General features: G+C 68.4%; 54 protein-coding genes and 2 tRNA genes (1 of these 56 running past the window's edge). 29 read left to right on the top strand and 27 right to left on the bottom strand.

Annotated elements, in window-relative coordinates; all coding sequences use genetic code 11:
• Positions 1-694, bottom strand: the 5' portion of a protein-coding gene (gene cofG / locus B378_RS0114480; RefSeq protein ID WP_017344483.1) for a 7,8-didemethyl-8-hydroxy-5-deazariboflavin synthase subunit CofG. It extends 470 nt beyond the left edge of the window; the window shows 694 of its 1,164 coding nt (coding positions 1-694); it begins with the start codon at positions 692-694; its stop codon lies off the left edge, out of view.
• Between the two features lie 291 nt (positions 695-985).
• On the opposite strand from cofG, the gene B378_RS0114475 reads away from it, so the two are divergent.
• On the top strand, positions 986-1,282 hold the full coding sequence (locus B378_RS0114475; RefSeq protein ID WP_237738340.1) for a hypothetical protein: 297 nt from the start codon (positions 986-988) through the stop codon (positions 1,280-1,282).
• A 64-nt stretch (positions 1,283-1,346) separates the two neighbouring features.
• Here B378_RS0114475 and cofC read toward each other — a convergent pair whose 3' ends face one another.
• The 5 genes from cofC to B378_RS0114450 all read right to left on the bottom strand — a co-directional run bounded on the left by cofC (position 1,347) and on the right by B378_RS0114450 (position 6,613).
• Positions 1,347-1,991 (bottom strand): 2-phospho-L-lactate guanylyltransferase, encoded by a 645-nt coding sequence (gene cofC, locus B378_RS0114470; RefSeq protein WP_017344481.1) that lies wholly within the window; start codon positions 1,989-1,991, stop codon positions 1,347-1,349.
• Between the two features lie 18 nt (positions 1,992-2,009).
• Positions 2,010-3,188: a tubulin/FtsZ family protein gene (locus tag B378_RS0114465; RefSeq protein WP_026046309.1), complete on the bottom strand. Its 1,179-nt coding sequence runs from the start codon at positions 3,186-3,188 to the stop codon at positions 2,010-2,012.
• Between the two features lie 124 nt (positions 3,189-3,312).
• Entirely contained in the window at positions 3,313-4,209 is an 897-nt protein-coding gene (locus B378_RS0114460; protein ID WP_017344479.1) for a complex I NDUFA9 subunit family protein, read from the bottom strand.
• A 98-nt stretch (positions 4,210-4,307) separates the two neighbouring features.
• The gene (locus tag B378_RS0114455) at positions 4,308-5,177 is read right to left on the bottom strand and encodes a universal stress protein (protein ID WP_017344478.1); all 870 of its coding nucleotides are present in this window, start codon (positions 5,175-5,177) and stop codon (positions 4,308-4,310) included.
• A gap of 47 nt (positions 5,178-5,224) precedes the next feature.
• Positions 5,225-6,613, bottom strand: coding sequence for a hemolysin family protein (locus B378_RS0114450; RefSeq protein WP_017344477.1), 1,389 nt, complete (start codon positions 6,611-6,613; stop codon positions 5,225-5,227).
• Between the two features lie 168 nt (positions 6,614-6,781).
• Between B378_RS0114450 and tmk the strand changes: the two genes are divergently transcribed.
• Positions 6,782-7,375: a dTMP kinase gene (gene tmk, locus B378_RS0114445; protein ID WP_017344476.1), complete on the top strand. Its 594-nt coding sequence runs from the start codon at positions 6,782-6,784 to the stop codon at positions 7,373-7,375.
• A 63-nt stretch (positions 7,376-7,438) separates the two neighbouring features.
• On the opposite strand, the gene B378_RS0114440 is transcribed toward tmk, so the two are convergent.
• Both B378_RS0114440 and B378_RS0114435 read right to left on the bottom strand, forming a co-directional pair.
• Positions 7,439-7,762, bottom strand: coding sequence for a hypothetical protein (locus tag B378_RS0114440; RefSeq protein ID WP_017344475.1), 324 nt, complete (start codon positions 7,760-7,762; stop codon positions 7,439-7,441).
• Positions 7,763-7,862: 100 nt separating this feature from the next.
• The gene (locus tag B378_RS0114435) at positions 7,863-8,384 is read right to left on the bottom strand and encodes a DUF5813 family protein (RefSeq protein WP_017344474.1); all 522 of its coding nucleotides are present in this window, start codon (positions 8,382-8,384) and stop codon (positions 7,863-7,865) included.
• 156 nt (positions 8,385-8,540) lie between these two features.
• Here B378_RS0114435 and B378_RS0114430 point away from each other — a divergent pair, with 156 nt between their 5' ends.
• Entirely contained in the window at positions 8,541-9,863 is a 1,323-nt protein-coding gene (locus tag B378_RS0114430) for a carboxylate--amine ligase (RefSeq protein WP_017344473.1), read from the top strand.
• 27 nt (positions 9,864-9,890) lie between these two features.
• Here the strand turns inward: B378_RS0114430 and B378_RS0114425 are convergent, their stop codons facing one another.
• A complete protein-coding gene (locus B378_RS0114425; protein ID WP_017344472.1) occupies positions 9,891-11,153 on the bottom strand; it encodes an MFS transporter in 1,263 nt (420 codons plus the stop codon).
• 179 nt (positions 11,154-11,332) lie between these two features.
• Between B378_RS0114425 and pyrF the strand changes: the two genes are divergently transcribed.
• The gene (gene pyrF, locus B378_RS0114420) at positions 11,333-12,163 is read left to right on the top strand and encodes an orotidine-5'-phosphate decarboxylase (RefSeq protein WP_017344471.1); all 831 of its coding nucleotides are present in this window, start codon (positions 11,333-11,335) and stop codon (positions 12,161-12,163) included.
• A gap of 53 nt (positions 12,164-12,216) precedes the next feature.
• On the opposite strand, the gene B378_RS17155 is transcribed toward pyrF, so the two are convergent.
• Positions 12,217-12,357, bottom strand: coding sequence for a hypothetical protein (locus B378_RS17155; RefSeq protein ID WP_192812444.1), 141 nt, complete (start codon positions 12,355-12,357; stop codon positions 12,217-12,219).
• Between the two features lie 50 nt (positions 12,358-12,407).
• Between B378_RS17155 and trmY the strand changes: the two genes are divergently transcribed.
• The 5 genes from trmY to B378_RS0114395 all read left to right on the top strand — a co-directional run bounded on the left by trmY (position 12,408) and on the right by B378_RS0114395 (position 15,756).
• Positions 12,408-13,022: a tRNA (pseudouridine(54)-N(1))-methyltransferase TrmY gene (gene trmY, locus B378_RS0114415; RefSeq protein WP_017344470.1), complete on the top strand. Its 615-nt coding sequence runs from the start codon at positions 12,408-12,410 to the stop codon at positions 13,020-13,022.
• 11 nt (positions 13,023-13,033) lie between these two features.
• A complete protein-coding gene (locus B378_RS0114410) occupies positions 13,034-13,438 on the top strand; it encodes a CHY zinc finger protein (RefSeq protein WP_017344469.1) in 405 nt (134 codons plus the stop codon).
• 591 nt (positions 13,439-14,029) lie between these two features.
• Positions 14,030-14,102, top strand: a tRNA-Pro gene (locus B378_RS0114405).
• Between the two features lie 92 nt (positions 14,103-14,194).
• Entirely contained in the window at positions 14,195-14,971 is a 777-nt protein-coding gene (locus tag B378_RS0114400) for a DUF429 domain-containing protein (RefSeq protein WP_017344468.1), read from the top strand.
• Positions 14,972-15,054: 83 nt separating this feature from the next.
• Complete coding sequence (locus B378_RS0114395) at positions 15,055-15,756, top strand: TVP38/TMEM64 family protein (RefSeq protein ID WP_017344467.1); 702 nt, start codon at positions 15,055-15,057, stop codon at positions 15,754-15,756.
• A gap of 25 nt (positions 15,757-15,781) precedes the next feature.
• On the opposite strand, the gene B378_RS0114390 is transcribed toward B378_RS0114395, so the two are convergent.
• Together B378_RS0114390 and B378_RS0114385 are read right to left on the bottom strand one after the other, a co-directional pair.
• Positions 15,782-16,204, bottom strand: coding sequence for a GtrA family protein (locus B378_RS0114390; protein ID WP_017344466.1), 423 nt, complete (start codon positions 16,202-16,204; stop codon positions 15,782-15,784).
• Positions 16,204-17,739 carry a sulfatase-like hydrolase/transferase gene (locus B378_RS0114385; RefSeq protein ID WP_017344465.1) on the bottom strand — a complete coding sequence of 512 codons (1,536 nt, stop codon included), beginning with the start codon at positions 17,737-17,739 and terminating at the stop codon, positions 16,204-16,206. The genes B378_RS0114390 and B378_RS0114385 overlap by 1 nt, the downstream gene beginning before the upstream one ends.
• Before the next feature lie 158 nt (positions 17,740-17,897).
• Here B378_RS0114385 and B378_RS0114380 point away from each other — a divergent pair, with 158 nt between their 5' ends.
• Positions 17,898-18,854: an alpha/beta fold hydrolase gene (locus B378_RS0114380; RefSeq protein ID WP_017344464.1), complete on the top strand. Its 957-nt coding sequence runs from the start codon at positions 17,898-17,900 to the stop codon at positions 18,852-18,854.
• 100 nt (positions 18,855-18,954) lie between these two features.
• Positions 18,955-19,233, top strand: a complete 279-nt coding sequence (locus B378_RS0114375; RefSeq protein WP_017344463.1) for a hypothetical protein — start codon at positions 18,955-18,957, stop codon at positions 19,231-19,233.
• A gap of 16 nt (positions 19,234-19,249) precedes the next feature.
• Here B378_RS0114375 and B378_RS0114370 read toward each other — a convergent pair whose 3' ends face one another.
• A complete protein-coding gene (locus B378_RS0114370) occupies positions 19,250-19,777 on the bottom strand; it encodes a hypothetical protein (RefSeq protein ID WP_017344462.1) in 528 nt (175 codons plus the stop codon).
• An 83-nt stretch (positions 19,778-19,860) separates the two neighbouring features.
• Between B378_RS0114370 and B378_RS0114365 the strand changes: the two genes are divergently transcribed.
• A tRNA-Val gene (locus B378_RS0114365) sits at positions 19,861-19,935 on the top strand.
• Between the two features lie 213 nt (positions 19,936-20,148).
• Here the strand turns inward: B378_RS0114365 and B378_RS16530 are convergent.
• The 3 genes from B378_RS16530 to B378_RS0114350 form a co-directional block, all read right to left on the bottom strand.
• Positions 20,149-21,942, bottom strand: coding sequence for a pentapeptide repeat-containing protein (locus B378_RS16530; protein ID WP_082224277.1), 1,794 nt, complete (start codon positions 21,940-21,942; stop codon positions 20,149-20,151).
• Positions 21,943-22,586: 644 nt separating this feature from the next.
• On the bottom strand, positions 22,587-23,951 hold the full coding sequence (locus B378_RS0114355; protein ID WP_017344460.1) for a restriction endonuclease: 1,365 nt from the start codon (positions 23,949-23,951) through the stop codon (positions 22,587-22,589).
• Positions 23,952-24,148: 197 nt separating this feature from the next.
• On the bottom strand, positions 24,149-25,531 hold the full coding sequence (locus B378_RS0114350) for an ATP-binding protein (protein WP_017344459.1): 1,383 nt from the start codon (positions 25,529-25,531) through the stop codon (positions 24,149-24,151).
• A gap of 490 nt (positions 25,532-26,021) precedes the next feature.
• Here B378_RS0114350 and B378_RS0114345 point away from each other — a divergent pair, with 490 nt between their 5' ends.
• From B378_RS0114345 to B378_RS0114335, 3 genes are all read left to right on the top strand, one after another.
• Positions 26,022-28,727, top strand: a complete 2,706-nt coding sequence (locus B378_RS0114345) for a hypothetical protein (RefSeq protein ID WP_026046308.1) — start codon at positions 26,022-26,024, stop codon at positions 28,725-28,727.
• A 90-nt stretch (positions 28,728-28,817) separates the two neighbouring features.
• Positions 28,818-29,657, top strand: a complete 840-nt coding sequence (locus B378_RS0114340) for an SDR family NAD(P)-dependent oxidoreductase (protein ID WP_017344457.1) — start codon at positions 28,818-28,820, stop codon at positions 29,655-29,657.
• A 104-nt stretch (positions 29,658-29,761) separates the two neighbouring features.
• A complete protein-coding gene (locus B378_RS0114335) occupies positions 29,762-30,481 on the top strand; it encodes an SDR family NAD(P)-dependent oxidoreductase (protein ID WP_017344456.1) in 720 nt (239 codons plus the stop codon).
• A gap of 39 nt (positions 30,482-30,520) precedes the next feature.
• On the opposite strand, the gene B378_RS0114330 is transcribed toward B378_RS0114335, so the two are convergent.
• Together B378_RS0114330 and B378_RS0114325 are read right to left on the bottom strand one after the other, a co-directional pair.
• Positions 30,521-30,877, bottom strand: a complete 357-nt coding sequence (locus B378_RS0114330; RefSeq protein ID WP_017344455.1) for a DsrE family protein — start codon at positions 30,875-30,877, stop codon at positions 30,521-30,523.
• Positions 30,878-30,993: 116 nt separating this feature from the next.
• On the bottom strand, positions 30,994-31,734 hold the full coding sequence (locus B378_RS0114325; RefSeq protein ID WP_017344454.1) for a molybdopterin-binding protein: 741 nt from the start codon (positions 31,732-31,734) through the stop codon (positions 30,994-30,996).
• A gap of 88 nt (positions 31,735-31,822) precedes the next feature.
• Between B378_RS0114325 and B378_RS0114320 the strand changes: the two genes are divergently transcribed.
• Together B378_RS0114320 and B378_RS0114315 are read left to right on the top strand one after the other, a co-directional pair.
• On the top strand, positions 31,823-34,243 hold the full coding sequence (locus B378_RS0114320) for a penicillin acylase family protein (RefSeq protein ID WP_026046307.1): 2,421 nt from the start codon (positions 31,823-31,825) through the stop codon (positions 34,241-34,243).
• A complete protein-coding gene (locus B378_RS0114315) occupies positions 34,240-34,578 on the top strand; it encodes a hypothetical protein (RefSeq protein ID WP_017344452.1) in 339 nt (112 codons plus the stop codon). The genes B378_RS0114320 and B378_RS0114315 overlap by 4 nt, the downstream gene beginning before the upstream one ends.
• Before the next feature lie 3 nt (positions 34,579-34,581).
• Here B378_RS0114315 and B378_RS0114310 read toward each other — a convergent pair whose 3' ends face one another.
• A complete protein-coding gene (locus B378_RS0114310) occupies positions 34,582-34,947 on the bottom strand; it encodes a cupin domain-containing protein (protein WP_017344451.1) in 366 nt (121 codons plus the stop codon).
• A gap of 182 nt (positions 34,948-35,129) precedes the next feature.
• Between B378_RS0114310 and B378_RS0114305 the strand changes: the two genes are divergently transcribed.
• The 5 genes from B378_RS0114305 (at position 35,130) to B378_RS0114285 (ending at position 39,749) form a co-directional block, all read left to right on the top strand.
• Positions 35,130-35,975: a hypothetical protein gene (locus tag B378_RS0114305; protein WP_017344450.1), complete on the top strand. Its 846-nt coding sequence runs from the start codon at positions 35,130-35,132 to the stop codon at positions 35,973-35,975.
• Between the two features lie 604 nt (positions 35,976-36,579).
• Entirely contained in the window at positions 36,580-37,596 is a 1,017-nt protein-coding gene (locus B378_RS0114300; RefSeq protein WP_017344449.1) for a ring-cleaving dioxygenase, read from the top strand.
• Positions 37,597-37,668: 72 nt separating this feature from the next.
• Positions 37,669-38,526, top strand: a complete 858-nt coding sequence (locus tag B378_RS0114295) for a TatD family hydrolase (protein ID WP_017344448.1) — start codon at positions 37,669-37,671, stop codon at positions 38,524-38,526.
• Positions 38,527-38,610: 84 nt separating this feature from the next.
• Positions 38,611-39,192, top strand: a complete 582-nt coding sequence (locus tag B378_RS0114290; protein ID WP_017344447.1) for a DUF2150 family protein — start codon at positions 38,611-38,613, stop codon at positions 39,190-39,192.
• 74 nt (positions 39,193-39,266) lie between these two features.
• Positions 39,267-39,749, top strand: a complete 483-nt coding sequence (locus B378_RS0114285) for a DUF456 domain-containing protein (RefSeq protein WP_017344446.1) — start codon at positions 39,267-39,269, stop codon at positions 39,747-39,749.
• A 32-nt stretch (positions 39,750-39,781) separates the two neighbouring features.
• Here B378_RS0114285 and B378_RS0114280 read toward each other — a convergent pair whose 3' ends face one another.
• From B378_RS0114280 to B378_RS0114265, 4 genes are all read right to left on the bottom strand, one after another.
• Positions 39,782-40,609, bottom strand: coding sequence for a DUF63 family protein (locus B378_RS0114280; protein ID WP_017344445.1), 828 nt, complete (start codon positions 40,607-40,609; stop codon positions 39,782-39,784).
• Positions 40,609-41,058, bottom strand: a complete 450-nt coding sequence (locus B378_RS0114275; protein ID WP_017344444.1) for a universal stress protein — start codon at positions 41,056-41,058, stop codon at positions 40,609-40,611. Before B378_RS0114275 ends, B378_RS0114280 begins: the two co-directional genes overlap by 1 nt.
• 770 nt (positions 41,059-41,828) lie before the next feature.
• Entirely contained in the window at positions 41,829-42,749 is a 921-nt protein-coding gene (locus tag B378_RS0114270) for a DNA adenine methylase (protein WP_017344443.1), read from the bottom strand.
• Between the two features lie 153 nt (positions 42,750-42,902).
• Entirely contained in the window at positions 42,903-43,202 is a 300-nt protein-coding gene (locus B378_RS0114265) for a hypothetical protein (protein WP_017344442.1), read from the bottom strand.
• 339 nt (positions 43,203-43,541) lie between these two features.
• On the opposite strand from B378_RS0114265, the gene B378_RS0114260 reads away from it, so the two are divergent.
• The gene (locus B378_RS0114260) at positions 43,542-43,829 is read left to right on the top strand and encodes a hypothetical protein (RefSeq protein WP_017344441.1); all 288 of its coding nucleotides are present in this window, start codon (positions 43,542-43,544) and stop codon (positions 43,827-43,829) included.
• 129 nt (positions 43,830-43,958) lie between these two features.
• Here the strand turns inward: B378_RS0114260 and B378_RS0114255 are convergent, their stop codons facing one another.
• Positions 43,959-45,020 carry an NAD(P)/FAD-dependent oxidoreductase gene (locus tag B378_RS0114255; protein ID WP_017344440.1) on the bottom strand — a complete coding sequence of 354 codons (1,062 nt, stop codon included), beginning with the start codon at positions 45,018-45,020 and terminating at the stop codon, positions 43,959-43,961.
• Positions 45,021-45,099: 79 nt separating this feature from the next.
• Positions 45,100-45,660, bottom strand: coding sequence for a universal stress protein (locus B378_RS0114250; protein WP_017344439.1), 561 nt, complete (start codon positions 45,658-45,660; stop codon positions 45,100-45,102).
• Between the two features lie 385 nt (positions 45,661-46,045).
• On the opposite strand from B378_RS0114250, the gene B378_RS0114245 reads away from it, so the two are divergent.
• The 3 genes from B378_RS0114245 (at position 46,046) to B378_RS0114230 (ending at position 50,202) form a co-directional block, all read left to right on the top strand.
• Positions 46,046-46,342, top strand: coding sequence for a hypothetical protein (locus B378_RS0114245; RefSeq protein WP_017344438.1), 297 nt, complete (start codon positions 46,046-46,048; stop codon positions 46,340-46,342).
• Between the two features lie 174 nt (positions 46,343-46,516).
• The gene (gene sufB / locus B378_RS0114240; protein ID WP_017344437.1) at positions 46,517-47,947 is read left to right on the top strand and encodes a Fe-S cluster assembly protein SufB; all 1,431 of its coding nucleotides are present in this window, start codon (positions 46,517-46,519) and stop codon (positions 47,945-47,947) included.
• A gap of 836 nt (positions 47,948-48,783) precedes the next feature.
• Complete coding sequence (locus B378_RS0114230; protein WP_017344435.1) at positions 48,784-50,202, top strand: OFA family MFS transporter; 1,419 nt, start codon at positions 48,784-48,786, stop codon at positions 50,200-50,202.
• Positions 50,203-50,301: 99 nt separating this feature from the next.
• Here the strand turns inward: B378_RS0114230 and B378_RS0114225 are convergent, their stop codons facing one another.
• Positions 50,302-50,910 (bottom strand): class I SAM-dependent methyltransferase, encoded by a 609-nt coding sequence (locus tag B378_RS0114225; RefSeq protein WP_017344434.1) that lies wholly within the window; start codon positions 50,908-50,910, stop codon positions 50,302-50,304.
• 84 nt (positions 50,911-50,994) lie between these two features.
• On the opposite strand from B378_RS0114225, the gene B378_RS0114220 reads away from it, so the two are divergent.
• Together B378_RS0114220 and B378_RS0114215 are read left to right on the top strand one after the other, a co-directional pair.
• Positions 50,995-51,759, top strand: coding sequence for a pirin family protein (locus B378_RS0114220; RefSeq protein ID WP_017344433.1), 765 nt, complete (start codon positions 50,995-50,997; stop codon positions 51,757-51,759).
• Between the two features lie 502 nt (positions 51,760-52,261).
• Positions 52,262-52,804 (top strand): hypothetical protein, encoded by a 543-nt coding sequence (locus tag B378_RS0114215; protein ID WP_017344432.1) that lies wholly within the window; start codon positions 52,262-52,264, stop codon positions 52,802-52,804.
• A 57-nt stretch (positions 52,805-52,861) separates the two neighbouring features.
• Here the strand turns inward: B378_RS0114215 and B378_RS0114210 are convergent, their stop codons facing one another.
• Positions 52,862-53,905 carry a succinylglutamate desuccinylase/aspartoacylase family protein gene (locus B378_RS0114210; protein ID WP_017344431.1) on the bottom strand — a complete coding sequence of 348 codons (1,044 nt, stop codon included), beginning with the start codon at positions 53,903-53,905 and terminating at the stop codon, positions 52,862-52,864.
• Between the two features lie 110 nt (positions 53,906-54,015).
• Here B378_RS0114210 and B378_RS0114205 point away from each other — a divergent pair, with 110 nt between their 5' ends.
• The gene (locus tag B378_RS0114205; RefSeq protein WP_017344430.1) at positions 54,016-55,371 is read left to right on the top strand and encodes a RimK/LysX family protein; all 1,356 of its coding nucleotides are present in this window, start codon (positions 54,016-54,018) and stop codon (positions 55,369-55,371) included.
• Positions 55,372-55,923: the final 552 nt, after the last annotated feature.

The following is a 55,923-nucleotide window of genomic DNA, read 5'->3' as shown; positions in this document are numbered from 1 at the left end:
GGACGATCACCTCCTGAACGTGGCCGTGGCGCTCGTGGAGCGCCCGGATCGCGAGCAGGCTCTCGGCCCGGTCCCGCCAGTCCTCGCCGATCCCGACCAGAATTCCGGTCGTGAACGGGACGCCCTGTCGACCCGCAGCGCGGATCGTGTTGAGCCGCTGGCCGGGCGTCTTCCGCCGCCCGCCGGAGTGCGCGTCGACGTCGGCGGTCGTCTCCAGCATGACGCCCATCGACGCGTTCACCTCGCGGAGGTCGGCGAACTGCGCCTCGGTCAGGTCACCGGGATTCGAGTGCGGGAGTAACCCCTCCTCTAAGGCGATCTCGCAGGCCCGGTAGAGGTACTCGTGGATCGAGTCGAACCCCCACTCGGCGAGCGTCTCGTGGACCTCGGTGTACCGGTCGTCGGGCTCGTCGCCGAAGGTGAACAGCGCCTCCGTACAGCCCGCGTCGGCGCCGACGCGGCACTGCTCGCGCACCTCCTCGGGCGAGAGCAGCGACGCCTCGCCGGGGACGTCGTAGTAGGTGCAGTACGTACAGGTGTACCGGCACGCGGTCGTCAGCGGGATGAAGACGTTGCGCGCGAAGGTGAGCCGGTCGGCGGCGTCGACGTCGGCCGGGCGGACCGAGAGCAGTCGCTCGACCGCCCGCTCGTCGACCGCGACGTCGATATCGTACTCGTCGGCCCCGGCGAACACGGCCGTCACTCGCGGTCGGCGTTTAAAAAGAATCGCGGTTGCGGATCCCTCGTCGACACCGGATCCGGTTACGTCGCGGCCGGCCGGCACGGTCGGGCGGCCGGGCCGGACGCCGCGCGAGACGGGACGCGTGCGGTTCGGTTCGGAAGCGAGCCGAAAAGCCGATGCCCCGCGCGTCTCGACGATGAAGCCATGCCCTCCCGACGATCCGCGCTCCGGGCGGCCAGTGTCGCCGCGGCCGGCGCCCTCGCCGGCTGTTCGCGGCTCCGATCCCGCGGCGCTCGAGTCGACGTGACCCTGTTTAACCAGACGGACGCTCCCTACACCGTCGAGGTGGAGTTCTATCGCGACGACGGCGCGACGGAGGCGGCGGCGAGAGCGTTCAGTTCGTCGTTCGACGTCGAACCCGACGGGGAGGCGACGGCCGAGGGAGTCGTCGACGCGGGACGGTATCTTGTCCGCTATTACGCGTACGAGGGGAACTCGAAACTGACCGACGAGGACCACGTTCACTTCATCCCGTCGGGGGACGAGACGGAGAACCTCGCCTTCGACATCCAAGAAACGGGCGAGCTAACTCAGCGGTGACCTCACTGTCGCGTCACTGACCGCGGACGGGACGGACGCGTTCCCGGCACGGTTCGACGGCGGCTCAGTCTCGAACCGCCGCCACGCGACCCCCGGACGCGTCGAGCGCGAAGCCGGCCTCGCGGAGCCACGTCCCCGCCCTCCCTTCGCCGTGGATCAGCACCTCCGCGAGATCCGCCGGCTCGTCGACGTCGGTGCCGAGTCGGTGGGAGTCGACCGCGACGAAGTCCGCGCCGACCTCGGCCGCGATCCCGCGGTGATCGAGGTACGACGCGCCGTGGTAGTCCACCCGGAACTCGGGGTGCGAGGCGACGAACGCGTTCGTGCCGCCGCCGCGCCCGGGGGCCATCGCGACGTCAGCGTCGTGTCCGGCCGCGAAGAGTCGGTCGAGCGCGGCCGGGGTCGCGAGCGCGAGGTCCGCCATCACGACGGCGACCGACTCGGGCGATCTATCGCGTTCTTCCGTTCCCAGCCGCGCGTCCAGCGCCGCGTTCACCGCGTCCGTCAGCGGCCGGTCGTCGACGGTGACGGGCGCGTCGACGTCGACCGTGTCGGTGGCGAGGACGCGCGGCTCGCCGCCGGCCCCCTTGACCGCGTCGAGTACGTCGTCGAGCATCGCCCGCGCGAACGCCGCCCGCTCGTCTGGCGAGAGGACGTCCGAGAGTCGAGACTTCGGGCGGTCGGTCGAAAAGGGGACGATGACCTCCATCGCGGCAGACGGCGGGCCCTAGAACAGGGATTCCAGCTCGTCGCTGTCGTCGCTGACGAGCTCGTCTAAGTTCTCATCGCTCTCCTCGCGGATCTCGTCGAGGTTGTCCTGCGCCTCGATGGCGACCTGCTGGAGCTCCTTGATCCGCGGGACGTTCGTGACGCCCGCGAGCAGGATGACGGTCGCGACGAAGCCGGCGCCGCGGTACGGGTAGTCCCCGCCGCGGACCTCCATCGAGCCGGTCTGCTCTTCGAGCCACTTCCGCCCGCGCTCGATACCTTTCCGGTTGAGGTACTCCGGCGGGCCGGCGAGCACGAGGAGGGCGCGCTCCGCGCCCTCGATCTCGCAGGGGAGCGTGAGGCGGCCGAGCGCCGCCTTGCGCACGAGGCTGGTGATCCGGTTCGTCGTGTGGGCGCTGTCGAGCTCCTCGTCGTCGCCGTCGTCGCGCAGCCGCGAGAGCAGGCCGCCCGAGGAGCGCTCCTCGACCTCCTCCTCCGCGTAGCCGACCGTGGAGACGCCGCCGCCGGAGAGCGTGTTGATGATCTCCGAGGAGTCGACGACGCTCTCGGCGACCTCCTGGCCCTGCTGGATCTCGCCGGCGCCGAAGAGGATGCCGAACCGCCGGACGATCTCCTCGTTGATCTCCTCGTAGCCGCCCTGAACGGACTCGCCCGTCTTCCGCCAGGCGTCGTTGTCGAACACCATCAGGTTGTCCACCTCGCGGACGAACGTCTGGAACGAGCGGGCCGCGTTGAGGGTGTAGATACCCCCCTCGTCGCTGCCCGGCAGGATCCCGAGCCCGTAGACGGGCTCGGTGTAGATCCGCTTGAGGTGTTTCGCGAGCACCGGCGCGCCGCCGGAGCCCGTCCCGCCGCCGAGCCCGGCGACGACGAGGAAGGCGTCGACCTCGTGGACCGGGATCGAGTCGATCGCCCCCTGAACCTCGTCGATGTCCTCCTCGGCGATCTCCGCGCCCAGCTCGTTGTCCGCGCCGACGCCGTGGCCCTTCACGCGCGACTGGCCGATGAGGACGCGCTGGTCCTCGGAGATGTGTTCGAGCCCCATCAGGTCCGCCTTCGCCGTGTTGACGGCCGCTGCGGCCCGAACGATCTCGGAGCCCGTCCGCTTATCGTACTCCAAGAACTTGTCGACGACTTTACCCCCCGCCTGTCCGAATCCGATCATTGCGAGTTTCATCGTGTGCTCCCTCCGCGTTTGAACTGAACAGAACGTGATCTCGTATATAAGCCTTCGGTTGCGGTTACCAGCGTTGAGATTAGGACAGCTGACACGTTCGAGTCGCCGGTGATCGGTGTCTCAGTCATCGGATCCCGAGGTGCTCGCCGAGCGTCGTCAGTTCGGCCGGGTCGACGCCAAACGCGCCGACGTCGTTGTCGGCGGTCGTGTTGTCGAACTTCAGCGAGCGGTACTGGTCCGCGCCCATCGGGAACCCGGGCACCGCGCCGAGGACCGAGAGGCCGATCTTCGCGAGCGGCATCGGCAGCGGGACGATGGTGACGCCCTTCTTTTCCGCCTCGTAGACGAGGTCCGTTACCTGCCGGAGCGTGAGCACCTCCGGGCCGCCGACCTCGTAGGTCTCGCCGACGTGCTCGTCGTCGGTCACCGCGGCGGCGATCATCGGCACGAGGTCCTCGACGTGGATCGGTTGGAACCGCGTCTTCCCGCCGCCGGGAAGCGGGTACAGCGGCACGCCCGGCGCGAACATCCCCTTCAGCCGCTTGGTGAACGAGACGAACTCGCCGCCCTCGCCGAAGACGACCGACGGGCGGAAGATCGTCCAGTCGAGGCCGCTCTCGCGGACGATCTCCTCGGCCTCGCCCTTCGCGCGGATGTAGGCGGTGTCGCCCTTCGGGTCCGCGCCGAGCGCGCTCAGCTGGACGAAGCCGTCGACCCCGCCGTCCTCTGCCGCGCGGACGAGGTTCTCGGTCCCGCCGCGGTGGATCCGGTCGTGCATCCGGTTACCGCCGTCCGGTTCGAACAGCGGCGAGAGCGCGACCAGATTCACGACCGCGTCGTGGCCGTCGACGGCCGACGCGATGGAGTCGTAGTCGGTCACGTCGCCGGTGACGCCCGTCACGCCGTCCGGCGTCTCCTCGGGCGAGCGGGAGAGCGCGGTCACCGCGTGCCCATCGTCGGCGAGCGCGCGACAGAGGTACGACCCGATGAACCCGGTCCCCCCGGCTACCAACACTTTCATGCGAGTCATATCGCGTGGAAGCCCCGTAAACCTACCGCGGCGTCAGACGCTCTGGAAATTCGACGTATCGGCGGCCGGCGTTGACGGGAACGGCCGGACTACTCCTCCTGCTCCTCGGGAACCGGGACCGTCAGCACCGGCACGGGCGCGCTCCGCAGGGTTCGCTCGGCGACGCTCCCCAGCAGGTACCGCCCCACGCCGGTCCGGCCGTGGGTCCCCATCGCGACGAGGTCGACGCCGGGGTCGTCGACGTACGCTCGGATCCCGCGCGCGGCCGAGGAGGCGACCTCGACGGCGCCGACCGCCTCTAACCCGGCGGCCTCGACGCGCTCGACGCCCTCGGCGACCGCGTCGTCGGCGTACTCGGAGAGGGCGTCCACCTCGACGTGATCGGCGATACCGATCCCGCCGGTGTCGACGACCGAGAGGACGTGGACCGTCGCGCCCGCCCGCTCCGCGATCGGGATCGCGCGGTCGAGCGCGGCGGTCGCGGCCGGGCTCCCGTCGGTCGGCACCAGGACGTCCTCGTACGGGTACGGGACGGCCTCGTCGCCCGGACGGAGCGCCAGCACCGGCACCGGCGACTGCCGGACGACGCGCTCGGTCGTGCTGCCGACGAGGTGTTCGACCCCCTGCCGCCCGCGCGTCGACATCGCGACGAGGTCGGCGTCGACCTCCTCGGCGTACGCGGCGACCGTCTCGGGGACGCCGCCCTGTCGGACTGCCGTCTCCGCGTCGACGCCGCGGTCGACGGCGCGGGCCGCCGCCTCCTCGACGATCGACTCGCCCTCCTGTTCCAGCACGTCGACCACGTCGCCGCCGATCCGGGTCACGCTGTCGCGGGTCGTGTCCGCGACGTGGAGGAGGTGGACCGTCGCGCCGTGGTCGGCGGCGATCGCTAAGGTGTGCTCGAAGGCCGCCGCGGCCGCGTCGCTGCCGTCGGTGGGAACGCAGATCCGGTCGAACATACGCGACTGGTCTCGCGCAGGGGTGAAAAACGCTCGTGTGGTGGCCGTCACGCAGCGTCGCCGGCTGACGACCCATCGCCGCCGCCGGCGTCGCCCGACTCGTCCGGGCCGTCGCGCCGCGTGACGCGCACCGTCGAGATGCGCGCGCCGTCGACCGCGGTGACCTCGAAGGCGTACGCCTCGGTCTCCGCGACGTCGCCGACCTCGGGCGAGCGCCCGATGCGGTCGAGGACGAACCCGCCGAGCGTCTCGTAGCCGTCGCCGCTGAGGTCGGTGCCGAGCGCGTCGTTGACGTCGACGAGCGCGACCGAGCCGTCGGCCTCGTGCGTCCGGTCGCCGGTCCGCCGGATCGTGTGCCGGCCGTCGGCCACGTCGAACTCGTCGCGGAGGTCGCCGACGAGCGCCTCCGCGACGTCCTCGACCGTGGCGATCCCCTCGAAGGCGCCCCACTCGTCGATCACCGCCGCCATCTGCCGGCGCTCGTCGCGGAACTGGACGAGGAGGTCGCTCGCGCTCGTCGTCTCCGGGACAACGAGGATCTCCCGGGAGAGGTCCGCCGCGGTCGGGCCGTCTGCGTCGCCGGCGTCGCCGTCGGCCGCCTCGGTCGCGCGCAGCACGTCCTTCACGTCGACGAAGCCGACGACGCGGTCGGCGTCGTCGCTCTCGACGACCGGGTACCGGGTGTGGCCCGCGTCGAGGACCGTCTCGCGGATCGCCGAGAGCGACGCGTCCGCGGGCAGCGAGACGACGTCCGGGCGGGGGACCATCAGCTCGCGGGCCGCAGTGTCGTCGAGCTCGAAGACGCCCTCGATCATCGCGACCTCGGACTCGTCGACGTGGCCGGCCTCGCCCGCGCGGGCCAGCACGCGACGGATCTCCCGCTCTTCGAGCGTCTCGTCGCTCTCCGAGGCGGGCGGCACGCCGATCAGGCTCGTGAACGCGTTCGCGGTGCCGTTGAACACCGCGATGCCGGGCGAGAAGATCAGGTACGAGAGCTTCATCGGCGGCGCGAGCAAAAGCGAGATCCGCTCGGCCTGCGCGATGGCGATGGTCTTCGGCGCGAGCTCGCCGAAGACGACGTGGAGGAAGGTGATGAAGGAGAACCCGATCGCGAACGCGACGAGGTGGACCAGCCCGTCCGGCAGGAGCGGGCCGAGGACGGGCTCGATGAGCGCCGCGACGGCGGGCTCGCCGATCCACCCCAGTCCGAGCGACGCGAGCGTGATCCCGAGCTGCGTCGCCGCGAGGTAGTCATCGAGGTTGGTCATCACCTCTTGGAGCGTCTCCGCGCCCGCCTTCCCCTCCTCGACCAGCTGATCGACCGAGGTGGCTCGGATCCTGACGAACGCGAACTCCGAGGCGACGAAGAAGCCGTTCAGGGCGACCAACACCAGGGCGGCCGCCACCCGCGAGAGCGAGACGGCGACCGCTACCATCCGTTCCCTCCGGGCCCGCGAGCGGCTGGCGGATTATCGGCCATGACCCCCGTTCGGGGAGGGGTTACTAAAAAGGGCCGTCGGGCGGGCCCGCGCTCGGACCGAGGGAGGCCCGAACGCCCGGACCGGACCCGGGCCGTTTATTCCTCGCCGCGGCGGAACGCGACCATGCTGATCACGCTGGAGGGGCTCGACGGCAGCGGCAAGACGACGGTCTGGGAGGCGCTCCAGGACGTGTACCCCGACGCGACGTTCACCCGCGAACCCACCGACAGCTGGTACGGGGAGGCGGTGGGGCGCTCGATGGGCGACCCGGACGCCGACCCGCTCGCGGAGCTGTTCTTATACACCGCTGACCACGCGAACCACCTCTCGGAGACGGTGCGGCCGGCCCTCGCGAACGGCGACTTGGTTATCTCCGACCGCTACTCGGACTCGCGGTTCGCCTATCAGGGGGCGACGCTCGCGCGCGCCGACGCCGGGATCGAGCGCCCGGTGGAGTACGTCCGCGGGATCCACGCCGCGTTCTCCCGCCCGCCGGACGCGACGATCTATCTCGATTTAGACCCGAAGACCGCGGCCGAGCGCGCCGGTCGGACGGACAAGTTCGAGCGCGACGGCTACCTCGCGGCCGTGCGCGACAACTACGAGCGCCTGATTGACGCCGACCCCGGCCGGTTCCACCGCGTCGACGCGACGCGCGCGCCGGAGGACGTGGTGGCGCGGGTCGAGGAGGTCGTGGCCGGATTGGTCGACCGCTGACGCCGTCTCGTTCGAGGGTTCTCTCCGGGTGTCCGAGGGTTCTCTCCGGGTGTCCGAGGGTTCTCAGCGCGTGTCCGGCAGCTCGTACTCGTCGGGCGACGGGACGTAGAGGTAGTCGATCGCGACGCCGAGTACCAGCGGGAGCGCGACGAGCAGCGCCAGCAGGATGGTCGAACTCCCGACATCGATCCCGGTGCCGACGCCGAGCGCGCCCGTGAACACGAGCGTCGAGACGAGCAACAGCAGGGGCGTCAACACGAGGGTGTACACGACCGACCCCCACGACGTCGAGAGCTGAATCCGGAAGAACCGGGTCGCGACCCCGGCGAGGAACGTGTGGAACGCCACCAGAGCGAGGAGGCTGCCGAACCCGAACAGCGCGAGCATGGTCGCCGTACGGACCGCCGACACTTCCCCCTATCGGCCGCAGCCCGGACCGCCGCCCCTCGGCCCGGCCGACCCTCCCGCTGACCGGCCCGGCCGTCCCTCAGACCGGCCCGCCGCCGCCCTGCTGGCGCGCGGCCGAGAGCAGGTCCGAGACGGGTGCCGTGTACTCGTAGCCGGGGATGACGCCCTGAACGTACGTTCCCTCGACAAAATCGATCAGCGCGCCCGCGTCGTCGACGCCGCGACGCTCGTTGATGTCCGCGAACTCGTAGGTCACCGCGATCTCGTCGCCCGCGCGCTCGACGGCGGGGTCGAACTCCCTGTCCTTCCGCGTGACGCCGCCGACGTCGACCGCGCGGCGCTCGAACGTGTCGGCCCACCCGTCCTCGACCACGTCGGCGACCTCGTCGGCGGTGACCGCCGAGAGCGTGGGCACGCGGACGACGACCGCGAACCCGATCCGCCCCTCCTCGGCCGACTCGGCGCGAACGCGCCCGTCGAACGCGGTCGTCGTCGATATCCAGGCGTCGCCGTCGCGCTCGAACGAGCCGTGGTCCGCGAACGCGCGGCGGACTCGGTCCGGTAGCTCCCCGGTCGCGTCCGCGTCGTCGGTTCCTGTCATACCCGATCGGAGGCGACGCGCCCTGAAAAGCCGCTCGCGTCGCCCGCGCGAGTCCCGCTCTCGGCGTCGTGGCGGACCCCGTCGCCCCCGTCACCGATACGGGCACAGCGAGCCGGTACGTCGGTCCCTTTTGTGCGTCGACCGCCGAGGCGGGGTATGGCAGACACGTTTCGGTCCACGGAGGGACTGATCGACGCGCTCGCGGACGCCGAGTTCGACCGGCCGCCGGCGCTCGTCAGCAACGCGCACATCACCGGCCTCGGTGTCGCTCGCGCGCTCGACGCCCACGGCGTGCCCGTGATCGCGCTCGACCGCGCCGGCGGGGACGCGGGCGGGAGCGCGGGCAGCGACGACAGCGGCGGGACGGTCACCCACGACGGGCTCGCGCCGCCCTCGGACGCGGTCGACTTCGCCGGGGCGGTGACGTACCCGCTCGACGACCTCGACGGGTTCCGCGAGGACGTGGAGGCGATCGTCGACGCCGCGGGCACCGAGGCGGTCGCGTTCGGCTGTATGGACGAGTGGGCGCTGTCGTACGCCGAGGCCGACCCCGACGGCGTCCGGCTCCCGTTCGCCGGCAGCGACACGCTCGACGACGTGTTGAACAAGTCGGAGCTGTACGCGACCTGCGAGCGGCTCGGCGTCCCCTACCCGGAGACGTACCGGTTAGCGGAGACCGCGGCGGCCGGGACCCGCGACGCGGACGCCACGGTCGAGGAGGCCGCGGACGCGCTCGGCTTCCCGCTTGTGGTGAAACCCGAGCTCAAGCGCGACTTCGAGGAGGCGTTCGGCACCAACGTGATCGAGGTCGCGGACCGCGAGGAGCTCGCGGACGTCGTCGCGGCCGCGAGCGAGGAGGGGATCGCGGTGATGGCCCAGAAGCGCGTCGACATCGCGACCGGGAAAGACCACTCGCTGGCCTCCTACGTCCCCCCGTCGGGCACCGACGACGCGCTCGCGGTCGTGGGCAACGCGGCGGTGCGCTACCCCCGCAACTTCGGCACCTCCTGTCTCGTCGAGACCGCGGACGAGCCGGCCATCGAGGAGCGCGCGCTCGCCGTCCTCGACGACGCCGGCTACCACGGGATCAGCGAGTCGGAGTTCGTCTACGACGCCGACCGCGAGGAGTTCCTCCTGCTCGACGTCAACACCCGGCCGTGGAAGTGGATCGGGATGCCCGTCGCGGCGGGCGCGAACCTCCCGATGGCGGCGTACGCCGCGGTCACCGACGCGACCTACGAGTCCGACGGCGTCGAGCCGACGCGGTGGGTGTACCTCCGCGACTACCTCTCGCTGCTCGCCGGCGACGACGCGTTCTGGGACCAGCTGTCGGCCGCCGACTGGCGGCGCCTCGTTTCCGGCGCCTTCGAGCGCGAGGGCGACCTGACGACCGGCGTGTACCGCCCTTCCGACCCGGGACCGGCCGCGAAACTGTTCGAGACGGAGTTCGTCGACCGCGAGTACTACTGCTCCTGTTAGCGAGCTCGGGCGCTCCGCAGGGGCGTTTCAGCCATCCGGCCGTTCGTCACGGGAGTCTTCGGTCGCTTCGTCGCCGATCGGAACCCGCCAGAGGAGGATGACCGTCGCCCCGACGACGAGGACGACGCCGCCGACGCCGAGCGCGAACAGCGGGGAGACGGCGTCGGACACGACGCCGCTCCCGAGTTGGAACGGGACGACGGCGAGCCCGCTCACCATCGCCATCGCGCTCAGGACGGTGGCGCGACCGAGCGTCTCCACGCGGTCGTTGACGTACTGGCCGGCGAACGACCGCGTGACGTCCGACACCCCCCGGATCAGGAGGAACGTCGGGAGCGCGAGCACCGGGACGAAGTACATCGCGATCAGCGCGCCGCCGACGGCGAACGGGAGGACGAGGAACCACGTCCGCAGCCCGATCCGCTCCCGTATCGCTCCCGTGTAGTAGGAGAGGACCGCACCGACGAGGCTGTACGCCGCGTAGAACCACCCGAGGAGAGGCTCGAATCGCGACTGAGAGAGTCCGAGGTCGAGAACGACGGTCTCGAATATCGGCTGGAGGAAGACGAACACGAGGTAGGTGACGGCGGCGTAGAGGACGTAGTAGTACAACAGGAACGAGCGCATCCGACGGCGCGAGATGACCTCTCTCACGATACCGGCCGTTCGGCGGAGGGTCAGGTCCTCCGTGTCGGTCTCCTTGTACGTCTCGGACTCGTCGAGCGTGAGCAGCACCGGGACCCCGAGACTCGTCACGCCCGCCGCGACGAACCACGGATACGAGAGGTCGACGCTGCCGAGGTACCCGCCGAGGACCGCCGCGACGGCGCCGACGGCCAGCGCCGCTGACTCCCCGCGCCCCCGAACGCGGGCGAACTCGTCCTCGGAGAGGTCGTCGGTGAGCGTGTCGTAGAGCCACGCGTCCTCGCTTCCGGAGCGGAAGTTGTACCCCAGCGACCAGCAGACGTAGAGGCCGGCCAGCGGGAGGAACGAGCCCGACAGCCCGATACCGAGGAGCGTCACGGAGATGAGCGCGGTCCCGATGAGGAGGCTGTTGCGCCGCCCGACGCGGTCGCCGACGTAGCCGGTCGGGATCTCACCAAACACCGTGGTCAGGTTATACACTGCCTCCAGAACGGCGATCTGCGTGAACGAGAGCCCCTGCGCCAGAAAGAAGAGGTACATGATCGGCCGATAGAACTCGACCGATTTCGTCGCCTTGTAGACGTAGTATTTCAGGATGTTCCCGGAGAGACCCGCTCCGAGACCGTCGCCGGTGCTGGCTGCCATGCGTGTGGTACCGAACGGGAGGCCGGTTGGTGTAAGCTGTTATTACGCGACCCCGGGGTCGGCACATACGCCGGATCATGTTGCCGGTACGCCCGCGTCGCCCGCCCGCACGACCGTCGCGATCCGGGAGCGCGGTCGCGGAGCGCAACGGTTAGTGCGCCCGCCGACACAGGGCGCCCATGGGCTTCTTCGAGACGCTCGCGGCCCGAATCGAGGCAGTCGACAGCGTCGTCTCGGTCGGGCTCGACCCCGACCCGAGCCGGCTCCCCGAGACCGTGACCGACGCCGACCTCCCGCGGTGGGCGTTCAACCGCCGGATCATCGACGCGACCCACGAGCACGCCGCCTGCTACAAGCCGAACGCGGCCTTCTACGAGGACCCGGACGGCTGGCGCGCGCTGCGCGAGACCGCGGCGTACGCGGAGGGCAAGGGCGTCCCCGTCCTGCTCGACGCGAAGCGCGGCGACATCGGCAACACGGCGCGGCGGTACGCCGAGGTCCTCGACCACGTCGACGCGATCACGGTGAACCCGTACCTCGGACGCGACTCGCTCCAGCCGTTCCTCGACCGCGCGGACAAGGGCGTGTTCGCGCTCTGTCGCACGTCGAACCCGGGCGGCGCCGACCTTCAGGACCTCGAACTCGCCTCCGGCGAGCCCCTCTACGAGCGCGTCGCCGCGCTCGCCGACGTGTGGAACGCGAACGACAACGTCGGGCTCGTCGTCGGGGCGACAGCGCCCGAGGAACTCGAGACGGTCCGCGAGATCGTCCCCGAGATTCCCTTCCTCGTGCCCGGCGTCGGCGCGCAGGGGGGCGACGCCGAGGCCGCGGTCGAACACGGGCTCGCGGAGCGCCCCGACCTCCCGGTCGACGTCGGCCTCGTGAACTCCTCGCGCGGGATCATCTTCGCCGGCGAGGAGTCGAGCCGGCCCGGCGACGAGGCGACCTACTTCGGCGCCGCGGGCGACGCGGCGAAGCGGCTCACAAAGCGGCTGAACCGGCACCGATAGCGCCGGGAGTGCGCCGGCAGAGGCGTTCCGGCGGGCTCGTCGAGCGAACCGCGCTACCCGCGCCCGGCGGCGCACCCGGAACAGGCGCGGGCCCGCTCGTTCCAGTGGTCGTCGCAGACGGCGCGCCCGCAGCGGTCGCAGGCGTGGCTCGCCGTGGCCGCCTCGCAGACCTGGCAGAGTCCGGTGAGGCTCACGGCAGCGGTTGGGTCGCACGCCTTATGAGGATCGGGGGCGAGCCCCGGATATGCGCCAGTTCGTCGTCATCGGCCGCGACGTGCCCACCGACCCCGACGCGATCTCGCTGTCGGACATCCCCGGGGCCGGGCGGCTCGATCTGCTCTGCCGGTGCGTGAGCGCCGGCGTCTTCCTCTCGCACGGGATCCGCGAGTCGGTCCGCGTCCACCTCGTCGTCGCCGACGAGTTCACCGTCACCTTCGATTCCGACACGCTCCGGCACCTCCACCCCGACGAGCGCAACGTCGCCGCGCGGGTCCGCGACGCGCTCGCCGCGAAAGACGACGCCATCGGCCACATGCCCGCGGACGTCTCTCCGGGCGTCGAACTCCGCCGGATGGACCTCGACGCGACGCTCGACCGGCTCGTCGGCGAGGACGGGCGCGGCCCGGACGGGACGCTCGTCCAGCTCCACGAGGATGGCGACCCGCTCGTCGACGCGGAGCCCCCCGAGGACCCCGTGTTCGTGCTCTCTGACCACCACGACTTCGCGCCCGCAGAGGCGGAGGCCGTGGCCGAGCGCACCGAGCGGCGACTCCGCGTCGGCCCCGAACTGCTCCACGCGGACCACACCGTCACCGTGGTCCACAACTGGCTCGACACCGACGGGTACGCGACCTACTGACCGCGAGACGGATGCCGACGCAACCCCCAAACCGCGAAACGACGACCGCACCCGACACGGACCCCCGATTCGAAATCCCCCTGCGAGGAATCGACGTCGACCCCGAGACGCGCTGCGCGCACTGGGACGATCCGGTCGACGTGGTCGCGCTCCGGTTCGGCTGCTGTGAGGCGTACTACCCCTGCGACGCCTGTCACGACGCGGCCGCCGACCACGAGGCGGTCCCGTGGCCCCGCGACCGCTTCGACGAGCCGGCAGTCCTGTGCGGTGCCTGCCGCACGACGCTCACGGCCCGCGAATACCTCGCGGCCGACGACGACGTCTGCCCCGCGTGCGGCGCCGCGTTCAACCCCGGCTGCCGGAAACACCGCGATCGGTACTTCGAGACCGACGGGGACGGCGCCGTCGATTTATAAGTGAAGCTGCGGTGGCGCGTGCCGACGAACGCCCGAAGGGCGTGAGTCGCACGCGCGAGGGAGTCGGTGGTCCGGAGCGAAGCGGAGGACCACCGACGAGGCTGGGGAGGCGTGAGGCTGCGGGGCTGTGCGGGGTGGGACTCAAAGGGGCAGTTGCGAGGGCGGCGCAGGCGACGTAAGTAGCGTGGCGCTACGCGCCACGGAAAGCCGGCGGCAAAGCCGCCGGCGACACCGCAGGAGCGAGTGAAACGAGCGACGAGGAGCACAGCGAGCGTGCGCCGCCCTCGCGACCGGGGCTTTGGCGGTGGTCGCCGTGGATCTATTGTCTGTTATTTATAACCGAGCGGCTGGGGCTTTGGCGGTATTCACCATCGATCCGGTATCAGTCATTTATAAGCGAGCGGCTAGGAAGTTAGCGGTGTCAACTGCCGGTCTGCTTTTAATTATTTATAAGCGAACAGCCTGACCTTTGGCGGTGGCCGTGGCTGCCATCAATTTGCCTGGTCCTCACCGATTCTCATTCTATCTGATCTTCTCTGATCGCCCCCCTTTCGGAAGGATTAAAAGAACGAGCGGCCTTCAATCGAGTGCGGGCCGGTGGGGTAGCTTGGTATCCTTCGGCCTTCGGGTGGCCGTAACCACGATTCAAATTCGTGCCGGCCCACTTCTCCCGCATCCGTTTCACTCGACGAGCGACGGCTGTCGTTTTCCGACGCACCGAACCGATTGAGTGCCCGGAGCCCGCACCGATCAGCGATGCCAACCGACACCGTCGCGGGCGTCGACTGGGCGGGCGGCGCGTGGCTCGCGGTCGTCATCGACGGCGACGACGAACCGAAGCCCCGCCTCGAACGCGATCTCGAATCGCTGTGGACCGAGCGCGACTTCGACCGGATCCTCGTCGACGTGCCGATCGGCCTCCCCGACGACGCGGAGACGCTGGCGGCCCGCGAGGCGGTCGACTCCGCCGCGCGGTCGGCCGCCGAGCGCCCGAGCAGCGTGTTTCCCGTCCCGTCGCGGAGCGCGTGCGAGGCGGCGAAGGAGGGCGCGGACTACGAGACGGTGAACGAGCGGAACCGCGCCGACCTCGACAAGGGGCTCAGCCGGCAGTCGTACCACATCGCGCCGGCGGTCGGCGAGGTCGACGAATTCCTCCGCGAGGACGAAGCGGCGCGCGACCGCATTCTGGAGGCGCACCCGGAGGTGTGCTTCCGCGGGCTCGCGGGCCGCCCGCTCGACCACTCGAAGACCGGCGCGCCTGGCGTGGGCGAGCGGCTCGACGCGCTCGACGGCCACCTCGACGATCCGAACGCGGCGCTCGGCCGGGTCTGCCGGGAACTCGCCGGGGCGCCGGCCGACATCGTGAACGCCGCGGACCCGACCGTCGACGACGCGGTCGACGCGCTCGCGCTGGCGGCCGTCGCGTCCCGTCCGCTCGACGAGCTCCGGTTCCTGCCCGAGGGCGCCGACTACCGCGACGGCGAGCGGATTCCGATGCGGATGGCGTATTGGAGCGCGGAGCGGCTGGATTGAGACGCTTCCTAGCCCCGCGTCCGTCTCGGAACGGTCGACCCGTTGGTAAGCTTCAAGACCCTCTGTCACCCGCTACGACACGAATGAAACTCTTCTCCTCGCGGGCGGACCGCCGGCGGGGGATCGCCGCCGTGGTCGGCGTCGCGGTCCTCGCGGTCGGGCTCTACGTCCTCGTGAGCCGCTACGCGGGCTTCATCACCGACGCCGAGGCCCTCCGGACGTGGCTCGACCAGTTCGGTATCTTCGCCCCCATCGTGTTCATCGGCATCCAGGCCCTCCAGGTCATCGTCGCTCCGATTCCGGGACAGGTCGTCGCCCTCGTCGCGGGCTACCTTTTCGGCTCGCTCTGGGGCACCGTGTACAGCCTCACCGGCGTGCTCATCGGCAGCGCGGTGGCCTTCTCGCTGTCGAAGCGGTACGGTCGCTCCTTCGTCGAGAACGTCATCCACGAGGACGTGATCGAGCGGTTCGACGGGTTCGTCGACACCGTGGGAATTCCCGGGCTGTTCGCGTTCGTCATCATCCCCGGGCTTCCCGACGACGCCATCTGCTTTTTGAGCGGGCTCACCAAGTGGTCGCTCCCCACCTTCATCGGCGTCATCGCCGTCGGCCGCCTTCCGGCGTATGTGCTGACGGTGTACGCTGGCGGCGAACTCGCGAGCGGCCGGTTCCTCTCGGCGATGGCGCTCGTGGCGCTCGTCGTGGCCGCGTCCGCCGTCGGCTACTACAAGCAGGAGGCGGTCCGCGACCTCGTCGAGCGCGTCGAGCCGCGGCTCCCGTTCTGAGGGACTCGACGCGGCGAGGCGGATATCACCCCCACGTCCACTGCGAGTCGAGCGCGAAGCGGTACAGCCCGCTGATGAGGATCGCGGGGACGTTCGCGACGAGCGCGGTCATCCCGCCCCACTCGACGAGCGCGTAGAGGACGCCGATCTGTATCGGCCACGCGGTCCCGCGAACCAGGTTCGTCTTGAGCAGTCCGCCGAGGTACGCGGACAGGCCGGTGTTCTGACTCGCCCGAAACGTCCACGCATTGTTGAGGACGTACGAGAGGACGATCGTGATCTCGATGGCGATCGTCGCGGCGAGCAGATAATTCAGCCCGGCGACGTTGTCGAACAGCCACAACAGGCCCATCTGTATCCCCGCGGTGATCGCACCGACGACCACGAACCGACGCATCTGGACCGCGAGCGGTCCGCTCACGAGGTTGCGCAGGACCGATCGAATCATCACTTATACCCGAGCGCTTCGAGGCGAGCTTCGAGGTCTTCGTCGACCTCCTCCTCGCCGCGCTCGGCCGCGGCCGCTTCCGCTGCCGCCCCGCGCTCGCGGAGCAGCTCCGCGTGGGTGTCGACGACCGGCACGAACCGGTCGATAACCGCCTGTTCCTCCTCGTTCGGGTCGACCGCGAGGTTCTCCTGTTGGGTCGGGTCCGAGGGGCGGTGGTACAGCTCCCGCTCGCCGGCGTCGACGTTCTCGATGTACGTCCAGTCGTCGTCGCGCGCGCTGACGAACAGGTCGCCGTCGGACAGCGCCCGCGGGATCGGCTGCTGGGTCACCTCCTCGCCGCGGACGGTCACCGAGACGACGGGGTCGTCGGGGACGTCCGGCCCGTCGGCATCGGCGTCTGCCTCTCCGGCTTCGGACGGAGCGTCGTCGCCGCCCAGCGCCGGCACGAGCGACTCGCCGTGCCACTCGGGCGCGGGGTCGACGCCGAGGAGATCGGCGACCGTGGGAGGGATGGCGTCGAGCCCGACGTGGCCCTCGACGCGGCCGCCGTCGAGTCCGGGGACGTCGGCCACGAGCGGGACGTGGATCAGCTCGTCGTACAGCTTCGGGTAGTGGGCGAGATGGCCGTGTTCCTGGAACTCCTCGCCGTGGTCGCCGGCGAGCAGCACCGCGGTGTCGTCGGCGACGCCCGCGTCGTCCAAGCTGTCGAGCAGGCGGCCGACGCTGGCGTCGACCTGCCGCACCGTCGCCTGGTACAGGGTCCGGAGCTCGCGGAGGGTCCGCTCGCCCACTTCAAGGCCGAGGCTCGTCCGAGCGTGCGCGTGGAGCATCTGGTGGGTGCCGACGATGCCGTCCGACACCTCGCGGATGTACCGCGGGGCGGGGACGTACGGGGTGTGGGTGTCCATGTAGTGGACCCACAGGAAGAACGGCTCGTCCGTATCATCCACGAACCCGGTCGCGGCGTCCTCGACGTCGAACATGCGCGAGGCGTCGAGGAACGGGCGGTCGTCGCTCTCGCCGCGGAGCTTCGAGCCGAGCCGGCGGACCGGCGAGGACGCGAGCTGGATCCACGCCTCGACGGTCGGGTGGGCGGCGAGATACCGGCTGTAGCGGCTGGAGCCGACGCTCGTGACGAACGGCTCGAACTCGTCGAACCCGTCGGGGTACCCCCAGTGGTCGGTGAGGAAGCCGTTCGCGGCGTTGAACCCGCCGGTCGCGATCCCGGCCTCGGAGAGCGCCTCCGCGAGCGTCACCGACTCGTCGACGCCGATGTCGCCCGACCGGGCGAACACGGGCTCCGACGCGAGGATCGACGGGAACGAGAAGGGGGTCCAGTTGCCCGTCGCGAACGCGCGGTCGAACACGGTCCCGCCGTTTGCGAGCCCGTCGATGACCGGCGAGCGGCGGTCGTCGTCGTACGGGGAGACGGCGTCCACGCGCAGCGAGTCCACCGTGACGAGGACGACGTTCGAGACGGTCGCGTCGTCGCTCGGCGCGTCCGCGGCTGAAGGGGTCGACGAATCGGATGTCATAGGGTACGGTGCGAATCCCGGGAGAACGCGCTCACCGCGGGCGAACTTTGGGATTCGCGAATATACTCGGAATGGCGGTTGCCAGCCGCTTGAGGATTTCGATCCCCCACATCCCGCGCGAGCGTACCTATTTGACGGTGCCGACGCACGGGATCGGTATGGACGAGACGCCCACCGGCCGGCCGGTCGACGAGGCGGTGCTTCCGGAACCGGTCCCCGACGACGAGGTTCCGGAGTCGGTATCGGGCCGGTCCCGCGCGATAGAGACGAACGGGGTGCCGCTCCACGTCGTCGAGGCCGGCCCCGAGGACGGGAAGCTCCTGGTCCTGCTCCACGGCTTCCCGGAGTTCTGGTACGGCTGGAACGACGCGATCGCGCCGCTCGCGAACGCGGGCTACCGCGTCGTCATCCCCGACCAGCGCGGGTACAATCTCTCCGCGAAGCCGCCGGCGGTGCGCGACTACCGGATCGGCGAACTCGCACGCGACGTGGTCGGGCTGATCGACGCCTACGACCGGGAGACGGCCGCCATCGCCGGCCACGACTGGGGCGCCGCGGTGGCGTGGTGGCTCGCGCTCGCCCACGAGGACCGCGTCTCGGAGCTGGTCGCGATCAACGTCCCGCACCCGACCGTCTTCGAGCGCGCGCTCCGCACCTCGTGGGACCAGCGGTTCAAGAGCTGGTACATGCTCGCGTTCCAGCTGCCGAAGCTGCCCGAGGCGGTGGCGAGCGCCGGAAACTGGCGGCTCGCGACGAACGCGTTACGCGACACGAGCGCGCCCGGCACCTTCACCGACGAGGACCTGCGGCGGTACCGACGGGCGTGGAACCGCGACGGCGCCTTCGAGGCGATGGTGAACTGGTACCGCGCGATCGTCCGCGACCGCCCCGAGCCGCCGAAGACGGAGGTATCGGTGCCGACGCTCCTGATCTGGGGCGCGAACGACCGGTTCCTCGCGCGCCGGCTGGCCAACGAGAGCGTCGAGCACTGCGTCGACGGCCGGCTGCTCGCGATCGACGACGCGACGCACTGGGTCGTCCACGAACACCCGCACCGCGTCGCCCAGGCGATCGCGGACCACGCCGACCCGTTACCGCCGGGCGCGCGTGAGTGAGGTGGCGGTCCCGAGGAGAGCACCTGCGGCCGGCCGTTTCGAATACTGTCCTCGTCGCACCGCCACAAAGGTTATATCTGCCCTCGTCCAAAGGACAGATATGAGCAAACACTTCGAAGACGCGCGGTACTACCTCGGTCGAGCGGCGGAACACGCGAAGGCGGGCGTCGTCGAGGAGTTAGAGCCGGTCGAAGCCCGCGTGAAGGAGCTCGTCGGGCGGGAAGACGAGGAGCCGGAGCCGGAGGCCTCGCGGCTGGACAAGCTCCAAGCCGATCTCAAAGAGCTCGAAGAGCGCGCAGAGGGCGAGGCGCGCGAGGCGATCGCGTCCGCCCGGAAGCGCGTCGCCGAGTACCGCGGCAAGGACGCCGCCGCGGAGTAGCCACGCCGCGGACTCCTTATTGGAGCGGCGGTCCGGTCGTCGCGGCCGCGTCGCCGCCGATCCGCTCTTCGGCCGGCAGCACCGCGTACTCGATGCCCGCTTCCTCGAACAGGGACCGCGTCCGCTCGATACCCTCCTGCGCGTCGACGTCGGTCGCGCGGTAGTGCCGGATCGGGTGGCGGATCCACGACGGCTCCCAGTGGGCGTACACGTCGGTCGTCGAGCGGTTGGCGCCGGCGTACAGCGCGAGGTGAAGCTGGTGGTCGCTTGCGAGCGCGCCGTCCGGATACCGGACCCAGCTCGCGACGGTCGTCTCCGGGGGCGTCTCGTAGTCGCGGTACTTGAGTGAGGAGACGAGGTTGCGAACGAACCCGAGCCGGTGGAGCTGCGCCTCGACGATCGGATACGGTTCATGAAGCGTGAACGCGTACTGCTCGCGAGGTGTCTCGCGCTCGGCGTAGAGGCCGACGAGCGACAGCGGCGCGTGGAGGAGGCTCGCGACGCCCTGCCGGAGGCGTTCGAGGAAGCGGAGTTCGTGGGTCACGGGGGCGATCCGGGCGGGTGGGGCATGAACGATTCGGCGGAAGGTAACTCTTAAGTCCGGAGGTCGGATACCTCGACACGAGCGGGTTGGTGGTCTAGCCAGGTTATGACGGCTCCTTCACACGGAGCAGGTCGGCGGTTCGAATCCGCCCCAACCCATACGCGCTGCGTGGTTCTGTGAAGGAAACACCCTCCGCCACGTACTGCGATTTCGAGGACAATTTTCTTCGAGTTGTCTGCCCTCGGCGCATTCGTAGCGCCGTCATCTACCGGTTAACATGAGGGATTCGCCGCGATTGTAGAAGTACCGAGCGGTGTTTCTAATCAATACGCGCGATACCATTATTAATCCAACCAGATATAAAAGAAGTTTCACCTCGCCACACGACGTCCGAGAACGAACACGAACAAAGCGATAAATAACGCTCCAGTAAGCGATTCAACGCCAACTAGTAGGCGTGACAATGGACTCATCGGGTAGAAATCTCCATATCCTATCGTTGAGAATGTGATAACGCTGAAGTACCAGCCGTTGAGTAGGTCGACTAACATCGCGCCTGGATTTGTGAGGTCGGTCAGGGTAACACGGTACGTCGTCTCGGGATTACTCCGTGCGATACCGGCACTAGAGTAGACAATTCCACATAAGAAAATCAGCAACCCCGACATGCCGAGCAGTCTTCGCAAACTTTCACCATGACGGTGGAGGTTCCAGTTTAGCGTTCCGACAGTGTACTGTCCGAACGATTTGAGCCACAAACTAGAGAGGAAGTTGCTTCCTTCAATCCGATCACTATTTTTTAATCGTTCTTTTTGATACGCTCTCTGTGCCTCCTGCCTTCGGATGTGTGCGTTCCGAGCACGTTCGTTCATCGCGTACTCTTCAAATAGCGACTCCAGACGACGATACGTCCACGCAGCGGCCCGAAGATGAGGCATATCTTCGTTTATATATACTCCTGTATTTGGGTCGTACTCATACCGACATATCTCACGCATGCCACCGGCTTCCTCGTCAATCCCGAACTGAGTTCTATTGTTAATACGAACATCACTGAGATTTACTTGGTAGAGCCGCGCTCCGGAGAGATTCGCGCCACGTAGGTCTGTCCCACCGGTGAGATCTGCGGCTTCAAGTGAGGCACCAAGTGGGTCGGTTGGAATGTCATCTTCCGATGTGAGCGTCCTTGCGAACGCAGGTCTAAATGTGGCATTTCGTAGATCCGCATCCGAGAACTCTGCTTCCCGTAAGTTCGCTTCCGTGAGATTAATTTCGCGAAGATTTGTTTCTACAAACGCAGATTCTTCGAGGTTGGCACGAGGAAATTCAGCCTGTTTGAGGTTGACGTTAACAAACTGTGTGCCGGATATTTCAGATCGAGAAAAGTTTGTTTCTTTGAGATTGCTCGAAGAAAATTCAGCTTTTCGGATGATAGCATTGGAGAAGTCAGCAGAGCAACAGTATCCATCGCAAAATACAGTTTTAGATAGATCAGCGTCAGAGAAGTCGGATTTGCGGAGATACGAATTATGAAACTCGGCTTGGGGGAGGTTAGCCTTGCGGAAAAAGGCTTTGCGGAGATGAACATTCTGAAACTTAGCTTGGGGGAGGTCGGCCATACAAAAGTCGGCTTTGGTGAGGTAACTGTCTGAAAACGTGGCCCTGGAGAGGTCAGCATCGATAAACTTGGCTTCATGCAAGTAGACCTTCGGAAATTCAGCACTTATGAGGGAGGCATTAAAAAAATCGACACCCCGGAGGTCAGCATTGCGAAAATCAGCTTTATACAGATAGCTACTACCAAATTTTGCTTGCCTTAGAGTAGTACGAGAAAAGTCAGCAAACGAGAGAATACAGTCACGGAATGAGAACCCATCAGGGAACCTAATCCCGCGTAAGATAGCCCCACCAAGGTGTTCTTTCACGCACTCCGCGTCCCAGCATACATCTTCAGATGTTTGTTTTGCCTCAATCAGTTCCTGTATACTCTTTTGTTTTTTATCGGCGTGCCAAACGCATAGTCCGTTGTACTTCGGTTCACGGAGACAAACAGCGTTATGCGCGTCTTTTTGCCACTTGTCACTTGCTTTCTCATCAAGTCCAACATCCTCCGGTTTCAGAACATGCCCGCAGTACTCCTCGGGCGCGTCTTCGCAGATTCCCATGAGATATCTTTGTGTGACGACACGTATTGAATCTAATCAGTTTATTGAACCGCATTAGCTCACAGCAAGTTCTCTATACAAATTCTATCAGCACAGTTTGACTCGATACGCCCGACAGTCATACCATAATCCCAAACAGCCGATTACCGGTTCTCACTGACTTGCGTCGTACCGGTCGACCACTTCTTCCGGGGGTAACCTCCGTGCCATTGTTGGATCCCCGGCAGTTGCGCGGGTCAGCGGTCTACCCTCGCTGACGACGCTCTAGCGTGAAGCATTGTGCGTTGCGGTGCGCCCCAGAGGGAATAAAACCGCACGAAGCCGATCAGGACAGTGGTTCGAATCCGCCCCCACCCCCTACGTAGTACGCACGAGCTGTAACCGTGCGATTTCACTTTCATCAGACTTTCTGGCGCCCGAATCGCAGTTTTTAGATCCTGTTTTTAGGCCGGGAACTTCCTAACTCAACCGGTCGCCGTATGCTGGTCGCCTCCGTCCGGGAATCCGACGATATGACTCGGATCAACGGACAGGTATCTGGAAGGGTCGCGGACCTCCACGCGCGCCGGTCAGAACGTTCACCCGGAAGGGGTCCCACCGTCCGGCACTGGTTTCCGCGAAGGCGAACGCGGCAGGAGAATCCGTCAGAGACCGCCGATACTGAGAAGCACTCCGAGCAAGACGAGGACGACGACGCAGACCGCACCCGCGGCGAGCGGCGTGTTCTCCATCGCCTTCTCGTAGAACGCCATCGATTCGTACTCCTCGCGGAACGCGTCCCGATTCTCCGCGTCGTAGAAGTACTTCGTTTTGAACGCGAAGCGCTCGGTCACCGCGCACCCGGTACAGACGGGAGTATCCTCTAGACGCTCTGTTTTGATGTGCGAGTCGCAGTTAATGCTCCCGCAGTTCGCACAGTACGTGTAGGCCGCGTCGGTCCCTGCCGTGTCGCAGTGGACACACCGGTGAACCCCGTCCTCGCTCGTCACGCGCGACGGTCCCGCCGCGAAGTACTCGTACGGATACGCGTATTCTCCCAGGTCGGTCGTGTGCCGGACCTGTGGGAGGTACACCGGCTCAATCGATTGGACTGAGATGTCGGACCGCTTCGGCTCGCACGTCTTCGTGTACGTGACGTTGTTGTCTCCGGTGTAGGAGACGGTGGTCGTGTGGTGGTCCCGGAGTCGGTCGACGGCCCAGTCTTTGTACTCGGTCTGCGTTTGCCCGAACCGTCGCTCCTCAACCGCGTCGAACTGATCGTCGAACCGGTCCGCGTCGAGCTCGACGGTCGCGTCGAGGTTCTCTGTCACGAGGTTCAAGACGTCACCGGACGCGGTCTCCGGGCGGCCGCGTTCGGCGTGGACAACGAACCGAGACCGGTCGTTGACTCGGTGAATCACGCCGACCGACGTCTCGAACACCGCGTTCGTATCCGCCGTCACGGCGACGACCGGTCGGAACGTGACGGTGGTATGCGGTTCGGGGAGGTCCGCCGATTCGACGTTGTCGATGTTCTGGAACGCTTCCTCGACGGGTGCCGCCACTGACGTCGCCGGGTCGTACGGTCGAAGGGTTTCGTCGCACAGGATTTCGATTCGACCGTTGTAGAGGTCAAGCCCGATCTCGTCGGCGATCTCACGCAGGTCCTCGCCATCGATCAGTTCGATCGGATACGGGTCGTCGTTCCGCTGGAGTCGCTCGGCGTACTCAACGGCCGGGCCGGTGAACCGACCGGTCGTTACCACCATCCCACGCTTTGGCCCGTCGAACTCGAACGTCGCAATCGCCGAGTGGAGCTTCTGGACGACCGGCCGCCCGACGGTATCCGTGTGCTTACACTCGACGACGACGCCGCGCCGCGTCCCATCAACTACCTCTTCCATCAGGATGTCGCGTCCTTCGTCAGCCGTCCGCTCAGCCTGCCGCACGTTTTTGTACCCGAGATTCCGGAACACGTCCTCCATCACGTCCTCGAACTCGAATCCGGAGAGGTCATCGAGGACAGGCATTGCGCGTACTCATCACATGTCAGCCGCTCGCTAAAGGCTCTATTGAAACTCTCGAACTAAGCGGCGGCGGTTCACGAGATTTCTCATCGGGACTCGCGCCTTGTGGCCGCGCTCGACGCAGGTCCGAGAGCGCTACAATCGCCTCATTGATCGGCCGTGTGAGCGTGTTAAAATTGTGAACGGGCAGAGACGAGCGTTCACGGGTTCCCTTCAGTAGCGATCACGTCCGGCACGTCGAAGAGGCGGACGTCGTCGCGGGCGTCGGCGGCGCGTTCGAGGTCGTCGGTGAATCCGGAGCGGCTGAACAAGACGTACAGCGACGTCCCGTCTGCCGGTTCCGCTGCCCACTGTACTTCCGATGCCGTCCGTTCGAGGTCCGCGAGGACGCCTTCGCTCACGGGGTGCGATGTGAACTTACACTCGCCAGCGACGAGTCCCTCGTCAGTGAGTCCGAGCACGTCCAACTCGTGCTGCTTGAACCACCACTGCCCGAGGTCCGTGAACTGTCGATCGACGAGAGCGGGGAGCGACCGCTGACAGAGGCGTTCGAACAACGGACTCACGTAATCCGCGAGCTCCGGTGCCACGAGTTCGTCGTACGCGTCGTCGCCGAGCAAGCGGAGCTGGTCTTGGTTCCCGTACACGAACCGGAACCAGAACCGGAACAGCGGCGCACCGATGCGATACCGCCCGCGGTTCGACGACGTCGGCGACGCCGTCACGGGGATGTGGCGTTCGACGAGGCGGAGGCGACGGAGCTTCTGGAGGTACGTGCTGAGCGACCCCGACTCGACGCCGGCCATGCCCGCGATTTCGTTCGGCGTTCGACGGCCGTGTGCGAGCGCTCGGAGGATGCTGAAGTACGTGTTCGGTTGCCGGAGCTCGGTCCGGAGCAGGAACTCGGGCTCGGAGTACAGGAGCCCGCGCTCCGACAGGATCGCCTGCTGGACATTCGTTCCTAACGGTTGGTCGGGGTCGATCGTCTGGAGGTAGTACGGCGTACCCCCGTAAATCGACCACGCGGCGATCGCAGTCTCCGGGTCATACGCCGGGAAGAACTCGCGGGCGTCCCCGACCGAGAGCGGTTCGAGGTCGATCGTCGCCGTTCGCCGCCCGTACAACGGTGCGCTTCCGGAGAGCACCTTGTCTTCCATGACGCTGATCGACGACCCGACGAGCACGAGCGTCATTCCGGTGTCCTGTAGCTCCGTGTCCCAGACGCGTTGGATCCGCGACGGGAGTGATTCGTCCTCGTCGATGAGGAACGGGAACTCGTCGATTACGACGACGGCGTCTTCTGTCCCCAGTGCTTCGAGAAGCACCTCCCAGTCACGGCGAACGTTTCGTAGCGACGGGAACTGCGCAGTGACGGTCTCGACGAACTGCTCACACTGGTTCTGCGCCGTGGACTCGACCGCCTGGTAGTACACCGCGTCGTCCCGATCGGCGATCGACTGGCGGACGAGCTCGCTTTTCCCGAGACGACGACGCCCGTAGATCACGACGAGGTCCGCCGTCTCGGAGTCGTAACAGGCCGTGAGTTGATCGAGTTCGGCGTCCCGATCAACGAATCGTTCCATACTGTTACTCCTCGCTCCACGCAGATAGAACTCCCGATTTTGGAAATCGCAATTTCAGAAATTGTGATTTCATAACGTCATCCCTCACCAGTTCTGATGAGGTGATTCTTCACGCTCCGATCCGAGTCGTAATCCCGGTTGTGAGCGCGAACCGTGACATCACAATCCGTCCTCGGGTCATCGTGTTTGAGCGCCTCTCGCGCTTTCGCTTCAATCGTTTCGGGACGCTCACGGACACTACAACGACGATTTGTATTATCGACCGTTTTTATATACATCGTCGAGATCGGTGCGTATGGTACGACCCTCCCGTCGGCGCTTCCTCGGGGGAAGCGCCCTGACGCTCGCAGCGCTGACAGGTGTTCTCGCCCCCGAAACCGACGCGACTGCCGCAGGCCGTCCGAGAGACCTCGACGTCGATATTTCGGCCCCGTTCGCCGACGCGTTCCTCCCGCTGCCGACGGGGGACGCGCTGTCAGCGACGTATACGATGCTGATTGCGGACCGCGTCGACGCCGACGCGGAAGCGGATCTGAGCTACCGCGCCCGTTCCACGGCCGAGCGGCTCGACGTCGACGCCGAGGAGTTGGCTGCGACCGTCGCGGTCACTCCCTCCGAACGCGGGGTCCGGTTAGAGACGGCGGCCGGCGGTTTCGACCGCTCCGACCGCGGCGAGACGATCGCTGTCGGCGAGGGAGACGGAGAGTCGGACGACGACATCCCGGCGGAGGCCGAGACGACGGACGAACTCCCCGCGGGCTGGCGGCTCGCCGACGACAATGAGACCGCGCTCGTCACCGGCGACGGCGTGGCGGCCGCCGCGACCGGCGGTGGGTACTCGCCGAGCCCTCGCAGTGGTTCTGCGCCGTCGGAAGACGAGGTGAGGGACCGACGGATCGAAGCCGCTCGTGTTGCCGGCCAGGCCGCCGCCGACGAGGCCGACCGTTTCGCGGAATCGCCGCTGGGCGAGGCCGCCCTCCCCGAGCTCGGTGGATTCGAAACGGTGCTTTTGGTTCCGGACGCCGCCGGCGGTCCGTTTCCGCTGTCGGTCCCCGACGACGTGGACGCGTTCGCCGCCGGCTTCGAGACCAACCCGAACGACCTCCGAGACATCGACGGCACGGCGGAGAACGCGTACGTGGTCCGTCCGGCCGCGGCTCCCGACGAACTCGACGACGGGACCGTCAGGCGACTCGTGCGTACGGTCGACCCCGCAGACCCCGTCGAAATGGACATCACGCGTTCCGACGGCGTCGTGCTCGTCGACGCCGTCGTCGAGGCCCCGCCGGAACTCGACCGTGAGGCGTCGCCGGACGCCCGAATCAGGTCGGAGTTCGACCGGGCCGCCGGAACCGTGACGTTCGAACACGTCGAAGGCGAGGCCGTGCCGGCCGACGAGCTGGAGGTCTGGCACGACGGCGAGGAGGTGAGCGACACGGTCCTCGACGGGAAGGAGTTCACCGCGGGCGACGAGATCACCGTCGAGACCGGACTGATCGCAACCGTCACGCTGCGATGGTTCGACCCGGACGCGAACGTCTACGACACGTACGCCAGCGAACAGGTCGACCGCGAGGCGTTCGCCGTCGACTACGACATGAGCGACGAGACGTTGGAACTCGCCTACGAGGCCGAACGCTCCGCCGACGCGAGCGACCTTCGGCTGGTCCACCGCGGCGAGAGAGGGGTCCAAACAGCCGGGGAGGAGTTCACCGACGGAACGCTCACCCCCGGCGACGCGGTCACCGTCGACGACGTGTCGATCGGCGACAGCGTACAGCTGGAGTTCGACGTCGAGCAACCGTCGGGCGGCGACTCGCTCATCTATTACCGCGCCAGCCCCCCGCGCGTTTGGGTCCACTCGCACGGCGAGGGCGGGACCACGGTCGGGTACGACGGAGAGAAGCCGCGACCCGCTGACGCGTTCGTGACCCTGCTCGACGGAGAGCCGACCGACGCGCAGTTCGCAGACGAGCACGACACCCTCTCGGGCGGCGAGGAACTGGTTCTCGGCGAGCTTCCGCTGGGGAAGACCCTCACCGTCGAGTGGCGGGAGCCGGACGAGCCGGTCGTCATCGCCGACCACGAGGTCGTTCCGAACACGCGCGCGTCGATCGAGTACGACCCGGACGCCGGCGAGATCACGGTCCAGCACCGGAGCGGCCGGACGCTTCCCGCGTCGGAGTTGGAGCTCCAGGTCGGTCGCAGCCCGGCCGACGTCCAGCCCGGGGACGAGCTCGACGAGTTCGGTCCGGACGACTCCTTTGCCGCTCCGGTGCCGCCGCTGTCGCGGGTCCGGCTCGTGTGGACCGGCGGCGACCGCGAACACCACCTCGGCGGTACGACCACGGCACGCGACGCGGTCGCGGCGACCTACGACGCCGACTCCGAGGCCATGACGGTCGAGTACGTCGGCGAACAGCCCGCCGACCCCGATCGGCTGCGCGTGTCGGTGAACGGCGCTGGCGAACTGGGCGGGCGAGAGCGCGGTCGGGAGTCGGCGTTCGCGGCCGAACACGACGAGCTCACGTCGGGGGACACGGTCACGGTCGACGACGTCGGGCTCGACGACACCGTCGTCGTCAGCGTCCACACCGAGTTCGAGAACGGATCGGCGACCAGTTCCGTCGGCTACTTCTCGGCGGCGCCCCGCCGCGGATTCGTCGTTAACGACGGGGACGGAGGCGGCGAGGGATCGGGGGTCACGCTCCGCTACGTCGGCGAGGTTCGCCGCGACGCCGACGCCTTCCGAGTGCTGATCGACGGCGAGCCCGCGACGGAGCAGCCCGCCGACGAGACGGACCGACTGACCGGCGGCGAGACGCTGTCGCTCGGCGATCTCTCCGCCGGCACGACGGTCGCCGTCGAGTGGACCGCCGGCGACGAGACCCGAACCGTGACGGAACACGTTATCCCCCCGCAGGCGACGTTCGAGGTCGCGTACGAACCGGCCGACGACGGCGAGGGGGGCGTCGTGACGTTCTCTCACGTCGGCGGTGACGCGCTCGATGCCGACCGCCTCGACGTGGTCGTGGAACCCGCGACCGAGGGATTGCGCCCCTGGGACTCCGACGCCGACGAGGTGACCGCCGGCGACGAGACGAGCGTCGCGGTCGACTCGGAGCCGGGACTGGCCGCCGTCGTCTTCGCCGAGGGCGAGGTACTCCACCGGGAACGGCTCAACCGGGACGGGTAGCGGGGCCTTTCGTCGCCCTCTTCGGATCGCCCGGCGGGGAGGGGGCACCTGAAGAGTTTTGCGCCGCGGCGTCGAACGACGAGGGAAGCTATGAACGGAATCGCGGGGAAGACGGCGCTGGTTACGGGCGCGGGGTCGGGGATCGGTCGGGCCTCGGCGCGTCGCTTCGCGGCGGAGGGCGCGAACGTCGTCGCGGCGGACATCGCGACGGCCGAGGGGAGAGAGACCGTCGACCGGATTCGCGACGCCGGCGGCGACGCGACCTTCGTCGAGGTGGACGTCGCGGACACCGACTCGGTCGAGAACATGGTCGACGTCGCGGTCGAGACGTACGGGAGCCTGGAGTTCGCGCACAACAACGCCGGCATCCTGACCGACTTCGTCGACGTGACGGGGATATCTGAGGCGCGCTGGAACCGGATCATCGACGTCAACCTCAAAGGCGTCTGGGCCTGTCTGAAGGCCGAGCTTCCGGTCATGAAATCGCAGGGCGAGGGGGCGATCGTCAACACCGCGTCGGAGGCGGGGCTGGTCGGGATGCCCGGGCTCTCCAGCTACTCGGCGAGCAAACACGGCGTCGTCGGCCTGACGAAGTCGGTCGCGCTCGAACACGCCGAGCGCGGGATCCGGGTCAACGCGGTCGCCCCCGGGCCGACGAAGACGAACATCCAGTCTGGGCTGCTCGGTGACAGACCCGGCGGCTCGACGCCGTCGCTCCGCGACCGTCTCCGAACCGCGCTGCGGCTGATCCGAACCGCGATTCGGACGGTCCGGGCCGACTACGACACCTCCGCGATGCGGGACGTACCGATGGGTCGGATCGCGGACCCCGAAGAGATCGCCGGCGCGGTCGCGTTTCTCTGCTCGTCGGACGCCTCGTACATCACGGGCCACACGATCCCGGTCGACGGCGGGCAGGCGGCCGATTGAACCGCGCGTCCGGCGAATCGACTTCGAAACGGGCGGAACCCGACGCGGCCGGCGGGGGCCGTCCGGGGCGTGACGGTTTTCACGTGACGGACCGTACCTCGGCCATGACTCGCACGGTAGTCGTCGCCGGCGTCGGTCCGGGACTCGGGGAGTCGCTCGCGCGGAAGTTCGCGGCGGAGGGGTGTCGGGTGGCCCTGTTCGCGCGCTCGACGGAGTACATCGAGGAGCTCGCGGCCGACCTCCCCGACCCGGGCGAGGGGCTCGCGGTCACGACGGACCTCACCGACGTCGACGCGATTCGGGAGGGGTTCGAGACCGTCCACGAGGCGTTCGGGCCGGTGGACGTGCTCGTCAACCACGCGAGCGCCGCGTCGTGGACCGGCCTCATGGACACGAGTGTCGAGGCGTTCGAGGAGACGTGGGCGGTCAACGGCCGCGGCGCGTTCGTCTGCTCGCAGGAGGCCGTCGACGACATGCTCGAAACCGGCGGCGGCACGGTGATCTTCACGGGCGCGACCTCGGCGGTGCGGAGCCGCGGCGGCGCGATCGGGTTCACGGCCGCGAAGTTCGCCGCCCGCGGGATGGCGATGGACATCGCCCAGGAGTTCGGCGGCGAGGGCGTCCACGTCGCGCACGTCGTGATCGACGGCCAGATCGATTCGCCCGACGCCCGCGAGCGCCAGCCCGACCGCGAGGCAGAGACGTTCCTCGACCCCGACGAGATGGCCGAGACGTACTGGCACTTCGTCGAGCGGGACGACGTCGGCACGCAGCCGTTCGAGGTTCATGTCACGAACGGCCCGAACCCCTCGGAATTCATCTGACGACGCGGTCGGGTGCGGTGGGGCGGCCGGAAACACCGGTCAGAACGTGATGACTTCGTAGTCGTCGTCGACGAGCGACCGAATACTCGGGTGGCCGTCGTACTCGGCGAGGGTGGCCAGCCCGGCGTCGTCGACCGCGTCCGCGACGCCGAACGCGCTCGAACAGAAGTCACAGACCGCGGCGTCGTCGCGGACCGCCTGGTACAGCTCGTGGTAGTCGCTCTCCTCGTCTTCGAGCTCCGGGATCCACTGCGTCCCGGCGCCGTCGAAGATCAGCTCCAGCTCGTCACCGTCGGTCTCCGCGAACTCCTTCGCCGCTTCGAGGGCGTTCGCGAGGCGTCCGTAGTCGGCGTGCGATTCGTTGCCGGCGAGGATCACGATTGCTGCTTTTGCCATCGTGCTCCGGCGTAGTTCGGGGACGGAGAAAACCCGTCCGCGGCTGTGTGTTGGGATCGTCGAACCGGTCACGACGGCGAGCGGACAGGCATCGCGCGGCGCCGGGCGGACCGCCTTCACCAATCGCGCGACACCGGCGTCTCGCTCGCGTCGACGTTCTCCAGCAGCCACGACGCGGCGCCGTCGAGCGCGTCGTCGTCGGTCGCGGTCACCTTCAGCCGGTTGTGGTCCGCCTCGCGGTCGGGGTAGCAGCCGACGGCGACGTCGAACCGGTCCATCGCCTCCGCTAAGGCGGCGATGATGTTCGACTCCGGCTCGACGGTGTAGAGGAACCGCGAGCGCCGGTCGCCTCCGAACTCGTCGGCGACCGTCTCGAACGTCGCCTTCAGCTCGTCCGGGATCCCGGGCATGACGTACGCGTTCTCGACGACGCAGCCCGGCGCGAGCCCCGCTTCGGTCACCAGCGGGCGGCTCCCCTCGGGGACCGCCGCCTCCGCCGCGACGTCGACGTCGAACTCGCGGTCGGGCACCTGCTCGCGGATCGCGGCCAGCCGGCGCTCGACCGATTCGCGCGTGAGCTCGGTCGGGGCCATCTCGCGGTCGAACGCGTCCGCGACCGCCTCCATCGTCACGTCGTCCGGGGTGCTGCCGATCCCGCCCGTGACAATCACGGCGTCGAAGTCGGCGGCGTACTCCCGGACCCGGTCGGCGATCTCGGCCCTGTCGTCCGGGATCGAGAGGATACGCGGCACAGCGACGCCGCGCTCGCTCAGCTCCGCGGCGAGCCAGTTCGCGTTCGTGTTCACCGTGTCGCCCGAGAGCAGTTCGTCCCCGACCGTGATCAGCGCGACCTCCATCGACGCGTCGTAGGGTCGGCCGACGGATGTACGTTTCCCGCCCGAACAGACCCGAATAATGATGAGGGTCCGCGGCCTCGGTCCGGAGGTGACGCGCGACACCACGCGCCGTGCGGTCCTCGCGAGCGTCCTCGCCGCTGGGACAGCCGGGCTGGCGGCGAGCGACGCGGCCGACCTCCTCGACTCGTTCGGCCCGCTGTCGGGCGAGGCGTGGGACGCCGCCGACCGGTCGGTCCCCGAGACCGTCGAGAGCCCGCACGGGGCGGCGACGGTCGCCCGCGACGAGTTCGGCGTTCCGCAGATCGAGGCGGACGAAGAGCCCGCGGCGTACTTCGCGGTCGGCTACTGCCAGGCGTTCGACCGGCTGTTCGCGATGGACCTCCAGCGCCGCGCCATGCGCGGCCGGCTCTCCGAGGTCGTCGGGGAGGCGACGCTGGACAGCGACGAGTTCAACGTCGCGATGGGGTTCGCCGACGCCGCCGAAGCCACCTGGGAGGTCGTCGCCGAGACGCGCGCCGGCCCGCTCGTCGAGGCGTTCGCCGACGGCGTCAACGCGGCGATGGAGGACCTGCCGCTCCCGCTGGAGTTCGAGCTGATCGGCTACGAGCCGGAGCCGTGGACCCCTGTCGACTCGATGCTGATGGAGAAGCAGATCTCGTGGACGCTCACCGGGAGCTTCAGCGAGCTGCGGCGCGCGCTCGTCGCCGACCGCCTCGGCGCGGAGCGCGCGGAAACGCTGTTCCCGACGCGGTACGACCACGAGTACCCGATCCTCGACGGGACGGAGACGCGGCTCTCCGAGGCGACGGCGACCGAAAGCTCCCGCGCCGTGAACCAGCGGCGGTCCGCCTCGGCCGACCCCGTCGACCCCGCGCTCACTGACTGGCTCTCCGGCTTCGAGTCGCCGACGGGCGTCGGCTCGAACAGCTGGGTCGTCTCGGGCGAGCACACCGAGAGCGGAACGCCGATACTCGCGTACGACCCGCACCTCTCCTTACAGGCGCCGCCGCTGTGGTACGAGCAGTCGGTCAAGACGCCCGAGCGGTCGGTCCGGGGCGCGACGTTCTCCGGCGTCCCGTTCGTCATCGCGGGCGCGAACGACCGCGGCGCGTGGTCGTTCACCAACCTCGGCGCCGACGTGCTCGACTGCTACCGGTACGATATCGACGACGCCGGCGACCGCTACCGCTACGACGGGGAGTGGCGCGAGTTCGAGGTCGACCGCCGCGAAACGATTCCGGTCGCGGGCGGCGAGGACCGCGAGCTCCGCGTGCGCCGCACCGTTCACGGCCCCCTGATCGAGCGCGAGGGGCGGACGGTCGGCGTGGCGTGGACCGGACACACCGCGACGCGCACGACGACCGCAATCGAGGCGTACGGGCGCAGCGAGGGGATCGACGACCTCCTCGAAGCGACGCGCGACTTCGACCTCCCGACGCAGAACCTCGTGTACGCGGACGCCGACAGCCGGACGCTCTACTACGCGACCGGGCGGCTGCCGATCCGCCGGACCGACGGCGAGGTCGTCGACGGCGACCGGATCTTCGACGGCTCCGCCGGCGAGGGGGAGTGGTCGGGGTTCGAGCCGTTCGGCGAGTCCTCGTGGGAGGGGTTCGTCCCCTTCGAAGAGAAGCCGCACGCGATCGACCCCGAGGTCCTCTCGACGGCCAACCAGCGCCCGATCGACGATCCGACCCACTACGTCGGCGTCGACTACGCGGCGCCGTACCGCGGCGAGCGGATCGCGGAGCGGCTCGACGACAGGATCCACGGCGGAACCCCGACCGACCCCGACTTCCACCGCGCGCTCCAGAGCGACGTGCGCGACGGGCGCGCCGCCGAGCTCGTCCCCGAACTGGTCGCCGCCGTTCGCGACCGGCCCGACCCCGCGGCGTCGCTCGTCGACGCCGCCGACGCCCTCGACGAGTGGGACTACCGGATGCGGCGCGACTCGCGCGCCGCGCTGATCTTCGCCCGCTACCTGCCGCACTTTCGCGAGCGCGTCTTCGGCCCCCTGTTCTCCGACGCCGACCTCGGCGAGTCGTACTACCCGAGCGACTGGACGCTCGCGCGGCTCCCCGACGACGACCCGCTGTTCGACGGACGCCCCCGGGGCGCCCTCGCGGTTGCGGCCCTTCAGGACGCGCTGGACGAGATCGCCGAGGCTGGTTGGGAGACGTACGGCGACTACAACACCACGCGGGCGATGAACCACCCGCTCGGCGGCGAGGCGCCGTTCCTGAACTACGAGGAGCTGCCGGCGGACGGCTCGCCGGCGACCGTGAAGAACTACCGCGTCGAGTCCGCGGTCGGGTCGAGCTGGCGGATGGTCGTGCGGCCGGGGACCGACGCGACCGCGGTCCTGCCGGGCGGGAACTCGGGCGACTACTTCTCGGAGCACTACGACGACCAGCTCCGGCGCTGGCTCGACAACGACCAGCGCCCGATGCCGCTCGGCGCCGGCGGCGAGCCGGCGGTGCGGTTCGAACCGACGGAGGAATCGGAATGAGCGACTCTACCTCCCTCTCGGGCCGCGTCAGGACGGATCCGCGACTCCACGCGGTCGCGCTCGCCGGTGCGCTCGCGGTCGGCGTCGCGCTCGCGTCGGTCCACTGGCTCGGGCTGATCGCCGCAGGCGCGCTCGCCTCGCTCGCGGCGCCGACAGTGCGTCGGGGGGCGGGGTACGCGCTCGTCGCGGGCGTCGTCTGTCTCGCCGCGTTCGCGGTCTCGCTCGGCCCGGCGGCCGGCGCGGCGTCGGACATGTTCCCGATCGTCTACGTCACGGTCGGCGCGGGGCTGGGGCTGCCGCTGTTCGGGTCGCTCGCGCGGGCCGTGGTGGCGTGAGAGTTAGTCGAGGCGTTCCAGGTCGGTCACGGTCTCGTCGCTCTCGACGTCGCCCGTGTTGCGCGTCTCGCTCGGCTCGAAGAGCAGAATTTCGGCCTCCGGCTCGGCGACTGGCCGGTGTTCGCTCCCGCGCGGGACGATCGCGAACTCGCCTTCCTCAAGCACGACGTCGTCGGCCTCGCGGAACTCGATCCGGAGCCGCCCCGCGTTGACGAGGAACAGCTCGTCGGCGTCTTCGTGCTGATGCCAGACGAACTCGCCGTCCGCCTTCGCGAGCTTCACCGCCTGCCCGTTGAGCTCGCCGGCGAGCCGCGGCGACCACGTCTCGTCGAACGAGTCGAACGCCTCGGCGAGGGACACCTTCTCCATACCGACTGTCGGCGGCGGAGCGGTAAAATCGCTGCCCACCGGGGCCGGTACGAGCGACCGCGGCCGCAACTGACGGGGATGGCGATGGAAGTATATACCGCTCCGGAACGGTCCGGACATCTCTGCCGTCCGCGATACCACACATATAAGCGCTTACGAGGGGTCTCGACGTGCCGCGACGTATGGCAGCGACTCACGCGGACGAGGGGAGCGATCCGATTCGGGCGGCGCGGGCCGCGCTCCGCGTCGAGCGGCGCCGCGTCGTCGACGAGCGCGAAGCGTTCCGGGCGTTCCGCGGCCGCGTGTCGTCGATTCCGAGCGAGGACGGGAGCGTCGGACCGTCGGACGCCGCGTCGCCGGACGCGTTCGGCGGCGGCGCGCTCGGCGGGGCGACGCCGGATCCCGGAACGGTGCGGGCGTCGCCCGGCTCCCGGCTCGTCGCGGTTCGGGACGCGTACCGGGCCACCGTGATGTCGGTCCCGCACTACGCCGAGGAGTACGACGACACCTACGAGCGGAGCGTCGCCGAGGAGTTCGGTCCGGAGCTCGCGTACGCGCTCACCCGCACGGACTGCTTCCGCGGGGCGTACAAGCGGTCCCTGCTGAGCGCCGCCGAGACCGCGATCGAGGAGCGGGAGGCGTTCCTCGACGCCCTGGAGTCGGAGACCGAGTCCGTCGAGCGCGCGGAGTCGCGGCTGGAACCGATCCGGACAGAGATCGAGGCGATCGACGACGAACTCGGCGGCGACGACGCCGAAGCGGCGTCAGTCGGGTTCGGCGCGCTCGACGCCTGCCGGACCCGGATCGGGGCGCTTAGAGAGGACTGCGACCGCATCGCGGCGCGCCGCCAGCGCGTGCTCGCAGATCACGAGCGCCGGCTCGCGCTCGGCGACGAGCTCGACCTGCCGGGGTACTGCTACCAAGACCTCGACATCACGTATCCGGTCCTCGCCGCGGTCGGAACCGTCGGCGACCGCCTGGAAGCGCTCCGGGTGCGGATCGAGCGAGCGATGACGCGGGCTCGCTGATCAGTCGGTTCGATAGAGCATCCGAGATCGCATGTGTTTCACTCGGTCGCGATATATACGGACGCGCGACGGTATTTATAAACACAGGCGGGCCGGCTGTGAATCCCCGAATTCTCAACCACTCGTTTATAAATCGCTGGCAGTGGACCCACGGCGAACGTCTCCAGAGCCTCAGCAGCTCATTTATAAATCGCTGCTCGCAGATTGGTGGCGAACTCCGCCAAAGCCCCAGCCGCGAGGGCCGCGCACACTCGTTGCGCTCCTCGCTCGCGCTGCTCGCTGCGGTGCTTACGTCGTCTGCGCGGCCCTCGCGGCTGCCCCTTTGAGTCCCACCCCGCACCGCTCCGCACCTCACGCCTCCCCAGCCTCGTCAGTCGCCCTCGCTCCGCTTCGGGCGACTGACTCCCTCGCGCGTGCTCCTCGCGGCCGCCGGGGGCGGCCGCTCGCAGGCACGCGCCACCGTAGTTTGTTTATAAATGGTGTCACTGCCGTTCACGATTCTCTATAAATCGCATCCGTCACTCGGCGTTTTTCGTCGAGATATCCCACCCGGTAACACCAGTGTCCGCGCCGATTCAAGTCCCTACGCAACGTAGACCGAGGTATGACGGATGAATCCGAGAACGGCGGCGACGACCCGAACGCCACGCCGGGGATCCACCACGTCACCTGCGTGGCGGGCGACCCGCAGCGGAACCTCGACTTCTGGGTCGAGACGCTCGGGCTCCGGCTCGTGAAGCGCTCGATCAACCAAGACGACCCCGGGACGTACCACTTCTTCTACGGGGACGCGGAGGGGACGCCCGGCACCAGCATGACGTTCTTCCCGTGGACGGACCTCCCCGACGGCGAGGTCGGCGCCGGGCAGGTGTCCCGCACCGCGTTCCGCGTGCCCGAGGGGACCCTCGACTACTGGGAGGCGCGGTTCGACGAGCGCGGCGTCGACTACGACGACCGCGAGGAGCGATTCGGCGAGACGGTCCTCCCCTTCCGCGACCCCGACGGGCTCCCGGTCGAGCTGGTCGAAGTCGAGATCCCCGACGACGACCCGACAACGGCGTGGACCGCGTTCGTCCCCGAGTCGGCCGCGATCCGCGGGTTCCACTCCGTGACGCTGTGGCTCGACGACGCCGAACGCACCGAGCGGCTCCTCGAAACGATGGGGCTGACCGAGACCGAGTTCGAGGCCGACGCCGCGACGGGGAACGACCGAACTCGCTTCGCCGCGAGCGGCACCGTTGGCAAGTACGTCGACGTCGTCGAGACGGACCGGAAGGGCAGTTCGGGGCGCGGCACGGTCCACCACGTCGCGTTCCAGACGCCGACCGACGCCGACCAGTCCGCGATGCGCGACGCCGTCGCGTCGATGGGTCTGCGCCCGACCGAACAGATCGACCGCCACTGGTTCCGCTCGGTCTACTTCCGGGAGTTCGCGGGCGTCCTCTTCGAACTCGCCACCGCCGACCCCGGGTACGCGAGCGACGAACAGCTCGACGAGCTCGGGGAGCGCTTAGTGTTGCCCGGGCGGTTCGAGGACCGCCGGGACGAGATCGAGGCCGGTCTCGCCGACGTGACGGTCCCGCGGTCCGACGCGGCGTTCGCGGCGAACCGTGCGGATTGAGAGAGTCCACGCCGAACGCGGTCCCCCGCCCGAGACCGATCCTTCTAATCGCGCGGCGCCGAACGCCCTCCCATGACAGAGGACCTCGGCACGCCGGTGCTGGATAACCATCTCCACCTCGACCCGCGACACGGCCGCGGGATCGAGGCGGTCGAGGAGTTCGCGCGGCTCGGCGGGACCCACCTGCTCGTGGTGAACAAGCCCTCGTGGCTGCTCGGCGTCAAGCCGGACGAGCCGGCCGACTTCCGGGCCGTCTTCGAGGAGACGCTGGAGACGGTCGCGGCCGCGACGGAGGCCCTGCCGGGTCGCGCGTGGCCCGTCCTGGGCGTCCACCCCGGCCTGATCAGCCGGCTCGTCGACGAGCGCGACTTCTCGCCCGACGAGGCCCGCGACCTCATGCGCGGCGGCCTCGAGGTCGCGAGCGAGTACGTCGCCGACGGGGACGCGGTCGCGCTGAAGTCCGGGCGGCCCCACTACGACGTGAGCGACGCGGTCTGGGACGCGTCGAACGCGGTCACGCGCCGCGCGTTCGAGCTGGGCGCCGAGGTCGACTGCGCCGTCCAGCTCCACACGGAGGCCACGGAGGACCTGACCGACCTCGCCGCGGTCGCCGAGGAGGTCGGCCTCGACCCGTCGAAGGTCGTCAAACACTACGCGGCCGGCGAGCTGGCGGGGGTCACGCCGAGCGTGATGAGCGACAAGGAGCGGCTGGAGCGCGCCGCCGAGGCGGGGGAGCCGTTCCTGATGGAGACGGACTTCGTGGACGACCCGGACCGACCGGGGATGGTGCTGGGACCGAAGACCGTCCCGCGGCGGGTGCGCTGGCTGCTGGATGAGGGGCACGACGAGGCGGTCCGGCGGGCGCACGTCGCAACCCCCCGCGCGGTGTACGGGATCGACACCGAGGCGACGCTGGAGAGAGAGGTCTGATTCCGGGATTCACGCGGGTGAGACACGGTCTCGGGCGGCGATCGATAGGAAAGGCATTTGAGTAGTCCGGGCGACGTACGGGACATGACCGACGACGACGCCGTTGAAACGTTCTATACCGACGAACGCTGGCAGAACTGGCTCGACCGGCTGGCCGAAGAGGAGATCGACCCCGAGAACGAGGACTCGGCCCGGCTCCTGCTCAACCTTCAGGACGACGCCGCGATCGCCGTGGTGAAGGTGCTGGCCGCGTTCGACGACGGCCGCATCGACGAGGACCGCGCCGTCGAGGAGGTCCGCGACATCCGCGAGATCGTCCTCGCCGACGTCGAGTTTGACGACGAGGACAAGGTGATGCTGATCGACGGCGTCCAGACCTCGCTCGTCCCCGTCTTCTACGCGGCCGAGGAGTACGTCGTCGGCGGCGTCGTCGAGGGCGACGTGAGCGAGTTCGTGCGCGCGGCCGCCGAGGCCGAGGAGGGCGACGACCTCGACGCCGCGCTCGGCTACGTCGTTCAGGCCGGCACGCGCGTCATCGACGGCGAGGCGCTCGACATCGAGCTCGTCGAGGACCTCGAATACGGGCTCGTCTCCGAGTGGGTCAACGGGCTCGACTCCCTCCAATCGGCCATCGAGGACCCGGAAGTCGTCGAAGAAGAGGACTAAGCGGGGTCGACGGACCCGCCCCTGTCGGGCCGCTCGAGGTGAAATGTTTTCAGCGCACGTAGCGTCCGGTCCGTATGGTCTCTCTCGCGGCCGGACTGGCGATCGCGCTGCTCGTCGTCTGGACGGCCAGCTCGTTCGTCCCGCTGGTGCCGGGCGGCGTCCTCGCGGCGCTCACCGTCGTCGGCTACGCGTCCACCACCGGGTTCGCGGAACCGAGCCTCGCCGTGGTGGTCGCGCTCGTCGTCGTCTCGCTGCTGGCCTCCGCCGCGGACGTCGCGTCGGGGATGGTCTCCGGGAGGCTCGGCGGCGCGTCGACCCGGACCGTCGTCGTCGGGACGCTGGTGGGAATCGCCCTCCTGATCCCGCTCGGCCCGATCGGGCTCGTCGTCGGACTGGGCGGCACCGTCTTCCTCGCCGCGCTCGACGAGCACGACGGCGACACGCGCGAGGCCGCTCGGCAGGCGGCCTACGCCGTCGTCGGCGCCCTCGCCAGCGCGTTCGTCCAGGCCGTCCTGCTCGCCGGCGTCACGGTCGCGTTCGCGCTGGCGGTCCTGTGAGGCGACCGGGAGCGCGCCGCTCCGGCCTCCCCTCACGCCGCCACGGAGAACAGCAGCAGGTTGTGCGCCGCCGGACCGAGCCCCATCGCGGCGACGAATCCGAGGAGGAGGTACCCCTCCGTCGGTTCCTCGCGGATGTACGCCGCGAACAGCCACACGACTGCGCTCGCGACGGCGAGCTTCACGAGGAGGAACAGCCACCCCTCGCCGATCACCGGGAGCGACGGGAGTCCGCCGATTTCGAGCAGGATCCGCGAGACGGGGGTGCGCTCGCCGAAGCCGAGCTGGGTCGTCCCGACCGCGGTCGAGACGCCGTCGAGCGCGTGGCCGAACACCGCGAGGGCGCCGACGGACCCGGTTGCCGCGGCCTCGGGTCGGAAACGTGTCAGTCCGACCCAGGCGGCGCCCGCGATCGGGAGGGTGAGCGCGAACGCGACCGCCGACCAGCGCACGCCGGCGGGTGAGACCCCGGCCCCGAGGGCGACGGCGACGACCGGGACGAGGAGAAGGACGCCGGCGGCGGCGAGCGTCGCCGCGATCCGGTCCGGACGGTCGGCATCGACCGCGAGCCACGCGTCGGCGGCGAGCCACGCCGCGCCCGCGAGCACCCCGACCGTGAGGTAGACGGTCGGCGAGCCGGCGAACGGCGCGAGCGAGGACGGGAGCGCGTCGACGACGTAGAGGACGTGAGCCGCGGAGCCGAGCGCCATCCACGGGGCGAGCGCGAGCACGCGCCGCGCGGTGACCCGCGGTCGCCGGCGCCGGAGCGCGGCGGCGACCCCGCCGGTCGCGAGCAGGACGACGAGGAGGTGGGGGAGGGGGGGAAGCGTCGTGCCCGCCGGGAGGAGGCCGCCGACCATCAGACGGACAGGACGGGCTGGCTCGCGTACAGGAGGACGTACTCCGCGGCCTTCCCCAGCACCTCGCCGGGGTCGCCGGAGACCGGCTCGCGCGGGACGACGATGAAGTCGGATTCCAGCTCCTCGGCCGTGTCGAGGACGACGCTCCCCGGGTGGACCGTCTTCACCGACGTCGAGAAGCCGTAGGCGATCGAGTTGCTGTGGGACACCCCGGCCGCCTCCGCGCGGCGGGCGACGGAGTCGGTGAACGCCTCGGAGTCGTCGGCCACCTCGCTCTCGTCGACGACGCCGTGGTCGATGGCGCGGACGACCTCCTCGTCGAGGACGTACAGCGCGTGGACGCTCGCGCCGTACTCGCTCGCGAGCGCGATGGCGTAATCGACCGCCTCGTGCGACTCCTCGCTGCCGTCGACGGGCACGAGGACGAGGTCGATGTCGAGATCGGTCATACCCGACCCGTCGGCGGGGGAGGTCAAAAAGCCCGCCCCAACGGCGTGGTCGGGTGACCGCGCGGCTCCGGGGTCGACGCGGTACCTCGATCCGCGCGATTCCGTCCTGTCGATCCGGTTGAATCCGTTTTTCAGACGAATTCTCGCCTGAAACGGCTGGTCGCTGGAGGGTGTTTTTTGATCGGTTGCGGGAGTAGGTGTAGTATATCGTGAGTGAGGCCATTTATAAGGAGAGTTGTGGTGTTGTTGTCGGCTTTTTATAAGTGATCACCGCTGCTGGGATGGCGACCTCCAAAGCCCCAGTCGCGAGGGCTCGCGCGCCTTGCTGTCGTTCGAAAGGCGCTTTGCGCCTTTCGTGATGACGAGACGCCTCCGGCGTCTCGAACCACGCTCCTCGCTCGGTCACTGTCGCTCCCTCGCTGCGGTGCTTGCTGCGGCGTGCTTCGCCCTCGCGACTGCCCCTTTGAGTCCCGCCCCGCACCGCTCAGCACCGCAGCCTCACGCCTCCCCAACCTCGCCGCTCACGCCCTCCGGGCGTTCGCGGCGTCCCTCGCGCGTGCGACTCGCGCCCTCCGGGCGCTCGTCGGCACGCGCCACCGAACCGCCTGCCATTTATAAGCGTTCGTCGCCGTCGCTCACGGTTGTTTAAATACTACATCGCTGTTACCGATCTGCGACACATACTCCCGCTATCGCTCGTCGCTACCCCTATACTGAGCGATCGAGCGCGAGAGATATCGAATCCTGAGCATTTCAACGAATCCGCGGGCTCAGAAGTCGGGGAGTTCCCGCTGGCCCGCCGTTCGGCGCTCGGCCGGCGGGACGTTCGTCGCGACGATCTCGTCGACCGCGTCGCGGTTGTCGGCGTCGCTGTTGATCGCGCGGGTCGCGTCCTCGCGGTCGACGCGGAACCCCGCGTCGGCGTACGCGTCGTACATCACGCCGCTGTTCGAGAGGACGACCCACACCCCAGAGTCGTCGAGCTCGCCGGCGACATCGAGCAGGCGGCGCTGGTCCTCGCGGTCGAACCCCGACGCGCTGTACTCGTTGAAGTTCGCGGTCGCGCTCATCGGCTCGTAGGGCGGATCGAAGTAGACCAGGTCGCCCGGCTCCGCGGCGTCGAGGACGTACGCGAAGTCCCCCTGTCGGATCTCGGCGTCGGCGAGCAGATCGCTCGCGCGGCGGACCCGGTCGCGCTGGACCCAGTCGGGGTCGGCGTACCGGCCGATCGGGACGTTGAACCCGCCGTCCGCGTTCTCGCGGTAGAGCCCGTTGTAGCAGGTGCGGTTGAGGTACAAGAGGAGCGCGGCCTCCTCTATGGGGTCGAACTCTCCCTCGTACGGCCGGCGGTTGAACCGCGCGCGCTGCTGGTAGTAGTAGGCGTCCACCTCCCTGCCGCGCGCGGTCTCCTCGGCGTACGGGAGCTCGGGGTCGGGGTCGCTCTCGGGGTCGTCGAACTCGGCCAGCCGCGAGAGCAGCTCGTCGGGGCGGTCGCGGACCTGCTCGTAGAAGTTCACGAGCCGCGGGTTCGCGTCGTTGACCGTCGCGCGCGACGGTTCGAGGTCGAAGAAGACGGCGCCGCCGCCGACGAACGGCTCGTGGTAGCGGCCGAACTCCGACGGGAACCGGGCGTACAGCTCGTCGAGCAGCTGCCGCTTCCCGCCGGCCCACTTCAGGATCGGCTCGGCCATGGCTGTCGGGTGTCGCCCGCGCCCGGGGATAAACGTCCCGGGCCGCGTCCGCGATGATCGGCCCCGAGCCGCCGCGCGCTCGGCCGACCGCGATGATCGGCCCCCGAGCCACCGCGCGCTCGGCCGGCCGCGACGGTCAGTCGACCGCGCCGGTCAGTCGTCGGAGGGCTCCGCGTCCGGCATCGGGAGGTCGTCGACGTGGCCCGCGGCCTCCTCGAAGTTGGGGCCGGGCTCGATGGTGCCGGCCTCGCGGTCCCACTCGATGTAGCCGGCCTCCTCTAAGGCCGGCAGGTGCGTCTCGCGGAGCTCGGCGGCGATCTCGTCGGCCCGCCCGCGAACGCGCAGATCCGCGACCGTCTCGACGGTGCCGTCGGCGAGGCCGGCGACCACGCGTCTGCGCTCCGGCGCCGAAACGACGACCGTTGGGTCGGTGGTGGGAGTGTCGAGTGTCATTGTGTGTCTCTGTCCGTATCTACGAGAACAGTCGAAGCGAAATAAAAGCACCGCCGAGTCGCGGCCCGAAAAGTCTCCCATCGCTCCCCCGATAGGTGGATTCGACTCCCAGACCACGAGCGCGGTCCGCGGCGGCCGACTCCCCGCGACCGGGGGTTCGCCGCCGTCACCGAGTTCACCTCACAGATTTCTGAGAGGTGAACTAATGAATACCATGGTACAGTTTACACCGCATGAACAACCGTTTCAGATGTTTTACTCGCATGTTCCGTGGTACCGTTTCTCAAAACCTATACGAGAAGTGAAAGGTTTTAGTCGGCGGAGCGTGTACGGTGAGATATGTACCAAGGTTCCATCACCTCGGCGGAGGCGCACCGGCCGATCGGCTCCGAGTCGCCGCCGGGCAGTCGCTCGCCGCTGGGGACGCTCGCGTTCCTCGCGCTCGTCCTCGCACCGTTCGTCGCGCTCGCGTACCCCGTCGCGACCGTCGCGCTGTTGACCGGCACCGTCGCGCTCGCCGTCCTGTCGCGGTCCGTCCTGCGGACCCTGCGCCGCCGTAGCGGTCGCGTCCGGACGCTCACGCTCCCCGGTCTGGGGACCGTGGAGTACCGGATCACGACGAACTGACGCGACCGTACGACCGCGCGACCACACGACTGAAACGCCGTCGAACCGTTTTTCGAAAAATTCCGTCACCCTACAGTGACGCCGCGGTCGATCGCGGCGCCGTCCTGACCCTCCCGGCTCCGACTCTCCCTAAATCCCGTACGCGACGCGCTCGCCGACGTCGAGCCCGTTCGCGATCGCGGCGTGGAGCCGCCCCTCGCCCGCGACCCAGTCGCCGAGCAGGTACAGCCCCGCGTCGCGCGCCGAGTCGACGGGCCCGCGGTCGACGCCGCCCTCCGGCTGCGCGTAGCGCCACCCCTGATGGTCGGTCCAGTCGGGGTCGGCTAAGCGCTCGTCGCCGACGATCTCGGCGGCGTGGTCGGCGAGCGCGGCGACGTTCTCGGCCGGGTCGTCGTCGTAGTGCGCCGCCGACCACTCGGCGTTCGCCTGGACGACGAGCAGCGTCTCGCCGTCCGGGACGTGTCCGGCCTTACACTCCTCGCGGGAGATCCAGCCGACCGGGTGCTCCTTGTCCGTGTTGACGAGCGCGTAGTAGGGGACGTCGAGCGCGAACGGGTAGCGGAGGACCGCGGTCCAGACGCTGCGGTACTCGACCGCGCCGACCGCCTCGACGAGCGTCTCGCGGAGCGGGTCGTCCCACTCGGCGGTCCGGAGCAGCTCGGCCGTCTGCGGCGCCGGCGGGTTTAAAAGTAACACGTCGAACGGGCCGTGGGTCTCGCCGTCGGCGTCGTCGAGCTCCCAGCGAGCGTCGTCGCTCGCTCCGCCCGCGGCCTCAACTCTTCGCACCGTCTCGACCCGGGTCCGGCGGTGGACGGTCGCGTCGGTGCGGCCGAACAGGCGCTTGGCGATCTGGGTGAGCCCCCGCCGATAGCTCCACTTGTGCTCGTCCGCGTCGCGGCCGGGGGACACCTCCTCGTCGGCCTCGAAGGTGTACACCGGCTCGGTCACGTCGACGAGCCCCTCGTCGTCGAGCGTCTCGGTGATCAGTTCGACGACGCGGTCGTCGTCGCTCTTCAGGTAGTTCGCCCCGTAATCGTACGTGAGGTCGTCGTGGCGGCGGGTCGCCGCGCGCCCGCAGAGCCCCCCGGACTTCTCCAGCACGGTCACGTCCGCGTCGGGTACGGTGCCGTCGACCACGAACGCCGCCGCGGCCGCCCCCGCGCCCGCGCCGACGATGCCTACGTCAGTCACACCGATCGTTGGGGTTCGACCCACTTAACCGGTCGTCTCGCGGCCGCTGGCGACGCGCGTGGCGGCGAGTGAAAGGCCGTCAGTCGTCGGCGCCGACGACCAGCACGGGCGCGGACGCGCCCCGCTGGACTCGGGTGGGAACCGTCTCGGGGTGGACGAGCCGGTCGAGGCCCGTGCGGCGGGCCGAGCCGACCACGATCAGGTCCACGTCGTGGACGTCGGCGAAGTCGAGCACCTCCTCGTGGGGCGTGCCGTACCGGAACCGCTCCGCCACGTCGACGCCGACCGCCTCGCCCCGGGCCGCGGCGTCCTCGACGAGCGCCTCGCCGGTGCGCTCGCGTCGCTCGACGACCATGTCCCAGCCCTCGGCAGTGTCGACGACGTACAGCGCGTCGACCGTCGCGCCGTAGGCGGCGGCGACGTCCAGTCCCGCGTCGACCGCGGCGCGGCCGGCCTCGTCGTCGCCGGTGACGACGAGCACGCGATCGAAGACGGAGCCGACGCGGTCGCCGTCCGAGGCGGCGCTCTCTGCGGGCTCCGCAGCCGCGGTTGAACCATCGGGCCCTGCGGTCGCGGTCGGATCGGCGGCGTCGGCAGCATCGGTGGCGTCGGTGGAGTCGGTGTCGATTTCGGCGGACATGTGTGGGAGGCCTCGCCCGTTTGCGGAGGGCAGGTGTGTTCGCCTCACCCTTCGAGCGGACGCCATTTAACGGTTTTTGACAGTATAGACGATTATCATTATCTATACGGCCGTAATCCAGAATATATTACAATATTCCATCATTGATTCTTGCTATTTCTTCATAAACGTCCATTCAGCTGAACGGCGAATTCGAGAAACTATCGGACGCTTCGGCCCGAGACCGATCGAGGAGCGTGCCGCCGCGGCGGTGACTGCTGGCCGCTCGGTTCGGTTGACGGTGCCACTGGCTAACGAGGAGTCGTTCTCGGCTGGAGTCGTTCGCGAGTACCCCGAGTGTGGCTTGGCGCACCAGTTCTTCACAGTGGGTGCCAATACACTAACCATGACCGACGAATTCGACGTCCCAACCGAGCCGCGGGCCGCGGTCGACGCGCTGGCGACCCACTTAATTGCGACCGCAGATCGCCCGGTACCGCCAGCGACGAACCGATGGCTCGGAGAGGCCGAAGCCGTCGCCCGCGATGCCACCAGTGACGATCTTGACGCGCAAACCAGACGGAAACGGGTTCGCCAGGTTGCCACACTGCTCGAGTCGGCCGACGAAACGGACGACGCCGTCGCCGACCGTCACATCGAAGCGGCGATCGCGTGCTGTCGAGTCGTTCTCGCTACCGAGTGACGGTGATCCCGTTCGTATGGAGTAGCCCTCTCGCCACATAGTAAATTCTATTGATTAGAGAAACCAAATTAAACCTCGTAAAGTTATTCTCTTTCGTTAAAGAAACCTATATAGGTTACAAATGTGTGTTTTAGCGCACCACACTTATATTCGTAGTCTCTGAAGAATACTTTGATGAGTTCAAAACAAGACGATCTCAAGGAGACGAACACCGAGGCCCGATTCGAGTTCAAGAAGGAAGAGAAATCCGCGTTCAAAAGCGAGAAGGGTCTCACCGAGGAGACGGTCCGCGTCATCTCGGAGGACAAAGACGAACCGGAGTGGATGCTGGAGCGCCGCCTGCGCGCGCTCGAGCAGTTCCAGGAGATGCCGATGCCGACCGACTGGCCCGGCCAGCCGGACCTCTCGGAGGTCGATGTCGACGAGATCATTCCCTACATTCGGCCGGACGTCGACGTTCGTGCCGGCGTCGACGACTGGACCGAGCTCCCGGACGATATCAAGGACACGTTCGACAAGCTGGGCATCCCGGAGGCAGAGAAGAACGCGCTCTCGGGCGTCGGCGCCCAGTACGAGTCGGAAGTCGTCTACCAGAACATGCAGGAGCGCTGGGAGGAAAAGGGCGTCATCTTCTGTAACATGGATGAGGCCGTCCAGGAACACGAGGAGCTCGTCCGCGAGCACTTCATGACGAACTGCGTCCCCCCGAGCGACAACAAGTTCGCGGCGCTCCACGGCGCCATCTGGTCGGGCGGCTCGTTCGTCTACGTCCCGGAGAACACCACCGTCGACATGCCGGTGCAGGCGTACTTCCGGATGAATTCCGAGGGGATGGGCCAGTTCGAGCACACGCTCATCATCGCCGAGGAAGGCTCGGAAGTCCACTACATCGAGGGCTGTTCGGCCCCGAAGTACTCGAAGTTCAATCTTCACTGTGGCGGCGTCGAGGTGTTCGTCGGCGAGGACGCTCACGTCCAGTACTCGACCGTCCAGAACTGGTCGAAGAACACGTACAACCTCAACACCAAGCGCGCCATCGCCGAGAAGGGCGGGCGCATGGAGTGGATCTCCGGCTCGATGGGGTCGAAGGCGACGATGCTGTACCCCTCGACGATCCTGAAGGGCCGCGGCGCCTCCGACAACCACATCACCATCGCCTTCGCGGGCGAGGGCCAGGACATCGACACCGGCGCGAAGGTGTACCACAACGCGCCGAACACGAAGTCCACCGTCGAGTCGAAGTCGATCGCGAAGGACGGCGGCCGCACCAACTACCGCGGCCTCGTCCACATCGCCGACGGCGCGGAGAACTCCTCGACGGCCGTCGAGTGCGACGCGCTGATGTTCGACAACGAGTCGACATCGGACACGATGCCGTACATGGAGATCAACGAGTCGAAGGTCGACGTCGCCCACGAGGCGACCGTCGGCAAGATCGGCGACGAGGACATCTTCTACCTCCAGTCGCGCGGTCTCGACGACGACGACGCCAAGCAGATGATCGTCTCGGGCTTCATCGAGCCGATCACGGAGGAGCTGCCGATCGAGTACGCCGTTGAGCTCAATCGGCTCGTCGAACTCGAGATGGAGGGCTCGCTGGGGTAATTCGATGCCGGAGTGCGCCCACTGCGGAACACACGTCTCACAGCAGTTTGTGACCGTGTTCGGGTTAGACGGTGGTGACGTAGTTGCCTGTCCAGCATGTTCCGGTCGGGCACACATCGCAGAGACGATCGTGGATCGGTACTAGTCGGGGACCATGGAACACTGCTTTGCGTGCGAAACCGATTACGGGTACCTCGGAACGGCCCCGCACGAAGGGTTCTGTCCAGCCTGCGGCTCGACTACTGTCACCCCAGCAGGCGACCTCAGCGTCGCCGACACGACGACGTGGGAGAGTGCGAACGGGCTCTCAACGATCCACGTGACGGCGACCGACGACCGGTCGCGTCTCTTTGAATTCGTGATTGCGGCGCGGCGAGGACGAGGGAAGCTCGTCTGTCTCGCGATCGATGGGGTGACGGTACCCACCGAGACGGTGTGGTCGGTTCCATCTGCCGTCGCGACGAGAGTTACCGCGCAGGGCATCAGAATCAGCGACTCGATGCCGGCTCAAGAGCCGTGATGGAAGTATAGACGACACACGGTCGGCTGCGCCTGTTCTGCCCCGGTCACGAGAGTGAGTACGACGAGGGGCGCAGGCCGGATCTGCCCCCGGTAGAGACGCGCCGCGGCGGACCTCGACGCGCTCTGCGCGTCGCCGGCCGTCGGGAGCATTTCGGCCGCGGATCGACGAGGCAAGTACGACCCCAACGACGCGTTTTAATCGATCAGTCCGAACAGTACCGGTACGAGCGCGAGCGGCGCGACGGACCGGCCCCGCACTGCGATCGAGGCACACGACATGACACCGAACACTACCACGCGGTCGACGAACAACGATGGGTAACGACGAATCGGACGCCTCGGCCGCTGAGACTGACGAGACGAGCGATGACGGACCGACGGGAGAGACCGACGAGGGCGGGTCGGCCGGCGGAATCGACTACGCCGCGCGCGCCGCCGACACGCTCGGCTTCTCGCGGTGGTGGCAGATCGCCGCCGCGGCCGGGATGATGGCCGCGGTGAGCCCGTACCAGTACGTCTGGTCGTCCATCTCGCCGGAGCTCTCCGAGGGGCTCGACATCGCGCTGCCGGCGCTTGGCGCCGTGTTCTCGTTTTACGTGGTGTTCCAGTCGCTCTCGCAGTTCCCCGCGGGCAAGTGGCGCGACAGCCGGGGGCCGGGCGCGCTCACGTTCCTCGCCGCGATCCTCGCCGGCGGCGGATACATCGGCCTCGCGTACGCGACGAGCCTCTGGCAGCTGTACCTGTTGTACTCGCTGGGCGCGGTCGGTGTCGGCATCGTCTACACGGTCGCGGTCAACACCGCGGTCAAGTGGTTCCCGGACCGGACGGGACTGACGACCGGCGTCGGGACGATGGCGTTCGCCGCCGGGAGCGCCCTCGTCGTCCCGTACGTCCAGGCGAACGCGACCGTGTCGGCGTACAGCGACGTGCTCCGCAACATCGGGATCGGAATCTTAGTCGTCACGCTCGTCGGCTCGTTCCTCCTCCGAGATCCCCCGAAGGACTGGCTAGACCGGAAAAACGGCGACGACGAGGGCGGTGACGGCGGCAGTGACGGCAGTGGCGGCGACGGCGGTAACGGCGACGAGGACCTCGCGGCGTCGATCCGCGGTCGGAACTACTCGACGCGCGAGATGCTCTCGACGTGGCAGTTCTGGCTGCTGTACGCGATGTTCATCGCGATGGCGAGCGCCGACCTCCTCGTCATCGCGAACGTGGTCCGGTTCGCGGAGAACTTCGGGCTCGCGGCGTTGATCGCCACGCTCTCCGCGACCCTGCTGCCCGTCGCCGCGGGGGTCTCGCGGCTGATCCTCGGCGAGGCGACCGACCGATTCGACCGCAAGCGCGTGATGGCCGGGTCGTTCCTGCTGGCCGGACTGTTCCGGATCGGACTCGTCGCCGCCGGGGAGGCGGGCAACGGGGCCGTCTTCGTCGCGTTCGTCCTCGGGGCGATGTTCTTCTCCTCGCCGCTGTACGTGTTCTTCCCGTCGATGCTGGCCGACTACTACGGCGCCGCCAACTCCTCCGGCAACTACGCGGTCCTGTACACCGCGAAGGTCGGCGGCGGCGTCTTCTCCGGCGTCGTCGCCGGCTACCTCGTCGCGTCGACGGGGTGGAACGCCACCTTCGTCCTCGGCGGCGCACTCGCGGTCGCGGCGGGGCTGGCGACCTTCGTCCTCCGCCCGCCGAGCGGGTCGGGGCTGGAGACGACCGAGCCGGCCGCCGCGGACTGAGCGGGGCGGCCCGGCCTACCGACCTTCTCACCGCGTCGCCCCGGCTGTCCGCGAGCGACCAGAGCCCGACAGCGGCCCCGGCGGCGACGCGACGCGGCCTCAGGGGAGCCTTCCCACCACGGCGTGGAACGGGTCCTCGCCCGGCCGCTCGGCGATCCGGTCGGCGACCTCGAAGCCGCCCGCGTCGAGGTACCGCTCAACGAGGTCAGCCCGCTCGGCCATCGTGGCGGCCCGCCACGCGCGGACGGCCTTCGTCGGGAACATGCGGTTCGAGAAGCTCACGACGATCGTGCCGCCGGGGGCGAGGACGCGGGCGAACTCCGCGAACACGGGGCCGGGGTACTGGAGGTACTGGACCGACAGCGCACAGCAGACGACGTCGAACGAGCCGTCGTCGAACGGCAGCGACTGGTCGGCGTTGAGGTCGCTGACGACGAACTCGTCGAGACGGTCGTTGGCGGCCAGCTCGGCCTCGTTGAGCCCGTGGCCGACGACGCGGGCGTATTCGACGTCGGGTAGGTGCGACACCCAGCTGCTCATCGCGTCGAGGACGCGGTCGCCGGGCTCGGTCACCGAGGCGTACAGCTCGGTCAGCTGCGCGAGGAACGCGTCGTCCGCGTGGGTGACGAACCGCGGCTCGGCGTAGAACGTCTCGTCGGGGCGGTCGTCGCGCTTGCGGCGGTCGAGCTCCGAGAGGACGGTCGGCACGATACCGGAACGCGGGGCGCGGGACAAAAGAGCGCGTCGCCCCCACCGGACGGCTTTTCACCGCAGAGATTTTACCAGTTGGTAATGGACTCCACCACCGCCGCCGACCGCGGCCTCCACCCGGCGCCCCGCTCCGAGGTCTTTCAAAATCAGGGGAAGTTCCGCACGCGGTTCAACTTCCCCGGGCGGAATCTCCCGGACCACGACGACCACGGCTACGGACCCCTCTCGACGGTCGTCGAGTCGTTCATGGACCCCGGCACGCTGATCCGGATGCACCAGCACCGCGACGAGGAGATCGTCTCGTGGGTGCCCGCGGGCGTGATGCGCCACGACGACCGCGAGGGCAACGAGCTGGTCACCGACTCGGAACACCTGCTCGTGATGAACGCCGGGTCCGGGTTCTGGCACGCCGAGGAGACGCTCGCCGACGACCCGCCGCTCCGGATGCTCCAGATCTTCGTCCGGCCGCAGGAGCTCGGCTTAGAGCCCGGGATCCAGCACGGGCCGCTGCCGGACCCCGAGCCGAACGAGTGGCGCCGCATGTTCGCGCCGGCGGGCGCAGACCACCCGTTCACTGTGCGCAACGCGGTCGACTGCTACGACGTCCGCCTCGACGCGGATGCGGGCGCGACGCTCCCCGAGATCGAGGGCCGCGACGCCTACGTGTACGTCTTCGAGGGCGCCGTCGACGTCGGCGACACCACGCTCGACGAGACGGAGAGCGTCTTGTGGACCGGCGACGGCGCCCCGCCGACCGTGAGCGCTGGGGACGAGGGCGCGACCGTCGTCGCCTTCCTCATCGACCCCGACGCGCCCGTGACGCGGCAGGGGACGATCGGGCGATAGAGGAACAGCAGGGGTGCGTGAGCCACGGCCGGATGCGATACAGTATTTAAACAACCAGGAGCGACGGCGACGATTATTTATAAACGAACTGCGGTGGCGCGCGCCTCCGAGCGCCCAGCGGGCGCGAGGGAGTCGGCGGTCCGGAGCGAAGCGAAGGACCGCCGACGAGGCTGGGGAGGTGTGAGGTGCGGTTGCCGTGCGGTATGGGGCGGGACTCAAAGGGGCAGTCACGAGGGCGGCGCAGGCGACGTAAGCACCGCAGGAGCGAGTGAAACGAGCGACGAGGAGCGCAACGAGCGTGCGCCGCCCTCGTGACTGGGGCTTTGGAGGTGTCCGCCACCGGTCCGCCAATACCAGTTTATAAGCAAACGCCCAAGACGTTGGAAGAACTCACCGCGGAGGCGCCGTTCGTTTATAAATGGTCAGCGGAAACCGACGATTCGATTTATAAATCCATGTCGAGTCGGAAAGGCTCAACTCCCGGCCCGACAAACCCCGACCCATGCGCACCCCGCTCGCGGCCGTCGGGCTCGTCGCGCTCGGCGTCCTCCTGATGGCGAACCCCCTGTTCCTCCCCGTCTCGGTCGGCGAGCCGAACCCCGCCTACACGCACACCGTTCAGCCGGTGGGCGAGGGGTCGGTCGCCGGCATCGAGTCGCCGGCGACCGGCGCGGCAAACGGGTCCGACGCGGAGAACGACACTAACGCCTCGGACGCGGTCGTCGCGTACGCCGACCTCGCGCCCGACGCGCGGGCGGCGTTCGACCGCGCCCGCGACGCGCCGGAAGGCGGATTCGGCGTCGAGGACCCCGACGAGCGCGTCGACTCGCTGTCGTACCCGACGGAGCCGACGCTCGGGGACGGGCTGCTGATCGTCGAGCGCGACGGCGAGCGGTACGAGTTCTGGACCCGAACCGTCGAGCGGGAACCGGGGGCCGTCGTCGCGCAGCGGGTCTTCCTCCAGCCGGTCGCGTTCCTCGTCGGCTTCCTCGCGGTCGTCGCCGGCGCCGCGGTCGGGCTTCGAGGACGGCTGGCCGGAGAGTAACGGGGAGTCCTATTCCCTGACCGTCGACGCCGGCTGGCCGGAGAGTAACGGGGAGTCCTATTCTCTGACCGTCGACGCCGGCTGGCCGACGGGCTTCGGCGCGTCGCCGGCCTCGATCGCCCGGCGGGTCGACTCGCCGATCTCGACGAGGTGACAGAGGGGGTTGCCGGGGTAGACGACGGGGTTCTCCAACAGGCCGATGAGGAGGCCGGTGAAGGGGGCCTCGACCGCGACCGCGTCCTCCTTGAACGGGTTGGTGATCGTCGCGATGCGCTCGCCCTCGCGGACGAGCGACCCGCTCTCGAAGTGGGTGTCGACGATGCCGCCGGAGTCGGCGCGCAGCCACGTCTTCTCGCCCGCGCCGGCGACGATTGTGCGCCAGCCGGGCCAGCGAACCGTGTCGGTCTCTAAGAGTTCGTACTCCGCGAAGACGGAGCGGACGCCGGCGAGCGCGTCGTCGATCAGCGGGCGCTGGAACCGGTGGGCCTCGCCCATCTCGATCGTGATCGTGGGGATGCCGTCGGCGGTCGCCTCGCCGCGGAGGGTGCCGCCCGGGCCGTCGCTGTCGATGATCACCTTCGAGCCGAACGCCATCGCGAGGCGGTGGACCGCCTCGTCGGTCATGTCCGCGCGGACGTGGAGCATGTTCGTCCGGCCGCGGGTGGAGGTGTGGAAGTCGAGCCCGAAATCGCAGGGCGCGATGAAGTTCTCGTAGATGCGGTGGGCCATCCGCTTCGAGCTGGTCGATCCCTGCTTCCCGGGGAACGACCGGTTCAGGTCGCGGTCGTACACCGGGAGGTACCGCTGTTGGGCGAGGAAGCCGGGGACGTTGAGGACGGGGAGACAGACCAGCGTGCCCGCGAGCTCCGAGAGGTCCCACTCGTGAGCCACCTCGCGGACGACTTCGATCCCGTTGAGCTCGTCGCCGTGGGCGGCCGCGGTGAGGAACGCGGTGGGGCCGTCGCGCTCGCCGTTGACGATGGTGACCGGGATCCGCACCGGGTCGCCGAGGTACGTCTCGCTGATCCCGTAACGGATGTTCTGCGTGTCGCCGGGCGGCACCGCCCCGCCGTTGTACGTGAACGCCCGGTCGTCGCTCATGCCAAAGCGGAGCGCGGGGCCGGGTATATATATGGCGACCGGGCGATCGGACGTCCCGCCGGGCTGAATCGATCGGCGTTCCTTTTACCTCGGCCCCCGCAGGGAGACGTATGAGTTCGGACTCGGTTCGGGTGGGAGTGCTGTCGCTACACAACAGCAAGGAGACGAAGGCGATCTGCAACGCGGTTGAGGACCTCGGCCACGAGCCGGTGTGGCTCCGGGAGGAGAACGCCGCGGTCAGCGTCGAGGACGGCGACGTCTCCGTCGAGCCCGCGGTCGACGTGATCGCGAACCGCCTCCTCTTGTCGAACACCGACCAGCCCGCGGAGCTACTGGGGCTGGCGACGACGTTCGAGCGCATCCGGCCGATGCTGAACGAGCCGGATGCCGTCCTCGCGTCGATCCACAAGTTCGCGACGGCCGCGACGCTCGCGGACTGGAACATCCGCGTGCCGGACGCGCTGCTGGCGCTGTCGAACGACCGCCTCAACGAGGGGCGCGAGCGGTTCGGCGACGTGGGCGTGTACAAGACCGCGATCGGGACCCACGGCGGCGGGACGTGGAAGGTCGACCTCACGGAGCGGGTGAACCCGAAGGTGGGGAACCGGCAGGCGTTCCTCCAGCAGCTGATCGACCGCGACGACGAGAAGCACCGCGACCTGCGGGTGTACGTCGTCGGCGACGAGATCGTCGGCTCGATGTACCGCTACGCGCCGGAGGGCGACTGGCGCACGAACGTCGCGCTCGGCGGCGCTGTCGAGGACGCGACGGACGACATGCCCCAGGAGGCCGCCGACACCGCCCTCTACGCGGCCGAGGTGATGGGGCTCGACTACGCCGGCGTCGACCTCGTCGAGGGGTACGACGGCTGGTACGTCCTCGAAGTGAACCCGACCGCCGGCTTCAAGGGCCTCTTCGAGGCGACCGGCACGAGCCCCGCCCCGCACATCGCGAGGCTCGCGATCGAGACGGTCGGCGGCGAGGTGGACGACGACGCGGTCGAGCGCGTCGCCGCCAGTCTCGACGACTCGCGGCCCTCCTGCGCACCGGCGCCGAAACCGAGCTCGACCGAGCAGCCCGACATCGGCTACATCGAGGAGGTGGTCGTCACCGGCACCTCCGGCTCGACGCAGGCGCTCGCGAAGTCGGACACGGGCGCGACCCGGACGAGCATCGACACCCAGCTGGCGGCCGAGATCGGCGCCGGCCCGATCAAGAGCATGACGCGCGTCAAGTCGGGGAGCATGAAGGGCGGGAAGGCCCGCCCCGTCGTCGACCTCGTCATCGGCATCGGCGGGAACCAGCACACCGTCACCGCGAGCGTCGAGGACCGCGGGCACATGGAGTACCCCCTCCTCCTCGGCCGCGATATCCTCACCGACTACCGGGTCGACGTGCGCCGGCGCGCCGACACCGACGAGACCGAACGCGACGAGGCGGGCGAGATCCTCGAAGAAGAGGAGTAAGGGGAGACGCGGTCGGCGAGACGGGATCACCTGCGGTGGCGCGTGCCTCCGAGCGCACACCGGGCGCGAGGAGCACGCGCGAGGGAGTCAGTCGCCGGAGCGAAGCGGAGGCGACTGACGAGGCTGGGGAGGTGTGAGGCTGCGGTCGCTGTGCGGGGCGGGGTGGGAATCGAAGGGGCAGCCGCGAGGACGAAGCACGGCGACGTAAGCACCGCAGGAACGAGCGAAGCGAGTGACGAGGAGCGCAGCGAGCCGCGCGAGTCCTCGCGGCTGGGGCTTCGGTGGTGTTCGCCGTTGATCAGTTGGCTTTGTTAAAATCCTCGGAAACGGAGATATTGAATTGGGTTCTGGTCAGTACAGACGTAACGACGAGCGATTTCGGGAGTAGGTGTAGTACGTCGTGAGTGAGGTTATTTATAAACCAGAGTGCGGTGTTGCTGTCGGCTGTTTATAAGTGACTGACGCCACCGCGGCGAGTGTCTCCAAAGCCCCAGCCTCGCCGCTCGCTCCGCTCGCGGCGTCCCTCGCGGGCTGGCTCCCCCCCCCCCCCCC

It is taken from the genome of Halorubrum sp. T3 (assembly GCF_000296615.1).
In the GTDB taxonomy this organism is placed as follows: Archaea; Halobacteriota; Halobacteria; order Halobacteriales; family Haloferacaceae; genus Halorubrum; species Halorubrum ruber.
The sequence above is the reverse complement of the archived record's forward strand: the minus strand, read 5'-3'. Positions and strand labels throughout refer to the sequence as shown.

Bases quoted from the DNA above. Each gene is read 5' to 3' on its own strand.
- B378_RS0114465 (WP_026046309.1), bottom strand. From the start codon at position 3,188: ATGAAACTCGCAATGATCGGATTCGGACAGGCGGGGGGTAAAGTCGTC.
- B378_RS0114345 (WP_026046308.1), top strand. From the start codon at position 26,022: ATGCTGATTGCGGACCGCGTCGACGCCGACGCGGAAGCGGATCTGAGC.
- B378_RS0114305 (WP_017344450.1), top strand. From the start codon at position 35,130: ATGGCAGCGACTCACGCGGACGAGGGGAGCGATCCGATTCGGGCGGCG.
- B378_RS0114270 (WP_017344443.1), bottom strand. From the start codon at position 42,749: ATGGCCGAGCCGATCCTGAAGTGGGCCGGCGGGAAGCGGCAGCTGCTC.
- B378_RS0114275 (WP_017344444.1), bottom strand. From the start codon at position 41,058: ATGACCGATCTCGACATCGACCTCGTCCTCGTGCCCGTCGACGGCAGC.
- B378_RS0114260 (WP_017344441.1), top strand. From the start codon at position 43,542: ATGTACCAAGGTTCCATCACCTCGGCGGAGGCGCACCGGCCGATCGGC.
- B378_RS0114385 (WP_017344465.1), bottom strand. From the start codon at position 17,739: ATGACATCCGATTCGTCGACCCCTTCAGCCGCGGACGCGCCGAGCGAC.
- B378_RS0114220 (WP_017344433.1), top strand. From the start codon at position 50,995: ATGGACTCCACCACCGCCGCCGACCGCGGCCTCCACCCGGCGCCCCGC.
- sufB (WP_017344437.1), top strand. From the start codon at position 46,517: ATGAGTTCAAAACAAGACGATCTCAAGGAGACGAACACCGAGGCCCGA.
- B378_RS0114335 (WP_017344456.1), top strand. From the start codon at position 29,762: ATGACTCGCACGGTAGTCGTCGCCGGCGTCGGTCCGGGACTCGGGGAG.
- cofC (WP_017344481.1), bottom strand. From the start codon at position 1,991: ATGGAGGTCATCGTCCCCTTTTCGACCGACCGCCCGAAGTCTCGACTC.
- B378_RS0114210 (WP_017344431.1), bottom strand. From the start codon at position 53,905: ATGAGCGACGACCGGGCGTTCACGTACAACGGCGGGGCGGTGCCGCCC.
- B378_RS0114250 (WP_017344439.1), bottom strand. From the start codon at position 45,660: ATGTCCGCCGAAATCGACACCGACTCCACCGACGCCACCGATGCTGCC.
- B378_RS0114230 (WP_017344435.1), top strand. From the start codon at position 48,784: ATGGGTAACGACGAATCGGACGCCTCGGCCGCTGAGACTGACGAGACG.
- B378_RS0114390 (WP_017344466.1), bottom strand. From the start codon at position 16,204: ATGATTCGATCGGTCCTGCGCAACCTCGTGAGCGGACCGCTCGCGGTC.
- B378_RS0114380 (WP_017344464.1), top strand. From the start codon at position 17,898: ATGGACGAGACGCCCACCGGCCGGCCGGTCGACGAGGCGGTGCTTCCG.
- B378_RS0114455 (WP_017344478.1), bottom strand. From the start codon at position 5,177: ATGTTCGACCGGATCTGCGTTCCCACCGACGGCAGCGACGCGGCCGCG.
- B378_RS0114295 (WP_017344448.1), top strand. From the start codon at position 37,669: ATGACAGAGGACCTCGGCACGCCGGTGCTGGATAACCATCTCCACCTC.
- B378_RS16530 (WP_082224277.1), bottom strand. From the start codon at position 21,942: ATGGGAATCTGCGAAGACGCGCCCGAGGAGTACTGCGGGCATGTTCTG.
- B378_RS0114350 (WP_017344459.1), bottom strand. From the start codon at position 25,531: ATGGAACGATTCGTTGATCGGGACGCCGAACTCGATCAACTCACGGCC.
- B378_RS0114430 (WP_017344473.1), top strand. From the start codon at position 8,541: ATGGCAGACACGTTTCGGTCCACGGAGGGACTGATCGACGCGCTCGCG.
- B378_RS0114310 (WP_017344451.1), bottom strand. From the start codon at position 34,947: ATGGAGAAGGTGTCCCTCGCCGAGGCGTTCGACTCGTTCGACGAGACG.
- B378_RS0114340 (WP_017344457.1), top strand. From the start codon at position 28,818: ATGAACGGAATCGCGGGGAAGACGGCGCTGGTTACGGGCGCGGGGTCG.
- B378_RS0114215 (WP_017344432.1), top strand. From the start codon at position 52,262: ATGCGCACCCCGCTCGCGGCCGTCGGGCTCGTCGCGCTCGGCGTCCTC.
- B378_RS0114410 (WP_017344469.1), top strand. From the start codon at position 13,034: ATGCCGACGCAACCCCCAAACCGCGAAACGACGACCGCACCCGACACG.
- B378_RS0114460 (WP_017344479.1), bottom strand. From the start codon at position 4,209: ATGAAAGTGTTGGTAGCCGGGGGGACCGGGTTCATCGGGTCGTACCTC.
- B378_RS0114245 (WP_017344438.1), top strand. From the start codon at position 46,046: ATGACCGACGAATTCGACGTCCCAACCGAGCCGCGGGCCGCGGTCGAC.
- B378_RS0114290 (WP_017344447.1), top strand. From the start codon at position 38,611: ATGACCGACGACGACGCCGTTGAAACGTTCTATACCGACGAACGCTGG.
- B378_RS0114355 (WP_017344460.1), bottom strand. From the start codon at position 23,951: ATGCCTGTCCTCGATGACCTCTCCGGATTCGAGTTCGAGGACGTGATG.
- B378_RS0114300 (WP_017344449.1), top strand. From the start codon at position 36,580: ATGACGGATGAATCCGAGAACGGCGGCGACGACCCGAACGCCACGCCG.
- B378_RS0114280 (WP_017344445.1), bottom strand. From the start codon at position 40,609: ATGGTCGGCGGCCTCCTCCCGGCGGGCACGACGCTTCCCCCCCTCCCC.
- B378_RS0114425 (WP_017344472.1), bottom strand. From the start codon at position 11,153: ATGGCAGCCAGCACCGGCGACGGTCTCGGAGCGGGTCTCTCCGGGAAC.
- B378_RS0114330 (WP_017344455.1), bottom strand. From the start codon at position 30,877: ATGGCAAAAGCAGCAATCGTGATCCTCGCCGGCAACGAATCGCACGCC.
- B378_RS0114450 (WP_017344477.1), bottom strand. From the start codon at position 6,613: ATGGTAGCGGTCGCCGTCTCGCTCTCGCGGGTGGCGGCCGCCCTGGTG.
- B378_RS0114435 (WP_017344474.1), bottom strand. From the start codon at position 8,384: ATGACAGGAACCGACGACGCGGACGCGACCGGGGAGCTACCGGACCGA.
- B378_RS0114375 (WP_017344463.1), top strand. From the start codon at position 18,955: ATGAGCAAACACTTCGAAGACGCGCGGTACTACCTCGGTCGAGCGGCG.
- B378_RS0114265 (WP_017344442.1), bottom strand. From the start codon at position 43,202: ATGACACTCGACACTCCCACCACCGACCCAACGGTCGTCGTTTCGGCG.
- B378_RS0114205 (WP_017344430.1), top strand. From the start codon at position 54,016: ATGAGTTCGGACTCGGTTCGGGTGGGAGTGCTGTCGCTACACAACAGC.
- B378_RS0114395 (WP_017344467.1), top strand. From the start codon at position 15,055: ATGAAACTCTTCTCCTCGCGGGCGGACCGCCGGCGGGGGATCGCCGCC.
- B378_RS0114440 (WP_017344475.1), bottom strand. From the start codon at position 7,762: ATGCTCGCGCTGTTCGGGTTCGGCAGCCTCCTCGCTCTGGTGGCGTTC.
- B378_RS0114325 (WP_017344454.1), bottom strand. From the start codon at position 31,734: ATGGAGGTCGCGCTGATCACGGTCGGGGACGAACTGCTCTCGGGCGAC.
- B378_RS0114285 (WP_017344446.1), top strand. From the start codon at position 39,267: ATGGTCTCTCTCGCGGCCGGACTGGCGATCGCGCTGCTCGTCGTCTGG.
- pyrF (WP_017344471.1), top strand. From the start codon at position 11,333: ATGGGCTTCTTCGAGACGCTCGCGGCCCGAATCGAGGCAGTCGACAGC.
- B378_RS0114315 (WP_017344452.1), top strand. From the start codon at position 34,240: ATGAGCGACTCTACCTCCCTCTCGGGCCGCGTCAGGACGGATCCGCGA.
- trmY (WP_017344470.1), top strand. From the start codon at position 12,408: ATGCGCCAGTTCGTCGTCATCGGCCGCGACGTGCCCACCGACCCCGAC.
- B378_RS0114400 (WP_017344468.1), top strand. From the start codon at position 14,195: ATGCCAACCGACACCGTCGCGGGCGTCGACTGGGCGGGCGGCGCGTGG.
- tmk (WP_017344476.1), top strand. From the start codon at position 6,782: ATGCTGATCACGCTGGAGGGGCTCGACGGCAGCGGCAAGACGACGGTC.